This is a genomic window from Streptomyces sp. NPDC047002 (assembly GCF_040704505.1).
Classification (GTDB): Bacteria; Actinomycetota; Actinomycetes; order Streptomycetales; family Streptomycetaceae; genus Streptomyces.
In genome coordinates this window covers 228,158-276,591 of record NZ_JBEYWC010000005.1, presented here as the reverse complement: position 1 = coordinate 276,591, position 48,434 = coordinate 228,158, and the positions used below count along the sequence as shown (strand labels likewise).

Below are 48,434 nucleotides of genomic sequence, written 5' to 3'. Positions count from 1 at the left end.
GAATGCTTTCCCGGACATCCGGGCAACCACATCACGAGAGCGGAACCACGAGAAGGAATAATCCCCGCAGTCCACAGCATCCTCGCTGTGTTGTTTCTTCAAAGGAACCTCGCCCACCCGAACCCCGAACAAGAAGGTCAGGGCCCGAACATGGACGGGGTATCAACATATCTGGCGTTGACTTTTAGCACGCTGTTGAGTTCTCAAGGAACGGACGCTTCCTTCGGACCCCCTCACAGGGCTCCTCCGGGCTTTCCCTTCGGTGTTTCTGCCTTTCGGCGTGTGCCCGACTTTATCAGAAGATTTCCGGGCTGTTTTCCACCCTCTCGCCGCTTCGCCGGGCACATACGTACCCGCTGCTGCGTTCCGGTGGAGACTGAAACGTACTGGAGCGGGGGGCCTCGATGCAAATCGAGGCCCCCCGCTCCGGAGAAGTGCCGACGGGCCGTCAGACCTCGACGACCACAGGGAGGATCATCGGGCGCCTGCGGTAGGTGTCGGAGACCCACTTGCCGACCGTGCGGCGCACCAGCTGCTGGAGCTGGTGGGGGTCCGAAACGCCGTCCTGGGCCGATCTCGCGATCGCCTCGTCCACCTTCGACTGGACGGCGCTGAACGCCGCGTCGTCGATGCCGGAGCCGCGCGCGTTGAAGTGCGGGCCGCCGACGACCTTGCCCGTGGTGGAGTCGACCACCACGAACACCGACACGATGCCCTCGTCGCCGAGGATGCGGCGGTCCTTGAGGGAGGACTCGTCCACGTCGCCGACCGAGAGGCCGTCCACGTACACGTACCCCGCCTGGACCTTTCCGGTGATCCTGGCCTTGCCGTCGACCAGGTCGACCACCACGCCGTCCTCCGCGATGACGATGTGGTCCTTGGGGACCCCCGTCAGCGCGCCGAGCTCGGCGTTGGCGCGCAGGTGGCGCCACTCGCCGTGGACCGGCATGAGGTTCTTCGGCTTGCAGATGTTGTAGAAGTACAGCAGCTCGCCGGCCGAGGCGTGGCCCGAGACGTGGACCTTGGCGTTGCCCTTGTGGACGACGTCCGCGCCCCAGCGCGTCAGGCCGTTGATCACGCGGTAGACCGCGTTCTCGTTGCCGGGGATCAGGGACGACGCGAGGATCACCGTGTCGCCCTGGACGATGCGGATCTGGTGGTCGCGGTTGGCCATGCGGGACAGCGCGGCCATCGGCTCACCCTGCGAGCCCGTGCAGACCAGCACGACCTCGTCGTCCGGGAGGTCGTCCAGCGTCTTGACGTCCACCACGAGGCCCGGCGGCACTCTCAGGTAGCCGAGGTCGCGGGCGATGCCCATGTTGCGGACCATGGAGCGGCCGACGAAGGCGACCCGCCGGCCGTACTCGTGCGCCGCGTCCAGGATCTGCTGGATGCGGTGGACGTGGCTCGCGAAGCTCGCCACGATGATGCGCTTGCTCGCGTTCGCGAAGACCTGGCGCAGCACCCCGGAGATGTCGCGCTCCGGCGGGACGAAGCCGGGCACCTCGGCGTTGGTGGAGTCCACCAGGAGCAGGTCGATGCCCTCCTCGCCGAGCTTGGCGAAGGTGGGCAGGTCGGTGAGCCTGCGGTCGAGCGGCAGCTGGTCCATCTTGAAGTCGCCGGTGTGCACGGCCATGCCCGCGGGGGTGCGGATGGCGACCGCGAGGGCGTCGGGGATGGAGTGGTTCACCGCGACGAACTGGCAGTCGAAGGGGCCGATGCGCTCGCGATGCCCCTCCTCCACCTCCAGCGTGTACGGGCGGATCCGGTGCTCCTGGAGCTTGGCCTCGATCAGGGCCAGCGTCAGCTTGGAGCCGATCAGCGGGATGTCGGGCTTCAGGCGGAGCAGGTAGGGCACTCCGCCGATGTGGTCCTCGTGGCCGTGCGTGAGGACGACGCCCTCGATGTCGTTCAGCCGGTCCTTGAGGATGGTGAAGTCGGGCAGGATCAGGTCGACGCCCGGCTGCTCCTCCTCGGGGAAGAGGACGCCGCAGTCGACGATGAGCAGGCGTCCGCCGTACTCGAAGACCGTCATGTTGCGGCCGATCTCGCCGAGGCCACCGAGCGGGGTGACGCGCAGGCCGCCCTTGGGCAGCTTCGGCGGGGCGCCGAGTTCGGGATGCGGATGACTCAAAAGACTCTCCTCACCATGCGCGCCACGTGCCGCTTGGGCACGTGGCGCGCATGACATTCGTGCAGGTGCAGTTGGTGGTCCGGGAGCGGCTCCCGGTCGTGTTCCGTCCGTCGTCGCCGACGTGACGTCTTCAGCTATTCAGTTGTGAAGTCTGGTTGTCAGAGCTGTACCCCGCCCGCGGCGAGGTCGTGCTTGAGCTGAGCGGTCTCCTGCTCGGTGAGCCCGACCAGCGGAAGACGCAGGGGACCTGCGGGGAGGTTCCGCAGGGTGAGGGCCGCCTTCGACGTGATGACGCCCTGCGTGCGGAACATCCCGATGAAGACCGGGAGCAGCTTCTGGTGGATCTCGGCGGCCTTCTGCACGTCGCCGTGGCTGAACGCCGTGACGAGCTCACGCAGCTCGGGGGTGGCGACATGGCCCACGACGGAGACGAAGCCGACGGCGCCGACGGAGAGCAGCGGCAGGTTGAGCATGTCGTCGCCCGAGTACCAGGCGAGGCCGGACTCGGCGATCGCGAGGCTGGCGCGGCCGAGGTCGCCCTTGGCGTCCTTGTTCGCGACGATCCGCGGGTGCTGCCCGAGGCGGATCATGGTCTCGGTGTCGATCGGCACGCCGCTGCGCCCGGGGATGTCGTACAGCATGACCGGCAGCTCCGTGGCGTCGGCGATCGCCGTGAAGTGCTGGTGGAGGCCCTCCTGGGGCGGCTTGCTGTAGTACGGGGTGACCGCGAGCAGCCCGTGCGCGCCGGCCCGCTCGGCGGTGCGTGCGAGCTCCAGGCTGTGCCGGGTGTCATTGGTGCCAACCCCCGCGATGACGTGGGCGCGGTCTCCCACCGCCTCCACCACGGCCCGTACCAGCTGCTCTTTCTCCGCGTCCGTGGTGGTCGGGGACTCGCCGGTGGTGCCGCTGATGACCAGGCCGTCGTTGCCTGCGTCCACCAGGTGGGCGGCGAGCCGCTGGACACCGTCGACGTCGAGCGCACCGTCCGCCGTGAAGGGCGTGACCATGGCGGTGAGGACCCTCCCGAAGGGGGTCTGCGGAGTAGAGGTCAGAGCCATGGGTAACACGCTACTCGCTGCTCAGCCCGCTGTGTGGCCTCGGGGCTACGGACAGGAGGAGCCCGGCACTGCCTGCTCGGGGGTTCAAGCAGTGCCGGGTCCGTTCGATCAGCGTAGATGAACTTCTCGAAACGCCGCAATACGGACACCGCCCCACCGGGACCGTACCTTTGTGCCCCGGGCCGGGCACCGGCCGCGCGCTGCGGGACGGAGCCGCAGGTCAGGGGGCGACCCGGCCGTTGGCGTTGAAGGCCGCGTGGGTGAGCGGCATCAGGGTGCGCCAGTGCTCCTCCATCCGCTCCCCCACCATCTCGATCTCCCGCTGCGGGAACGAGGGCACCTTCGCCAGCTCGTGCTGCGTGCGCAGCCCGAGGAAGTGCATCAGCGACCGCGCGTTGCACGTCGCATACATCGAGGAGAACAGCCCCACGGGCAGCGTCGCCCGCGCCACCTCGCGCGCGACGCCCGCCGCCAGCATCTCCTGGTACGCCGCGTACGAGCGCCGGTACGACTCCTCCATCGCGGCAGTCACCGTCGCGTGCTGCTCCTCGGTCCCGTGCACGAACTCGTACTTCCCCGGCCGCCCCTGCTGCACGAGCTTCCGCTCGGCCCCGGGCACGTAGAACACCGGCAGCAGCTCCCGGTACCTCCCCGACTCCTCGTTGTAAGACCATCCGACCCTGTGCCGCATGAACTCGCGGAAGACGAAGATGGGGGCGCTGACGAAGAAGGTCATCGAGTTGTGCTCGAAGGGGCTGCCGTGGCGGTCCCGCATGAGGTAGTTGATCAGGCCCTTGGAGCGCTCGGGGTCCTTCGTCAGCTCGTCGAGGGAGTGCTCGCCCGCGGTGGAGACGCGGGCGGCCCACAGGACGTCGGAGTCGGCGGCGCTGTGCTTCACCAGCTCGACGGTGACGTCGCTGCGGAAACTCGGCTCGGGCCCGGTCGTATCGGTGCTCACCTGCGGGGTCCTCCCGTTTCTGTACGCGTGCGGGCCCCACTGTAGAGGGCGGTGCGGGCGCGTTCGTGACCAGGTCGTTCTCCCTCTTTCGGGGAATTCGGGCACCTGAGCGGTTTGTTCTGCGTCTGTCTGAACAGCAGGACTGCCGAGTACAGGCACCGAGGTACCAGAGGAGGTCGACCCATGTTCCGCCGGCGTGAGGACGTACCGTTCAGCTTTCTCGCCGAGGCTGAGAGCTTCCGCAGCAATGTCGAGCCGCCGCCGAAGCAGCGGCCGGCCCGCGGCGAGCTGGCGGGGCGGGTGCTGACCGGGCTGGTCATCGCCGCGGCGTTCGCGGGTTCGCTGCTGTTCGGGGTGCCGGCGCTCCAGGCCAATCCCGCGCTGCACCACGCGCAGCAGGCGGAGGCGGCGCAGCACCGCTGAGCGCCGGGAGCCGTGCGCCCGGCCCCTCGGGTGGTCCGGGCGCACGGGGCTCGGTAGCCTCACCGGGCACAGCAATCGAGCGTGCTTGTGAGTGAGGATCAGTCGTGCCCTTGTCCTTCCTGACGGCCGATCGTGCGTTCGACGCGGCGGATGCCGCGTTGCCGTACGACGACCACGATCATTGGCGGCGCCCCTACCGGCCTGGTCCCTGGCGGGTGGGGGTCGCCGCGGTTCTGCTGCTGCTCTCGTCGTTCATCCTGTTCGCGACCGTGGTGACCGCGCTGGCCGCGGGCGGTTCTGGTGCCGTGGTGTGCGCCGTGGTCTCCGTGGTGGTGATCGCGGTGGCGCTGCGGATGCTGCGGATGGGGACGTGGGTGAGCAGGCACGGTGTGCGCAGGGTGGGTCTGCTGCGCACGTCGACGGTGGCGTGGGAGCAGGCGGCGGCGGTGCGTACGGTGCAGCAGCCGGTGCGGTGGCTGGGGCTGCCGCGCACGGTGCAGGGCCAGGCGCTGGTGCTCGAACGGCACCGGGGTGAGCGGGTGGCGCTGCTGACGACGCACAGCGCGGACTTCCTGTCGAGCGGTGACGCCTTCGACCGGGCCGCGGACACGGTGGAGGCGTGGGGCGCGGAGTACGGGCGCGCCCGCTGAGGCCGCAGGCGGTCCTTCGCGGTCTTCGGGGGCCCGCGAGGCGGTGCGGGGGTCAGGCGCTGGCGGGTCGCCCGTCGTGGAGCGCTATGGCACGCTGCATCGCCTTGCGGGCCCTCGGTGTGTCGCGGGCGTCGCGGTAGGCGACAGCGAGGCGGAACCAGCAGCGCCAGTCGTCGGGGGCGTCCTCGGTCTCGGCGCGGCGGCGGGCGAAGACTGCGTCGGCCGAGTCGCGGTCGATGCGTCCTTCGGGGGTGCGGACGAGTTCGTCGACGGGCAGGCCGCCCTCGGCGTCGAGTTCGGCGGCGAGGGCGTTGGCGCGGGTGACGAAGCGGGTGTTCTGCCAGAGGAACCAGGCCCCGATGAGCGGCAGGATCAGCACGGCGACGCCGAAGACGACGGTGACGGGGGTGCCTGCCTGGATGAGCCAGACGCCGCGCGTCCCGGCAAGGACGAAGTAGAAGACGAGGACGACGGCGCCGACGACGTAGGTGATCTTCGCGCTCATGGGTGTGGTGGGTCCGGTCCGCTCAGGCGAGGTCGAGGAAGTGTTCCAGGCCGAAGGTGAGGCCCGGGGTGGCGGTGACGCGCCGTACGCCGAGCAGGATGCCCGGCATGAAGCTGCTGTGGTGGAGGGAGTCGTGGCGGATGGTGAGGGTCTCGCCCTCGCCGCCGAGGATGACCTCCTGGTGGGCGAGGAGGCCGCGCAGCCGTACGGAGTGCACCGGGACGCCGTCGACGTCGGCGCCGCGGGCGCCGTCGAGTGCGGTCCTTGTGGCGTCGGGCTGGGCGCCGAGTCCCGCGGCGGCGCGGGCCTGCGCGACGAGCTGGGCGGTCCTTGTGGCGGTGCCCGAGGGGGCGTCGGCCTTGCCGGGGTGGTGGAGTTCCACGATCTCGACGGACTCGAACATGCGGGCGGCGATCTCGGAGAACTTCATGGTGAGGACGGCGCCGATGGAGAAGTTGGGTGCGATGAGCACGCCGGTCCCGGGGGATGCGGTGAGCGCGGTCCGCAGGTCGGCGAGGCGTTCGTCGGTCCAGCCCGTGGTGCCGACGACGGCGTGGATGCCGTGCCGTACGAGAAAGTCGAGGTTGCCCATGACCGAGGCGGGGGTGGTGAGTTCGACGGCGACCTGGGCGCCGGCCTCGGTGAGGGTGTCCAGCGTGTCGCCCCGGCCGAGCGCGGCGACCAGTTCCATGTCGTCGGCGGCCTCGACGGCCCGTACCGCCTCGGAGCCGATGCGGCCCTTGGCGCCGAGTACGGCCACGCGCAGCTTGCTCATCGCTCGGTGTTCCTCCGGTTCGTGGTGGTGCGGGTGTTGCGGGGGCGGTGCGGGCCTCGTCGTGGTGCCGGGTCAGGAGACCGCTTCGTCGAGGTGGGCGGCGTCCTTGTCGCCGAGCGGTCCGATGACCGCGAGCGAGGGGCGCTGTCCCAGTAGATCGCGGGCGACCTCGCGGACGTCGTCCGGGGTGACCGCGGCGATCCTGGCGAGGAGGTCGTCGGTGGAGAGGTGGTCGCCCCAGCACAGTTCGCTCTTGCCGACGCGGTTCATGAGGGCGCCGGTGTCCTCGAGGCCGAGGACGGTGGCGCCGGAGAGCTGGCCGACGGCGCGGGCGAGTTCGTCGTCGTCGAGTCCCCCGGTCGCGGCGCGGTGGAGTTCGTCGCGGCAGATCTTGAGGACGTCGGCGACCTGGGCGGGGCGGCAGCCCGCGTAGACGCCGAAGAGGCCGCAGTCGGCGAAGCCCGAGGTGTACGAGTAGACGCTGTAGGCGAGGCCGCGCTTCTCCCGTACCTCCTGGAAGAGGCGGGAGCTCATGCCGCCGCCGAGTGCGGTGTTGAGGACGCCGAGGGCCCAGCGGCGTTCGTCGGTGCGGGCGAGTCCCGGCATGCCGAGGATGAGGTGGGCCTGCTCGGTGGAGCGGTCGAGGACGTCGACCTTGCCGGCGGTGCGCAGGGCGCGGTGGCCGGTGCGCGGGGGCAGGGGCGCGGCGTCGGTGCGGGTGAGGGCGCCGGCCTTCTCGAAGGCGGCGCGCACCTGCCGTACGAGCGCGGTGTGGTCGACGTTGCCCGCTGCGGCGACGATCAGGTGCCGGGGGTCGTAGTGCTTGCGGTAGTAGCGGGCGATGCGGTCGCGGTCGAGGGCCTCGACGGTGTCGACGGTGCCGAGGACGGGGCGGCCGAGCGGGGTGTCGCCGAACATGGTCTGCGCGAAGAGGTCGTGGACGATGTCGCCGGGGTCGTCGTCGGTCATGGCGATCTCTTCGAGGATGACCCCGCGCTCCGCCTCGACGTCGGCGGCCTCGATGAGGGAGCCGGTGAGCATGTCGCAGACGACGTCGACGGCGAGCGGCAGGTCGGTGTCGAGGACCCGCGCGTAGTAGCAGGTGTACTCCTTCGCCGTGAAGGCGTTCATCTCGCCGCCGACCGCGTCGATCGCGGAGGAGATGTCGAGGGCGCTGCGCCGCTTGGTGCCCTTGAAGAGGAGGTGTTCGAGGTAGTGGGTGGCGCCGCCGAGCGCGGGGGTCTCGTCGCGCGAGCCCGCCTGGACCCAGATGCCGAAGGTCGCGGAGCGCACGGACGGGAGGGTCTCGGTGACGACGCGCAGGCCGCCGGGGAGGGTGGTGCGGCGCACGGTGCCGACGCCGTTCTCGCCCTTGACGAGGGTTCGGGTACGGGCGACGGCCCGCGCCTCCGAGGAGGTGCGGGCCGTCGCCTTGAGGCCGGGGGACGTCACTTGGCGTCTGCGTCCTTCGCCTCGTCGCTCGTGTCGCCTTCGGCGTCCTCGCCCTCGATCACGGGGATGAGGGAGAGCTTGCCGCGCTGGTCGATCTCGGCGATCTCGACCTGGACCTTCTGGCCGACGCCGAGGACGTCCTCGACGTTCTCCACGCGCTTGCCGCCGGCGAGCTTGCGGATCTGCGAGATGTGGAGCAGGCCGTCCTTGCCGGGGAGCAGGGAGACGAACGCGCCGAAGGTGGTCGTCTTGACGACCGTGCCCAGGTAGCGCTCGCCGACCTCGGGCATGGTCGGGTTGGCGATGCCGTTGATCGTGGTGCGGGCGGCCTCCGCCGAGGGGCCGTCGGCGGCACCGATGTAGATGGTGCCGTCGTCCTCGATGGTGATGTCGGCGCCGGTGTCCTCCTGGATCTGGTTGATCATCTTGCCCTTGGGGCCGATGACCTCGCCGATCTTGTCCACCGGGATCTTGACGGTGATGATGCGCGGGGCGTTCGGGGACATCTCGTCGGGGACGTCGATGGCCTCGTTCATCACGTCGAGGATGTGCAGGCGCGCGTCCCTTGCCTGCTTCAGCGCGGCGGCGAGCACGGAGGCGGGGATGCCGTCGAGCTTGGTGTCGAGCTGGAGCGCGGTGACGAACGTCTTGGTGCCGGCGACCTTGAAGTCCATGTCGCCGAAGGCGTCCTCCGCACCGAGGATGTCGGTGAGGGTGACGTAGTGGGTCTCGCCCTCGATCTCCTGGGAGATCAGGCCCATGGCGATGCCGGCGACGGGGGCCTTGAGGGGCACGCCCGCGTTGAGCAGCGACATGGTGGAGGCGCAGACGGAGCCCATCGACGTGGAGCCGTTGGAGCCGAGGGCCTCGGAGACCTGGCGGATCGCGTAGGGGAACTCCTCGCGGGTCGGCAGGACCGGGACGAGGGCGCGCTCGGCGAGGGCGCCGTGGCCGATCTCGCGGCGCTTCGGGGAGCCGACGCGGCCGGTCTCGCCGGTGGAGTACGGCGGGAAGTTGTAGTTGTGCATGTAGCGCTTGCGCGTCACCGGGGAGAGGGTGTCGAGCTGCTGCTCCATGCGGAGCATGTTGAGCGTGGTGACGCCCAGGATCTGGGTCTCGCCGCGCTCGAACAGGGCGGAGCCGTGCACGCGCGGGATGGCCTCGACCTCGGCGGCGAGGGTGCGGATGTCGGTGACGCCGCGGCCGTCGATGCGGACCTTGTCCTTGATGACGCGCTGGCGGACCAGGGTCTTCGTGAGGGCGCGGTAGGCGGCGGAGATCTCCTTCTCGCGGCCCTCGAACTGCGGGAGCAGCTTCTCGGCGGCGAGGCCCTTGACGCGGTCGAGCTCGGCCTCGCGCTCCTGCTTGCCCGCGATGGTGAGGGCCTGGGCGAGCTCGTCCTTGACGGCGGCGGTGAGCGCCTCCAGGACGTCGTCCTGGTGGTCGAGGAAGATCGGGAACTCGCCGGTGGGCTTGGCGGCCTTGGCCGCGAGGTCGGCCTGGGCGCGGCAGAGGACCTTGATGAAGGGCTTCGCGGCTTCGAGTCCCGCGGCGACGACCTCCTCGGTGGGGGCCTCGGCACCGTTCTTCACGAGCTGGATGGTCTTGTCGGTGGCCTCGGCCTCGACCATCATGATCGCGACGTCGCCGTCTTCGAGGACCCGGCCGGCGACGACCATGTCGAAGACGGCGTCCTCCAGCTCGGTGTGGGTCGGGAAGGCGACCCACTGGCCCTTGATGAGGGCGACGCGGGTGCCGCCGATGGGGCCGGAGAAGGGCAGGCCTGCCAGCTGCGTGGAGCAGGAGGCGGCGTTGATGGCGACCACGTCGTAGAGGTGGTCGGGGTTGAGCGCCATGATCGTCTCGACGATCTGGATCTCGTTGCGCAGGCCCTTCTTGAACGAGGGGCGCAGCGGCCGGTCGATCAGGCGGCAGGTGAGGATGGCGTCCTCGGAGGGGCGGCCCTCCCTGCGGAAGAAGGAGCCGGGGATCTTGCCGGCCGAGTACATGCGCTCCTCGACGTCCACCGTGAGGGGGAAGAAGTCGAGCTGGTCCTTGGGGTTCTTCGAGGCGGTCGTGGCCGACAGCACCATGGTGTCGTCGTCCAGGTACGCGACGGCGGACCCTGCGGCCTGCTTGGCCAGGCGGCCCGTCTCGAAGCGGATGGTGCGGGTGCCGAAGGAGCCGTTGTCGATGACGGCCTCGGCGTAGTGGGTCTCGTTCTCCACCAGTGTTTTCTCCTCGTCTTCGTCTGCCGCCCGTGTGGCGGCGGACGCTGGGAGGTGCGCTCCTTGGTGCTTGCCGGTCTTCGATCGAAGCAGCCGGTGCGCACGCGCGGGGGCCTCCCCCGCGCGGGTGCGTCTTCCGGATGCCACTACCGAGGACCGGCCGCGGCGGAGGGCGCTCCTCCTCGCTCACGTCTGTGTTCTGTTGTGCTGTTTTTCTACGTGCTCGTCAGCCAGAGTACTGAGCCGCGGCCCGGGACGGCATTCCGGCCGGGCCGTGCATACGGCGAAGGGAGCGGTTCCCGGGCGGGAACCGCTCCCTTCACGCGCTGCTACTTGGCGCCGGCGGCGCCGCGGCGGATGCCGAGGCGGTCGACCAGCGTACGGAAGCGCTGGATGTCCTTCTTGGCCAGGTACTGGAGCAGACGGCGGCGCTGGCCCACCAGGATCAGCAGACCACGGCGGGAGTGGTGGTCGTGCTTGTGGGTCTTGAGGTGCTCGGTGAGGTCCGAGATACGGCGCGAAAGGAGCGCGACCTGGACCTCGGGGGAGCCGGTGTCACCTTCCTTGGTGCCGAACTCGTCCATGATCTGCTTCTTGGTGGCGGTGTCGAGCGACACGCGTACTCCTCGTGGTCTTCGTGGGCCGCCGAGCGCCCCGGGTCGTATTCTCCGGGGGACTTCCGTGACTCGGGAGGCCGTACCGCGCGTCCTGGGGTGCCGGCCGCGGGGTGCGCGGCGGCTGCCGCACCGTGGCGGTGGGCGGACGTGCGGGTAGTGGTCAGCCTACCAGCCGGTCGGGGCGGTCCCGACCGCGTTCCCCCCGCCCCGCGGTCCGCCCCGCCGAAGGGTCAGCCGGTGAGGGCGCGGGCCCTGGCGAAGACGTCGAGGACGGCGAGGCACAGCGGTACGAGGGAGAGCAGGACGGCGCCCTCCGCGAGGTCGAGGAGGCGGCCCCAGAACGGCGAGAGCCCCTTGCGCGGGATGATCAGGCCGACGGCGGTGAGCAGGGCAGCGCCGGCGGCGACGCTCGCGGCGAGCCAGACGGTGCGCAGGTCGAGCGGGCCGTGGTCGCCGTAGCGCAGGAGCTGGTCGACGGGGCCTGCGGGCGGGTTCAGGCAGAGGCCGAGCACGAGGAGCGCGACGGCGGCGAGGCCGGCGACGAGCGCGCAGCACACCTGCGAGGTGTAGCGGAACAGGCGCGCGCGCAGCAGCATCGCGAGCCCCGAGGCGAGGGCGAGGAGCTCCCCGTACAGGCTGTCGGAGAAGCCGAGGACGGCGGCGGCGCCGACGACGGTGGCGGAGCAGCCGCCGACGAGGCCGAGGAGCATCTCGTGGCCGCGCCGTGCCTGGGCCGCGATGCGCTCGGCGTCGACGGGTTCCGCCGCCGCGGCGGGGTCGGCCTCGTTGGCGCCGGACGCGTCGGCGGCGCCGCGGGGCGCCGCGTAGCCGATGGGCAGGCGGGCGAAGCGTGCGGAGAGTCCCGGCAGGAAGGCGACGAGGCCGATCGCGACGGGCGCGCACACGGCGGCGGTCTCGCGGGGCGAGGCGCCGGTGAGGATGGCGCCGAAGGTGGCGAGGGTGCCGACGGCGGCGAGGAAGGTGGCGGCGACGAAGGGCGCGTCGCCGCTGGGGGTGAGCGCGACGAGGGTGAAGGACGCGACCAGGACGGTGACGCAGCCGAGCAGGAACTGCAGGCGCCCAGGCCCCTGGCCCGCGTCGGGGCCGAGGATCCCGGAGCCGCCGATGAGCAGCAGCGGGAGCGCGCCGAGGCCGAGGGCGACGGCGGCGCTGCGGTCGGCGTAGACCCGGGCCCGTACCCCGGACAGCGCGGTGAGCAGGACGCCTGCCCCGCCTGCGACGATGCCGGGCAGGCCGTGCATGTCGTGGCGCACCGGGTCGGCGAACCAGAGGACGAAGCCGAGGAGCACGAGGAGCAGGCCGCCCGCGGCGAGGCCCGCGCCGCGCATCAGGTCGTCGCTCCACAGGTGGCGGTCGCGGCGCACCGCGGCGGCGACGGCGTCGGAGACGTCGTCGAAGACGGCGGGCGGCAGGGACTCGGCGAACGGCCGCAGGGCGAGCACCTCGCCGTCGAGCACCTGCTGCGCCGCGAGGGTGCGGGAGCCGTCGAGGACGGTGCCGTCGCGGCGCACGAGGTGGTAGCCGGTGGGGGCGCCCGCGGGCTGGGTCTGGCCGGTGAGCCGCAGGATCTCCGGGTGGATGTCGGCGACGGCGATGTCCTCGGGGAGCGCCACGTCGATCCTGCTGTCGGGGGCGACGACCGTCACGCGGCAGAACCCCGTCGCCGTGCTCGTACTCACGTGTTGCGTCCCCCTGATCACGCCTGGATGCGCCCGTATCCGCGCCGGTGCGGCGGCTGCCCTGCCGCCTCCGGCTTCGCGTTCGCGCACGGTGCGCGCGCCACCCTACCGGGCCCTGCGGCGGGGGGCTGCCAGTAGGATCGCGTGCTGCACGTGAGCCGCCGCCACGGGGGCGCCGGTACGGAACCATCCGCCCGTATTGAGGAATTGGTGCGTCGGTGAGCCAGATCGTCGTCAAGCGACCGCCGCGGTCGCTTCCGCCCGAGGTGCCCGCGGAGCCGCTGGCCGTCGAGGCGCCGCCCGAGCTTCCCCGGGGGCAGCAGGAGGGCATGCTGATGCAGCTCCTGCCGGTGCTCGGCATGGGCTCGTCCGTGGTGTTCTTCTTCTCGCCGCAGGCCGCTCCCTTCCTGCGCGTCATGGGCGTGCTGATGCTGGTCTCGACGGTCGGCATGGTGATCGCGCAGGTCTTCCGCTTCCGCCGGGGTACGCAAGGGCACATGGCCGACGTGCGGCGGGACTACCTCAAGTACCTGTCGCAGTCGCGGCGCGCGGTGCGCAGGACGGCGCGGGCGCAGCGCGACGCCCAGCTGTATCTGCACCCGGCGCCCGAGCAGCTGTGGGCGGTGGTCGCCGAGGGGTCGAGGATCTGGGAGCGCAGGGTCGGGGACGCGGACTTCGGGCAGGCCAGGATCGGGCTCGGCGCGCAGCAGCTCGCGACGCCGCTGGTGGCTCCCGACACCGCGCCGGTGGACGAGCTCGAACCGCTGACGGCGGGCGCGATGCAGCGCTTCCTCGCGGTGCACGGCTCGCTGGACGCGCTGCCGATGGCGGTGTCGATGCGGGCGTTCTACCACGTGACGGTGTCGGGCGAGCCGGAGTCGGCGCAGGCGGCGGCGCGGGCGCTGGTGGCGCAGCTGGTGACGCTGCACTCGCCCGAGGACCTGGTGGTCGCCGTGGTCGCCGCGCCGCAGGCGGTGCCCCGGTGGGACTGGACGAAGTGGCTGCCGCACACACAGGTGCAGGGGCAGCTCGACGGCGCGGGGACGAGGCGCCTGTTCGGCGACGACCTGGGCGAGATCGAGCGGCTGCTGCGGCCGCGGCTCGACGGGCGGCCGCGGTTCGGGCGCGACTCGCAGCCGGTGCTCGACCAGCCGCACGTCGTGGTGGTGCTCGACGGCGGGATGGTGCCGCCCGACTCGCTGTTCGCCGCGGCGGAGGGCGTGCAGGGCGTGACCGTCGTCGAGCTGGTCGGCGGCGACCTCGACGAGCTGCGCGGCGGCCTCTCCGTAGCCGTGCACCCGGGGTGGCTGCGGCTGGAGTCGGGCGGCGGCGTGGCGTACGAGGGGGTGCCGGACGGCCTGTCGCTACCGGCGGCCGAGGCGCTGGCGCGGCAGCTCGCGCCGCTGCGCACGGGCGGCGGCGACGAGGACGAGCCGCTGCTGGCGAACCTCGACTTCACGGACCTGCTGAACCTCGGGGACGCGGGCGCGGTCGACGTGGCGCGCACCTGGCGGCCGCGGTCCACGGCGGAGCGGCTGCGGGTGCCGATCGGGGTGGGCGAGGACGGCAGGCCGGTGATGCTGGACCTGAAGGAGGCCGCGCAGGAGGGCATGGGCCCGCACGGGCTGTGCGTGGGCGCGACGGGTTCCGGCAAGTCGGAGCTGCTGCGCACGCTGGTGCTCGGCCTGGCGGTGACGCACTCGTCCCAGACGCTGAACTTCGTCCTCGCGGACTTCAAGGGCGGCGCCACGTTCGCCGGGATGTCGCAGATGCCGCACGTGGCGGCGGTCATCACCAACCTGGCGGACGACCTGACGCTGGTGGACCGCATGGGCGACGCGATCAGGGGCGAGCTGCAGCGGCGGCAGGAGCTGCTGCGGGCGGCGGGCAACTACGCGAACATCCACGACTACGAGAAGGCGCGGGCGGCCGGCGCGGCGCTCGAACCGCTGGCCTCGCTGGTGCTCGTGATCGACGAGTTCTCCGAACTCCTCACCGCGAAGCCCGACTTCATCGACATGTTCATCCAGATCGGCCGGATCGGCCGCTCGCTCGGCGTGCATCTGCTGCTGGCGTCGCAGCGCCTAGAGGAGGGCAGGCTGCGCGGGCTCGACACGTACCTCTCGTACCGGATCGGCCTGCGGACGTTCTCCGCCGCGGAGTCGCGCACGGCGCTCGGGGTGCCGGACGCCTACCACCTGCCGGCGGTGCCGGGCTCCGGGTATCTGAAGTTCGGCACGGACGAGATGGTGCGGTTCAAGGCGGCGTACGTGTCGGGCACGTACCGCTCGGGCGGGCCCGAGGTGCCCGCGGGGCAGCTGCCGGTGGACCGGCGGCCCGCGGTGTTCACCGCGGCCCCGGTGCCCGTGGTGTACGCGGGCCCCGCGGCGGCGCCCGCGCCGGTCGAGCGGGAGGACGAGGCGCTCGCCGACACCGTGCTCGACGTGGTCGTGCGGCGGCTCGACGGGCAGGGGGTGCCCGCGCACCAGGTGTGGCTGCCGCCGCTCGACCGGGCGCCGACCCTCGACTACCTGCTGCCGGGGATCGCGCCGACCGAGCGGCGCGGCCTGACCGCCGTCGAGTACACGCGCCCCGGCGGGCTCGTGGTGCCGCTCGGCCTGATCGACAAGCCCTTCGAGCAGCGGCGCGAGGTGCTGTACCGGGACTTCTCCGGCGCGGCGGGCCACATGCTGGTGGTCGGCGGCCCGCAGTCCGGCAAGTCGACACTGCTGCGGACGCTGACCGCGTCGTTCGCGCTCACCCACACGCCCGCCGAAGTGCAGTTCTACGGGCTCGACTTCGGCGGTGGCGGCCTGTCGTCGCTGGCCGGGCTCCCGCATGTCGGCGGGGTGGCGTCGCGGCTCGACCCCGAGCGGGTGCGGCGGACGGTCGCCGAGGTGCTGGGGGTGCTCAACGCCCGCGAGGAGCTGTTCCGTTCACAGGGCATCGACTCGATCGCCACCTACCGGCGCAGGCGCGCGGCCGGCGACCTCGCGGACGAGCAGTGGGGCGACGTCTTCCTGCTGATCGACGGCTGGGGCGGCTTCAAGAACGAGTACGACGTGCTGGAGCCGGTGATCGCGGACATCGCGGCACGCGGCCTCGGCTACGGGGTGCACATCGTGGTCACGGCCGCGCGGTACATGGAGGTCCGCTCGGCGCTCAAGGACCAGATGCTGGGCCGTCTCGAACTGCGCCTGGGCGACGTGATGGACTCGGAGTTCGACCGGAAGGTCGCGGCGAACGTGCCGGCGGGCGTGCCGGGCCGCGGACAGGTCCCGGAGAAGCTGCACTTCATGACGGCGCTGCCGCGGATGGACGGGGTCAGCGACGCGGCGGACCTGTCGGAGAGCACGGCGGCCTTCGTGGCGTCCGTGCGGGGCCACTGGCCGGGGGCCGAGGCCCCGCAGGTGCGGCTGCTGCCGCGCAGGCTGTCGGCGGAACAGCTGCCGAAGGGCTTCGAGTTCCCGCAGCAGGGCATCGCGATCGGCCTCGACGAGACCGGACTCGGGCCGGTGTTCGTCGACTTCGAGACCGACCCGTTCTTCGTGGTCTTCGGGGAGAGCGAGTCGGGCAAGACGTCGCTGCTGCGGCTCATCGCCAAGCAGCTCGCCGAGCGCTACACGCCTGAGCAGGCGCGGATCGTGGTGGGCGACTACCGGCGCTCCCTGCTGGAGGCGGTGCCGGCGTCGCACCTGCTGGAGTACGCACCGATGGCGTCGGCGATGGACGTGCACATGGACGCGATCGCCACGGTGATGGGCAAGCGCGCCCCGAAGCCGGACATCACACCGCAGCAACTGCGGGACCGCAGCTGGTGGTCGGGGCCGCAGCTGTTCGTGATCGTGGACGACTACGAGCTGGTGGCGACGGGTTCAGGCAATCCGATGGCCCGGCTGGTGGAGAACCTGCCGTTCGCCCGCGACGTGGGCGTGCGCTTCATCATCGCCCGCAGCGCCGCGGGTGCGTCCCGGTCGAGCTTCGAGCCGTTCATGCAGCGCGTGAAGGAGCTCGGCGCGCAGGGCGTCGTCCTCTCGGGCGACCCCGGCGAGGGCGACATCCTCGGCCATGTCAGGGCCCGCCGCATGCCCCCGGGCCGCGGCACCTTCGTCTCCCGCAGGCGGGGCACCCCGCTGATCCAGACGGGCTGGCTGCCGCAGCGGTGAGCGTGGCCGCGCCCCCCGGCCCCGCGGAACGGTCCGCGGGGCACGGCGGCCGCAAGTAGGCTGGGCGCGGACATCAGTGGAGTGAGCGCCGGGAGGAATGCGCGGATGGCCGACGCAGTGGACAAGCAGCGCGTCAAGGAGGAGCTCTACGCCCTGGACATCTCCGGGGTCGAGTGGCTCGGGGCGCCCGGCACGGAGGACGACGAGGAGCGCGTCGAGATCGCGTACCTGCCGGAGGGGGCCGTGGCGATGCGGTCCTCGAAGGACCACGCGACGGTGCTGCGCTACACCAAGGCGGAGTGGGACGCGTTCGTACTCGGCGCGCGGGACGGGGAGTTCGACCTGGACGCGCACCAGCCGCCTGCGGACGCCTGACACGCTCGGGAGCACACGGAAGGGGGGCCCGCCGCGCGGCGGGCCCCCCTTCCGTGTGCTCCGGGTGCTTCTCTCCGGGTGCTTCTCCCTGTGCGGATCAGCCCATGGACATGCGGAAGCGTGCGGCGTTGCCGCGGTCCGTGTCCTGGTAGCCGACGACGGCCTCGTCCAGGAGGGCCGCGATGCGGGCCAGGTCCTGGTTCATGCCGTCCATCTGGGAGGTCAGGTCGGCCTGCCGCTCGTGGTAGGCGTCCTTCGCCTGGCCGTCCCAGTGCTCGGCGACCCGCTTCACCCGGGCCATCAGGTCGGTGAGTTCGCCGGTCAGCTCGCCGGCCGTGCGGCGGACGTCGCTCGCGGCCGTGGTGACCGTGTCGTAGTTGACTGCTGTGGTCATGTCTCGCTCCTCGATGCCGTGCAGCGCGGCAGGGTGATGGTCCTGACGGGGGGCGCGGGGCCTTCGGGCCGCACGCGCCGGGCTCGGCGCGGCTCAGGCCATGTCGAGGATGGCGCTCTGCCCCGCCGGTGTGTCGTCCATCTGCCGGAACGTCCTGATGCGCTCCTGCTCCTCGTTGGTGAAGCCGTCGGCGCTCATCCGCATGATCTGTTCGAGCTCGACGAGGTCGCTGCGCATCGTGCGCAGGCGGATGTTGAGGTCCTTCTGCGCGGCGTCGTACGCCTTGCTCGCTGCGCCGGCCCAGCCCGCCTGGATGCGGTCGACCACGCTGTTGAGCGAGGTGATGCGGCGCTGGAGCTCCTCGTGGAAGTTCTGGATGCGGTTGGCCAGGTCGGTCTGGTCGTCCGCTGTTACGTTCAGGTCTTTGCCGGCTTGCGACATCCTGCCCCTCTTCTCCCTGGTCTGACTGCCACTACGGGCGGGAAGTGCTCGGTGCCGCCCCCGTTCTGCCGGTCCACACGCACGTGGAGCCACGGCAACTTTAGTCATTCGGCCCTGCCCTTCCAACCGGGAAGCCGGCCGCCCGGCAGCGGTCCGTCAGCCGCGTCCCGTGCGGGCGGCGGCCTTTCTGCGGCTGTCGCGCAGGACGACCGCGGTGCCGCCGACGACGGCGACGAGGACGGCGGCGACGCCCACGGTGTAGGTGGCGTAGCGGCGGGTGCGCTCCTGCGGGCTCTCGCCGAGGGTGAGGGGCGCGGCCTGCGGCGCGGGCGCCTTGGGCGGCCCCGGGTCCGGACTCGGGGACTGGAGCGGGGGGTTGTCGCCGGAGACGGCGGCGACCGGGTCGACGACGCCCCAGCCGACGAAGTCGTCGTGGCCGTTGACGCTGCGCTCCGCGGTCTGCTCGATCTGCGCGACGACCTCGCGCGCCGTCCACCCGGGGTGCTCCGCGCGCAGCAGGGCGGCGACCCCGGCGACGTAGGGCGCGGAGAAGCTGGTGCCGTTGTCGAGGCACTGGCCTCCGCCAGGGACGGTGGAGACGATGTCGACGCCGGGCGCCGCGACACCGACGAAGGCGCCCGCCTGGGAGAAGGCGGCGCGCTCGTTGTCGCGGTCGGACGCGGCGACGGCGAGGACGCCGGGGAAGGCCGCAGGGTAGGTGTCGCGCGTCCTGCCGTCGGTGCCGTCGTTGCCCGCGGAGGCCACCACGACGACCTGGTGGGCGAGCGCGTAGCGCACGGCCTTGGCCAGGTCGGACTGCGGGCCGAGGGGTTCAGCGGTGTCCTGGGAGATGTTGATGACGTCGGCGTGCCGGCCGACCGCGTACTCGATCGCCTCGGCCATGGTGTCCGACTTGCCGCTGTTCTTCTCGTCGTTCTGCCGGATCGGGATGATCGTCGCCTCGGGCGCGATGCCGACGAAGCCGGTGCCCGCGCGGGGGCGCGCCGCGATGATGCCGGCGACCTTGGTGCCGTGGCCGACGGTGTCGGTGGTGCCGTGGGTCCTGCCGAGGTAGTCCTTGCCCGCCGCGGTGTCGACGGCCCCCTTGAGCTGCGGGTTGGCGGTGTCGACCCCGGTGTCGATGACCGCGACGCGCACGCCCTTGCCCTTGGTGTGCTTCCAGAGCTCGTCGAACAGGACGCGCTGGAGCGGCCAGGGGGTGCCCGGGGTCTGCTTCTTCATCGGGAAGGTGCACTCGCCGCTGCCGTCGAGGCCGGGTGCGGCGCCGGCCGCGGGGCCCGCGGCCGGCAGGGCCGTGGCGGGTGCGGCGGCCGCGGGGCCCGCCGGCAGGGCGGCGAGTGCGGTGAGCGCGGCGGCCGCGGCGAGGAGCGCGCCGCGGGCGAGCGGCGCCCTGCGCACCGCGCCGACGGGCGGCGCCGCGCCCCGCGGGCCCGCCGACCCGGTGCGGGCGAGCGGCGCACGGGTCCGGCCGGTGTGCGGCGCCGCGGGCGGGCGGCCGGGGCGGCCCGCGTGTGCGCGTGCGGTGGTGTCCCGGTGCGTCATCCCCCGTGTCCCCCTCACGAACCCTGCGGCTGGCGTGCGCCGTTGGTGTCGAGGCGCGGCCCCTTCGAAAGGAAGGACGACCAGGCGATGGGCACGGATGCCGGGGTGACCTTCGCGTAGCCGAGGCGTATCTGGGCCTGGCTGGGCTGGGGCCTGCCGTCCTCGGTCCGCCGGTCGTCGCCGGCGCCGATGTCCGAGCGCCTGGCGTCGCTGTCGCCGTTGCTCTGCACCGCGTACCGCAGTCCGGTGTCGGTGACGAGGAACAGGGAGCCGCCGGCCTCGGACCGGTCGCCCTGGGTCTCGTTGTAGAGGAGGCCGCTGCCGGGGGTGACGTAGGTGCTGGTGCCGTCCCCCTCGGTGATCTGCGCGGGGTAGGAGGGGCCCGCCCAGGCGGACAGGGTGGTGCTGCCGCCCGCGCCGGTGGAGCGCAGGACGCTGCACACCGTGTCGCGCGCGCCCGCGCCCTGGACGGCGTTGACCTGCCGGGCCCGCCGGCCCGGCCAGTGGTTGCCCCCGCCGAAGAACCCGGTGCGCGGGGTGAAGGACTGGGCGTCGACGGTGGTGGCGCGGCCGCTCATGTCGAGCATGTCGGTCTGCGGGGAGTTGATCAGCAGCCAGGCGGTGAAGTCACTGACGGGCTCGACCCTGCCGGGCAGGACGACGTACTGCTGGGGGCCCGCGCCGGTCTGGGCGCTGAGAACCATGCCGACGCGGTCCTGCCGCGGGGTGAGGCCGCCGCCCACGCCCGCGGGCGCGCCGACCGTGCCGGGGAGGTGGGGGAAGTCGACGGGTGTCCCGGTGTGCAGGGTGGCGAGCCAGTCGTCGGTGACGGGCTGGGGTGTGCGGCCCGCGCCGACGAGAGAGATGCTGAGGTGGTCGTCGGGCTCGCCCGCGACGAGGTACTTGGTGCCGTCTGCGCCGACGAGGTAACGGGCGCCGTCCTGCCCGCGCACGTACAGGCTCTGCCCGCCGGTGAGCCTGCCGGGCCCCTCGGTGCGCTGGAAGTCCCGCCGGGCGAGGACGAACGCGGCCTTCTGCACACTGCCGCCGCTGCCGCCGCCCGGCTGCTCGCACACCGCCCACCGCTTCGGTGTGCCCGCGTCTGCGGCGCTCGGCAGCCGGTCGGGGGCGTACGGGATGCCGAGGATCGCGCCGCGCGGCGGCTTGCCCGCGTCGAGGACCTTGTCGTCGACCTGGACGACGGAGAACTGGTCGGGGTCGAGCAGCAGCCGCGCCGACGCCAGGTTGAGCACGGGGTGCAGCAGCGTCTGCCTTTCCTTGCCCGTGCCGGTGGCCAGCACGACGTACCGGGTGGTGGACTCCTTGCCGACGACGACGTTCGCGCCCGGCTTGTCCCAGTCCTTGGGCGCGGTGGGCTTGAACAGGCCGAGCGCGCCGAACCCGGCGAGCACGAGCGCCCCGACGACGAGGCTCGGCACGACGGCGCGCAGCGGCCGGGGCGCGCCCTCTTCGGTGCCCGTCTGCGAGGGTTGGAGGAAGGACGCCACCGTGCGCCTCTTCGCGAACGTGTACGCGTTGAGCTCGTCCCGCCGTGATGCCATGAGTCCCCATCGGTCAACGAAGTCACGGGTGCGGCCGCCGCTGCGGGCCCTCGGCGCGCCGTTGCCCCCGCGCCGCCCGGTGCCGGACCGGGCCCGATACTACCCAGTCGCCGTAGGCGTGCCCGCGGCCGTCCCGCGGCCCCCGCGCTGCCCGCTGTCCCGGCCCGGTAGGGTGAGCCGGCCGTCAATGACCTGGCCGGGCAGGCCGATCGGGACAATTCGGGGGGTTACACCACATGGCTTCCGCAACGCAGTCGCCGCCCGTCGCTGCGGCGCCGCGGCGGGCGCAGGCCCCCGCGCCCGCCGCGGCGAGGCCGGGCCGTCTCGGGCCGCTGCGGATGCGCCAGGTCGTCCTGTGCGAACTGGCGGCCGCGGTACTGCTGGTGGGCTGGGTGATCGACCCCCTGATGCTGGTGCCCGCCGGGGTGGTCGCCGCGCTGCTCGTGCTGCTCGCGGTGGTGCGCAGGCACCGCCGCTCGCTGCCCGAGTGGCTGGGCACGGCCCTCGCGCTGCGCGCGCGTACCCGCAGGGCGGCCTCATTCGCGGTGCCCGGGGGCACGGAGCCGGGCCTCGCGCCCGCGGTCGAGTGCGATCCCGCGCTGCGCACGTACGCGTACGGCGCGCGCGACCGGCGGCCCGTCGGCATGGTCGGCGACGGGACGTTCCTGACGGCGGTGGTACGGGTCGAGTCGGACGGCACGGCGCTGCGCGCGGGGCGCGGGGTGCGCCCGCTGCCGGTCGCGCTGCTGCGCGAGGTGCTCGACTTCGACGGGATACGGCTGGAGTCGGCGCAGATCGTGCAGCACACGCAGCCCGCTCCCGCGCCGCACCTGCCGCAGCAGTCCATGGCGGCGCGCAACTACGGGCCGCTCCAGGCGCAGACGGGCTCGCCCGCCCTGCGGATCACCTGGGTGGCGCTGAAGCTCGACCCGGAGCTGTGTCCCGAGGCGGTGGCCGCGCGCGGCGGGGGTCTCGAAGGCGCACAGAAGTGCGTGGTACGGGCGGCCGACCAGCTCGCGAGCAGGCTGGCGGGCGCGGGGTTCAGCGCGACGGTGCTCAGCGAGCAGGAGCTCACCGGCGCGATCGCGGTCTCGACCTGCGCGAGCCCGCTGGCGCTCGCGCAGGCGGGCCGCGCGGGCGCGCAGCCGCGGCGCACCAGGGAGACGTCGCGGACCTGGCGGTGCGACGACCGCAGGCACACCACGTACTGGGTGGCGCGCTGGCCCGAACTCGGAAGCGGGGCCGCGTCGATGCCGAATCTGGTGGCGCTGCTGACGTCGGTGCCCGCGCTGGCGACGACGTTCAGTCTGTGCGTGGGCCGGGGCGAGCGGCAGGGCGTCACGGTCACCGGGCACGTCCGCGTGACCGGCCGCAGCGACGAGGAACTGGTCGCGTCGCGCCATGAGTTGGAGCGCGTCGCGCGCGGGGTGCGCACCTCGCTCGTGCGGCTCGACCGGGAGCAGGTGCCGGGCGTGCTGGCCACGCTGCCGCTGGGAGGTACGCGCTGATGTCCGCATCCGTACCGCCCGCGCAGCCGGGTTCCGCAGCGGGCCCGCCGCAGCAGCCCGTGCTCGGCATGCCGCTGCCGCCCCCGGCGCCGCGGGACCAGGCGCAGCCCGTGCCGCGGGCCCAGATCCCCGGCGCGTACGCGGGGCCCGCCGGCGGCAGACGAGGGCCGGGCCGCGCCCGGCGGCCCGCGCGGCAGGCGCAGGGCGGCAGGCCGCGCATCGGCTTCGGCCTGATCGGGCCGCGCAGGGAGCGCCACGTGCTCACGCTCGACCAACTGGAGTCGCTCGCCCTGCCCGTGGGGGACGACGGGGTGGTCATCGGCGTCGACGCGAACGGCAGGCCCGCAGTGCTCGGCATCAACCGGGCCACCGCGTACGACGTGACGCTGATCGGCGGGCTGTGGACCGCGCAGGTCCTCGCCCTGCGGGCGGCGGCCACCGGGGCGCGGGTCGCGGTGGAGACCGGGCGCACCCAGGCGTGGTCGGCGCTGGCGCAGGCTGCGGGCGGCGGGCAGCCGTGCGTCTCGCTGCACGACGTGGGGCGGGTGCCGCCGCAGGGCGCGTCGGCCGGCAGCCCTGTCGTGGTGGTGCGGGACTGCGGGATGCGGCCGCCGCGCGGGCGCGTGGTGTCGGGGCCCTGGCAGTCCGTCGTGACGCTGCTGCCCTATCTGAGCCCCGTGGCGCCCGGGCTGATGCGGAAGTCCGGCCTTGTCGGGGTGCAGCGGGTGTCGCCGGACGAGAGCGCGCAGATCGGCCGGATCATGGGGCTGCCGCAGGCGGAGACGGCGGCGCTGACGACGCTGGCCGACGGGGTCACGCTCTGGTGCACCGGGCGGGACCGGCAGTTCGTGATGACGCAGGCGACGGACGCGGAGACGGGGCTGCTGGGCTCGGCGCGCCGGATGGACTGAGGGCGTCCCTCCCCGGCTGGAGGGCGGGCGGCATGTGCCGTTTTTGTGGAGCCGTCCCGGGCCGTACGGCGCGCCGCGGCCGCCGGGCGGCCCGGCGGAGCGCCGGCCGAGTCGGCGGATATCCGGATTTGCGCCCCATCCGTATCCATCGAGGGCCCCGCGGCGCCCAGTTGAACGCACACCGTGACGTAACGGGTAGGCGTCCTGCGGGAGGTCTGCCCTGCCACTCGGGCGCGCGCGATGATTAGGGTGGGTGAAGCGCGGCAGGATCCTGCGGGCAGGCCGGTCGCGTCACCGGGGGAGAGCCGGGCGAACCGGACATCGGGCAGGACATCCGTCGCCCCCACCCATGACGGCACAAGGGTGCTCGACCACACCAGGAGGCAAAGTGAACGGCGATCGGGACGAGTTCCGCGGCGGCTGGAGCGTGCCGCCCGCGGACGATCAGTCCGACGCGGAGCCCGAGCTGACGGGTGAGTTCACCATCGACTACACCCCGCCCGCCTGGTACACGCAGAGCGCCTCGGGGGACGCGTCGGGCGGCGCGGCGGCCGAGCGGGGCACGGCCGCAGGCGGTGTCACTCCCCCGCCGCCGACCGGTGCGCCGGTCTCGGTGCCCGGCCTGCCCGCGGGGTACGAGCCCGGCGCTCCCGCGCCGCTGCCCGCCGACTGGTCGGCGGCGCCCGCGCAGGGCCCCGCGCAGCCGGAACCCGCGCCTCAGGCCCCCGCGGCGCCCGCCGCGCCTGCTGCCCCCGCGGCACCTTCCGCGCCACCCGCGCCCGCGGCACCCGCCGCACCCGCGCCGTCGGCACCGCCCGCCGCGGGCGGGACCCCCGCGTCGGGCGTCCCAACGGACGGCGGCGCGGGGGCGGCCGCCTCCGCCGCGGAGCCCGAGACGGCGCCTGGGCCCGCCGAGGGCGCCGGGGACGGGGCGGCGGAGTCCGCCGACGCCGCCAGCGGCGGACACGCTGTCCCCGCGGACGACGCGGAAGGCCCGCAGGCCCCGGAGGCCCGGAACGACGCGCACGGCGCGGAGCCGGGAGGCGGCGACGCCCCCGCCGAGCCGGCGCCCGCGCCCGCACCCGCGCCCGCACCCGCGCCCGCGCCCGCACCCGCCAGGGACTCGGGGGAGATCCCCGTCGCCCCGGCCGCCGCGGACACCGCCCCGCCCGCCGCCGCGCCGTGGACCCCGCCGCCCGCGCCCGGCGCCGGGCAGCCCGGCGGGCTGCCGCCGCTGCCGCCCGCCTACCAGCCGGCCGCGCCGGCCGCGCCCGCCGCGCCGCCGCAGTGGCCGGCGCAGCCGCAGGGCCCGGCGCAGCCGCCGGTACCCCCGCCCGCCGCGCCGGCGGCGCCCGGCTCATGGGGTCCTGGAGCGGACGGCGGCTACGGCTACCCGGCCGCCGCCCAGCAGCAGCCTGGCGGGTACGGCTTCCCGCAGGCGGGCAGCTACGGCTTCCCCCAGCCGGGGCAGCCGGGACAGCCGGGTGCGCCCGCCGCGCCCGTACCGCCGCAGGCGCAGCCAGGACCCGCCGCACCCCCGCAGGCCCCAGGTCCCCAGCAGCCGGCGGCGCAGCCGCTGCCCCAGCAGCCGGGGCCGCCCGTCGACCCGCGGGCCGGGACGGCCTGGCCCTCGCCGGTGGCGCACGACCACCGCGAGCGCTCGGTGCCCGGCGCGCCGCTCGGCTACACGGCGGCCGTGGAGCTCTCGTCCGACCGGCTGCTGCGCAACACCAAGCAGAAGCCCAAGAGCAACCGGAACCCGTCGGGCGGGCGGTTCAAGCTCGGCGGCAGGGCGGCCGAGGCCGACCGGATGCACAAGCTCGAACTCATCAGGACGCCCGTCCTCTCCTGCTACCGGATCGCCGTCATCAGCCTCAAGGGCGGTGTGGGCAAGACCACCACCACCACCGCGCTCGGCGCCACGCTCGCCACGGAGCGGCAGGACAAGATCCTCGCGATCGACGCCAACCCGGACGCGGGCACGCTCGGCCGCCGGGTGCGGCGCGAGACGGGCGCGACCATCCGCGACCTGGTACAGGCGATCCCGTACCTCAACAGCTACATGGACATCAGGCGCTTCACCTCGCAGGCGCCGTCCGGTCTTGAGATCATCGCGAACGACGTGGACCCCGCGGTCTCCACCACGTTCAACGACGAGGACTACCGCAGGGCGATCGACGTCCTCGGCAAGCAGTACCCGATCATCCTCACCGACTCGGGTACGGGCCTGCTGTACAGCGCGATGCGCGGCGTGCTGGACCTCGCCGACCAGCTGATCATCATCTCCACGCCGTCCGTGGACGGCGCGAGCAGCGCCTCCACGACGCTCGACTGGCTCTCCGCGCACGGGTACGCGGACCTGGTGCAGCGCTCCCTCACAGTGATCTCAGGGGTGCGCGAGACCGGCAAGATGATCAAGGTCGAGGACATCGTGCAGCACTTCGAGACGCGCTGCAGGGGCGTGGTCGTCGTGCCGTTCGACGAGCACCTGGCCGCCGGTGCCGAGCTGGACCTCGACATGATGCGGCCGAAGACGCGCGAGGCGTACTTCAACCTGTCCGCGCTGGTCGCCGAGGACTTCGTGCGGGCACAGCAGCAGCAGGGGCTGTGGACGGGCGCCGAGGGCAACAACCCGCCGCCGCAGGTGGCCCCGCCGATCCCGGGCCAGCAGCAGCCCTACGCCCAGCCGGGCGCCGTCCCGCCGCAGGGCCCGGGGCAGGTCTCGCCGTACGGCGCACCCTACGGCCAGGTGTACGGCTACCCGCCCCAGCAGCCGCCCGCCCCGCAGGCGCAGCCCGGCCAACCGCCGGCCTGGGGCCCGCCGCCCCCGCAGCAGCCGCAGCCGCAGGGCGAGGCGGAGCAGGAGGGCGCGGCGCCGCCGCCCGGCCGGCCGCAGCAGCCGCCGCGTTAGCGGCCCGGGGGCAGCGCAGATACGCCCCGCACGGCGGGAGCCGGGGGTCCGCACCCTGTTCGAGGCGCGGGCCCCCGGTCGAACGTCCGTACGAGCCCGGCCGCCCGGTGACGCGGCGCCGCGTCACCGGTCGTTGACCCGGCGTCAGCCCGCTGGTACACCTCGGCTCACCACCAGAAGCGGAACACGTCGTTCCGGTGGTCTGCTCCCCGTACCGAGCGAGTGATGACGCGAGGTCACCGGCCATGGCCCCACCAGCTCCCCCGCACCGCGCACGGCCGCGGCGCCGCGCGCCCCGCGTGCCGACGGCCGCGCTGGCCGCCGTGGGCCTGGTGACCGCCTGCCTCATCCCGTACGGCACCCCCTCGGCGGCGGCCCGGCAGGCGCACCCCGGCGGCGACGGTGGCCGCAGAGTGCTGACGGTCGCGGTCCGGCAGAGCGTGGACTCGCTCAGCCCGTTCCTCGCCCAGTCGCTCGTCTCCAGCACCATCCACCGCCTGGCGTACGAGTACCTGACGAACTACGACCCGCGCGACGGCCACGCGATCCCCGGTTTCGCCACCGCCTGGCACGCCTCCCCGGACAAGCTCACCTGGACGTACACGATCCGGCGGAACTCGACCTGGTCGGACGGGGTGCAGGCGACGGCGCGCGACGCGGCCTGGACGTTCCAAAAGATGATGACCGACCCGGCGGCCGCCACCGCGAACGGCAGCTTCACCGCCCATTTCGCGAAGGTCACCGCGCCCGACCCGGCCACCCTGGTCATCCGGCTGAAGAAGCCGCAGTCGAACATGGCCGCCCTCGACGTGCCGATCGTGCCCGAGCACGTCTGGAAGAAGGTCAAGGACTTCTCGGCCTTCAACAACGACACGCACTTCCCGATCGTCGGCAACGGCCCCTTCGTCGTCACCGCCTACAAGGTCGACCAGTACGTGAAACTGCGGCCCAACCCGTCGTTCTGGCGTGGCGCCCCCAGGTTCGACGAGCTGGACCTGAAGTACTACAAGGACGGCGACGCCGCGGTCGCCGCGCTGCGCAAGGGCGAGGTGTCGTTCGTCTCCGGTCTGACGCCCGCGCAGACCTCCGCCCTCGCGCACGCCCGCGACATCAAGGTCAACGACGCGCCGGGCAACCGCTTCTACGCCCTCGCCACCAACCCGGGCGCCCGCGCGGCGGACGGCCGCAGGATGGGCGACGGCAACCCGGCGCTGCTCGACCCTGCCGTGCGCAGGGCGCTGTTCGAGTCCGTCGACACCGGCCGCCTCGTCAGGACCGTCTTCCAGGGCCACGCGGCCGTCGGCCGCGGCTATCTGCCACCGCGCTTCGGCGCGTACTTCTGGCGGCCGTCCGCGCAGCAGCGCGTCCCCTACGACCCGGCGGCCGCGCGGGCGGAGCTGACGCGGGCCGGGTACCGCACCGACCGGCAGGGGCGGCGGCTCGGCAAGGACGGCAGGCCGCTGGAGTTCCGCATCCTGTGCCACGCCACCGACCCCAACGACAAGGCCGTCAGCCAGTACCTCAAGGAGTGGTGGGCGAAGCTGGGCATCGGGCTCGACGTCGAGTGCCTCGACAACGTCGGCGACCCCTGGCTCGCCGGGAACTACGACCTCGCCTTCGACGGCTGGTCCGTCAGCCCCGACCCGGACTACGTGCTCTCCATCCACACCTGCGGCGCGCTGCCCGCGACCCCGCACGCGAGCGGCGCCACCGACGACTTCATCTGCGACAGGACGTACGACCGGCTCTACGCGCGCCAGGCGGCCGAGTACGACCCGGCGAAGCGCGCCGCGCTGGTGAAGCGGATGGAGTCGCGGCTCTACGACACCGGCTACATGAACGTGCTCGCGTACCCCGACGCGATGGAGGCGTACCGCACCGACCAGATCGCCTCGATCGAGTCGATGCCGTCGTCGGGCGGCAACCTCTGGGGCCAGGACGGCTACTGGAGCTGGTGGTCGGCGGTGCCCGCGGCGGGCGCCGTGCACGCGGGGGCCGCGGGCGCCGGCCTGCCCGCCACCGGCACCCTGCTGGGGCTCACGGGCGCCGCGGCGCTGGCCGCCGGCCTCGCCGTGCTGTACGCGCTGCGCCGCCGGGCGACCGCCTACGACCGGGAGTAGCGGATGACCACTGCGACCAGCTCACCGCCCGTGCCCGGCGCAGACCCGCCGCACGCGCGGGAGGCCGTGCCAGGACACCGCGGCGCCGCGCTCGGCTACGCGCGCTACGGGGCGGGAAAGGCGGCGGGCGCGGCGGTCTCGCTGCTCGCCGTCCTCGTCACCAGCTTCTTCCTCTTCCGCGTGCTGTCCAGGGACCCCGTCAGGGCGATGACGCACGGCGCCCCGATGAGCGCGGCGCAGCAGGAGACGCTGCGCAGGCAGTTCGGGCTCGACCAGCCGCTGTGGCGGCAGTTCACCGGCTACTGCGCCGACGCGCTCCGGGGCGACCTGGGCACCTCGTACCAGTTCCACGCCCCGGTCGGCGAGCTCATCGCGGCGAAGCTGCCCGCGACGCTGCTGCTCACCGGCACGGCCGTGGTGCTGTACTCGGCGCTCGGGCTGTGGCTCGGCACCCGCGCCGCCTGGCGCAGCGGCGGGCGCGCCGACCGGGTCGGCACCGGTGTCGCACTGACGCTCTGGTCGGTGCCGTCGTTCTGGCTCGGGCTGCTGCTGGTGATCGTGTTCGGGGTGGGGCTCGGTCCTGTGCCCGGGCTGTTCCCGACCGGCGGCATGTCGTCCGGCGACACGGCGGGCCTCGCCCACGTCCTGGACGTCGCGCACCACATGGTGCTGCCCGTGCTGACGCTGGTCGCCGTGGGGTACGCCCAGACGCTGCTGGTGACCCGCTCGTCGCTGCTCGACGAAATGGGCGGCGACTATCTGACGACGGCGCGCGCCAAGGGGCTGCGGGACGCGGCCGTACGGCGCAGGCACGCGGTGCCCAACGCGCTGCTGCCCACGGTGACCATGGTCTTCATCAACCTGGGCTTCGTCGCCGCGGGTTCGATCCTGACGGAGACCGTGTTCTCCTGGCCCGGCCTCGGCCAACTGTTCTACCAGGCCCTGAGCGTGCCCGACCTGCCGCTCGTGCAGGGCCTGTTCGTGGTGTTCGCGGGAGCCATGATCCTGATGAACCTCGTCGCCGACCTGCTCTGTCCGCTTCTCGACCCCCGGGTGGGCCGATGACTCTCGCCGATACGCACCAGCAGGGGCCCGCCGGGCTGCCGCCGCGCAGGGCCCGGTACGCCGGGTCGCCCGCGTGGCAGCGGCGGCGGGCGGCAGCCGCCCGCTTCTGGCGCGGCTACCGCTCGCACCGCGCGGGCCTCGTGGGCCTCGCCGCCCTGGTGGTGATCGCGCTCGCGGCGGTGGCCGCGCCGCTGCTCGTCGGGGACGGCGTGCGCAGCGTAACGGCGGCCACGGGCGCGCCGCTCGCCGCGCCGAGCCAGGACCACCCGCTCGGCACCGACCAGTTCGGACGGTCGCTGCTCGGGCTGCTGGTGTGGGGCGCGCGGGTGTCGCTGGCGGTGGGGCTGCTCGCCGCGGCGCTCTCGGTGGCGATCGGCACGCTGGTGGGCGTCGTGGCCGGGCACTTCGGCGGCGCGCTCTCCACGGTCGCCATGCGGATCACCGACTGGTTCCTCGTGATGCCGACGCTGGTCCTCGCGATCGTCCTCGCGACGGTGATGTCGCGGTCGCTGTGGACGGTGGTCCTCGCGATCGGCGTGACGAGCTGGCCGACGACGGCCCGGCTGGTGCGGGCGCAGACCAGGGCCGTCGAGTCGCGCCCGTACGTCGAGCGGGCCAGGGCGCTGGGCGGCGGGCACCGGCACGTGATGGTGCGCCACGTCCTGCCGAACGTGCTGCCGCTGGTGCTCGCGCAGACCACGCTCGGCATCTCCACCGCGATCCTCACGGAGGCCACGCTCGCGTTCCTCGGCCTTGGCGACCCGACCGTCGTCTCCTGGGGCGGAATGCTCCAGGACGCGCGGGAGGCGGGCGCCGTGTCCTCCGGCGACTGGTGGTACCTCGCGCCCCCCGGCATCGCCGTCGCGCTGGTGGCGCTGGCGTTCACGCTGTGCGGGCGCGCGGTGGAGGCCGTGCTCGACCCCCGCCTCGGAGCGGGCGGATGACCGCGGCGCGGCGGGCGCAGGGCGCGCCCGAACTGCTGCGCGTCGAGGACCTGCGGGTGACCTACGGGACGGGCGACGCGGCCGTGCCCGCCGTGCGCGGCGTCGACCTGGCGCTGCCCGCGGGCGGCACGCTGGGCCTCGCGGGCGAGTCGGGGTGCGGCAAGTCGACGCTCGCGCTCGCGCTGCTGCGGCTGCTGCCGCCCGCCGCGCGGGTCACCGGCCGGGTCCTGCTGGACGGCGAGGACGTGCTCGCCATGCGGTGGGGGCGGCTGCGCGCGGTGCGGTGGGCGGGCGCGTCGATCGTCTTCCAGGGCGCGATGCACGCGCTCAACGCGGTGCACCGCGTCGGCGACCAGGTCGCGGAGCCGCTGCTCGTGCACGGCAGGGCGACGCCCGCGGCGGCCAGGCGGCGCGCGGGCGAGCTGCTCGAACAGGTGGGGCTGCCCGCGGCCCGCGCGAGCGCCCATCCGCACGAGCTGTCCGGCGGGCAGCGCCAGCGCGTGATGATCGCGATGGCGCTGGCCTGCGAGCCCCGGCTGGTGGTCGCGGACGAGCCGACGACCGCGCTCGACGTGATGATCCAGGCACAGGTGCTGCGGCTGATCGGCTCACTCGTCGCCGAACAGGGCATCGGGCTGCTGATGATCAGCCACGACCTGGCGGTCCTCGCGCGGACCTGCGACCGGCTCGCCGTGATGTACGCGGGGCGCGTCGTCGAGGAGGGCCCCGCTCGCGCGGTGCACGGGGCGGCGGCGCACCCGTACGGCAGGGCGCTCTCCGCGGCGTTCCCCCGCGTCGGGGACCCGGCGTCCCGGCGCGCGCCGCGCGGGCTGCCGGGCGACCCGCCCGACCCGGCGGCGCTGCCCGCCGGGTGCGCGTTCCACCCGCGCTGCCCGGTCGCGCTCCCCCGGTGCACACACGAGGACCAGCGGCTGCGGGCCGCGGGCGAGGACCGCAGCGCCGCCTGCGTACGAGTGGGAGAGTGAGCGATGGCCACGGCACCGGTCATGAAGGAGGCCCCTGCGGGCGGGGCCCTGCTGCGCGCCGACGCCCTCGCGGTCACCTACCCGGGGCGGCGCGGCGGCCCGCCGGCCCGCGCGGTCGACGGCGTCGACCTGGACGTCGGCAGGGGCGAGATCGTCGCGCTCGTCGGCGAGTCGGGGTGCGGCAAGACGACGCTGGCGCGCACCCTGCTCGGCCTGGTGCCGCCCACGGCGGGCCGGGTCGTCTTCGCGGGGGAGCCGCTCGGCTACGGGGCGCGGGCCCTCAAGGCGTACCGCAGGCGCGTCCAGCTGGTGCTCCAGGACCCGACGGGCGCGCTCAACCCGCGCCACACGGTGTACGACGCGGTCGCCGAGGGCCTGCGCATCCACGGCGGCGCAGGCGACGAGCGCACGGCCGTCGCCGAGGCGCTCGCGCGGGCCGGGCTGCGCCCGCCCGAGCGGTTCTTCCTGCGCTACCCGCACGAGCTGTCGGGCGGCCAGCGCCAGCGCGTCGTGATCGCGGGCGCGCTCGTGCTGCGCCCCGAGCTCCTCGTCGCCGACGAGCCGGTCGCCTCGCTCGACGCGTCGGTGCGCGGCGAGATCCTCGCCCTGCTGCTGTCGCTGCGCGACACGCTCGGCCTGTCCGCGCTCGTGGTCACCCACGACCTCGGCCTCGCGTGGAACATCGCGGACCGGGTCGCCGTCATGTACCTGGGCCGGATCGTGGAGGCAGGCCCGGTCGACGAGGTCCTCTCGGCGCCCCGCCACCCCTACACCAGGGCGCTGCTCTCGGTCCTGCCCGACTCCCCCGGGCCCCCGGCCGTCCTGACGGGCGAGCCCCCCGACCCGACGCGCGTCCCGCCGGGCTGCCGCTTCCACGCCCGCTGCGGGCTCCTCGCCGCCGCGGGCCCCGCCCGCCCCGAGACCGCCGCCGCCTGCCGCACCCGGCCCCTGCCCGTACTCCCCGGCCACGGACCCCACACGGCCGCCTGCCACTGGCCCGTCGCAGAACGCTAGACGCACCCCTCCAGCGCACGCCGCGCGCCGATCTCGGCCCGCAGGACGAACGCAGCAGCGAGGAGCACCTTCGCCCGCCTTGAGCATCTCGGCGAGGTAGCCCGCCTTGTAGTGCAGCGCCCTGTCGGCTTGGGAGCCGGTACTGCCCGCTCTTGACCCGGCGGTCCACCCGGCGTGCGGTCAGGCGGTGCCGTGGTCCGCGTCGTAGGCGGCGACGAGGTCGGCGCAGCGCTTGACGTCGCCCGCCATCGCTTCGAGGAGCGCGTCGACGGACTCGAACTTCTCCTGGCCGCGCACGTACGCGAGGAAGTCGACCGCGACGTGCAGCCCGTACAGGTCGAGCCCGACGCGGTCGATGGCGTACGCCTCGACGGTCCTGTCGACGCCCTCGAACTGCGGGTTGGTCCCGACGGACACGGCAGCCGGCATCCGCTCGCCCGCCGCGGTGAGCCAGCCCGCGTAGACGCCGTCCGCGGGGATCGCGGAGTGCGGGAGGGTCGCGACATTGGCCGTGGGGTAGCCGAGTTCGCGGCCGCGCTGCGCGCCCCGCACGACGACGCCCTCGACGCGGTGCGGCCTGCCGAGGATCTCCCGCGCGCCCTGGACGTCGCCCTCGGCGATCAGGCCCCGGGTCAGGGTGGAGGAGAAGGGCCGGCCGCCGCCCGCCTCCCCGGTGACCCGCAGGTCGACCACGTCGACCTCGTAGTCGTAGGTGGCGCCGAGCTCGGCCAGCACGTCGACATTGCCGGCGGCCCGGTGGCCGAAGCGGAAGTTCGGGCCCTCCACGACCAGGCGGGCGTGCAACTTGTCGACCAGGACCTTGACGATGAAGTCCGCGGGGGACAGCTTCGAGAACTCGACGGTGAACGGCAGGATCAGCACCGCGTCCACGCCGAGGTCCGCCATCAGCTCCGCCCTGCGGTGGTGGGGCGCGAGCAGCGGCGGATGGCTGCCGGGCCGCACGACCTCGCTCGGGTGCGGGTCGAAGGTCACCACGACGGACGGGACGCCGAGCTCGCGCGCCCGCTCGACGGTCCTGCCGATGATGAGCTGGTGCCCGCGGTGCACGCCGTCGTAGGAGCCGATGGTGACGACGCTGCGCCCCCAGTCCTGGGGGATGTCCTCCAAGCCACGCCAGCGCTGCACTGTGACCGCTCCTCGCCCGAAACTGTTCTGGTCCGTTGTCGACTAAGCATCCCCAAGACTGCCATGTCGCGGTACCCGGGGCCGAACGCGCCCCCGAGTGACCCCGCCGTCACTCCGGGCGCCCCCGTCCGCGGGGTGCGGGGACCCCGCCCGGCGGACAGATGGTCGCGTGGAGGGGGAGGAGCCGTGCGGCGGGCAGGCGCGACCCGCCCGCCCACGGGACGCACTCCGCGGGACCGGGAACGGCGCGCCTCCTCAAGGCGAGGCGGGCGCGCCGCACCGCTCAGCCGAAGACCGCCAGGCTCTTGGCCTTGCCCTTCTGCTCCTCCACCAGCGCGAGGAAGCGCCCGTCAGGACCGAACACCGCGACCGGCGAGGTCGGATGGGCGGGCATCTCCAGGCGTACGCCGTTCAGCAGCAGCTTCGCGCGCCGCTCGTCCACCTCCCAGCGGGCGAACGCGGCCCCTGCCGCCTCGGCGACCGGCATCACCGCAAGCTCCTCCTGGAGCTGGTCGAGGGTCTTCGCCGCGTCGATGCCGTACGGGCCGACGCGGGTCCTGCGCAGCGCCGTGAGGTGGCCGCCGACGCCGAGCCCCGCGCCGAGGTCCCTGGCGAGCGCCCTGATGTACGTGCCCGACGAGCAGACGACGGAGACGACCAGGTCGAGCACGGGCGTGCCGTCGTCGGCGACCGCGGGGCGCACGTCGTAGACGCGGAAGGAGGACACCGTCACCGGCCGGGCCGGGATGTCGAACTCCTCTCCCCCGCGCACCCGGGCGTACGACCGCTTCCCGTCGATCTTGATGGCGCTGACCTTGGAGGGCACCTGCATGATCGGCCCGGTCAGCTCGGCGACGCCCGCGTCGACGGCCTGCCTGGTGACGCCGGACGCGTCGGCGGACGCGGTGGTCTCGCCCTCGGCGTCGTCCGTGACCGTGGCCTGGCCGAGCCGGATCGTGCCGAGGTACTCCTTCTCGGTCAGCGCGAGGTGGCCGAGGAGCTTGGTGGCGCGCTCCACGCCGAGGACGAGGACGCCGGTGGCCATGGGGTCGAGGGTGCCGGCGTGGCCGACGCGGCGGGTCTTCGCGATCCCGCGCATCTTCGCCACGACGTCGTGCGAGGTGAAGCCCGACGGTTTGTCGACGATGACGAGGCCGTCGGGCGTCCGGTTCTGCTCGGTCATTCGGCGGCGGCACCGCCCGCCGCTTCGCCGTCCGCGCCGTCGCCTGCCCGCGACCCGGTCTCCGCCTCCGCCTCGTCGTCGTCCGGCTTGCGGTACGGGTCGGCGTCCCCCGCGTACGTCTTGCCGGTCGACACCTCGCGGACCTCGGCGTCCTTGGCGCGCGCCTTGTCGAGGAGGTCCTCGATGGTGCGGGCGTTGTCCGGGAGGGCGTCCGGCACGAACGCGAGCGTCGGGGTGAACCTGACGCCGGTCTGGCGGCCCACCTCGGAGCGCAGGACGCCCTTCGCGCTCTCCAGGGCCGCGGCGGAGGCCGCGCGCTCCTCGTCGTCGCCGTAGACCGTGTAGAAGACCGTGGCCTCCCGCAGGTCGCCGGTGACGCGGGCGTCCGTGATGGTCACGAAGCCGAGCCGCGGATCCTTGATGCGCCGGTCCAGGGTCTCCGCGACCACGACCTGGATGCGATCGGCCAGCTTGCGGGCCCGCGCGTTGTCGGTCACCGGTCGTCACTCTCTTCTTCTCGGTTGAACGGTTGGTTCGGTTCGGGCGGGACGGCCGGGGCAGGGGGCCGCCCGGCCGCGCACGGCGCGCTCAGTCGTCCTCGCCGTGGAGCCGCCGCCGCACGGACAGCAGTTCCACCTCGGGACGGGCCGCCACCAGGCGCTCGCAGCGGTCCAGCACGTCCGTGAGACGGGTCAGGTCCCCCGAGACGGCGGCGAGGCCGATCTCGGCCCTGCGGTGGAGGTTCTGGAGGCCCGTCTCCGCGACGCTCACCGCGTACGTGCGGTGCAGCTCCGCGACGATCGGGCGGACGACGGATCGCTTCTCCTTCAGCGACCGTACGTCGCCGAGCAGCAGATCGAAGGACAGGGTCCCCACATACATGCGCGTCCGGATGTCCCGCCGGTACGGGTTCGTGAGTGCCTGCCGCCGTGGCGACGGCGGCTGCCGCCGTGCCGGGCACGGCCGGGATCACCCGAACCGTACACGCGGCGGCCGGGGCCGTTCGACGGGGTTTCCCCCGCCGGACGGCCCCGGACCTCAGGTGCCGCGGGATGCCCGGGTCAGCCGCGCGGCTTCTCGCGCATCTCGTAGGTGGCGATGACGTCGTCGATCTTGATGTCGTTGAAGTTTCCGAGGTTGATACCGCCCTCGAAGCCTTCGCGGATCTCGGTGACGTCGTCCTTGAAGCGGCGCAGGCCCTCGATGTTGAGGTTCTCCGCGATGACCTTGCCGTCGCGGATGACCCTCGCCTTCGTGTTCCTGCGGACCTCGCCGGACCGGATGAGCACACCGGCGATGTTGCCCAGCTTGGACGAGCGGAAGATCTCGCGGATCTCCGCCGTGCCGAGCTCGGCCTCCTCGTACTCCGGCTTGAGCATGCCCTTGAGGGCCGACTCGATCTCCTCGATCGCCTGGTAGATGACCGAGTAGTACCGGACGTCCACGCCCTCGCGCTCGGCCATCTGCGCGGCACGCCCGGCGGCGCGCACATTGAAGCCGATCACGATGGCGTCGGAGCCCATCGCCAGGGAGATGTCGGACTCCGTGACCGCACCGACGCCGCGGTGCAGCACCCGGATGTCGACCTCCTCGCCGACGTCGAGCTGGAGCAGCGAGGACTCCAGGGCCTCGACGGAACCGGACGCGTCGCCCTTGATGATGAGGTTGAGTTCCTGCACGAGGCCCGCCTTGAGCGCCTCGTCCAGGTTCTCCAGGGAGAACCTGACACCCCTGCGGGCGAAGTTCGCGTTCCGCTCGCGGGCCGCGCGCTTCTCGGCGATCTGGCGTGCCGTGCGGTCCTCGTCGACGACGAGGAAGTTGTCGCCCGCACCCGGCACGTTGGTCAGACCGAGCACGAGGACCGGCGTCGACGGGGGCGCCTCCTCCACGTTGTTGCCGTTGTCGTCGAGCATCGCCCGGACGCGGCCGTACGCGTCGCCCGCGACCATCGTGTCGCCGACGCGCAGCGTGCCGCGCTGGACGAGCACGGTGGCGACGGCGCCGCGGCCACGGTCGAGGTGGGCCTCGATCGCGATGCCCTGCGCGTCCTGCTCCGGGTTGGCCCGCAGGTCGAGCGAGGCGTCCGCGGTCAGGACCACGGCCTCGAGCAGGCTGTCGATGTTCAGGCCCTGCTTGGCGGAGATGTCGACGAACATGGTGTCGCCGCCGTACTCCTCGGCCACCAGGCCGAACTCGGTGAGCTGGCCGCGCACCTTGGTCGGGTCGGCGCCCTCGACGTCGATCTTGTTGACCGCGACCACGATCGGCACGTCGGCCGCCTTGGCGTGGTTCAGCGCCTCGATCGTCTGGGGCATCACGCCGTCGTTGGCCGCGACCACCAGGATCGCGATGTCCGTGGACTTCGCACCGCGGGCACGCATGGCGGTGAACGCCTCGTGGCCCGGGGTGTCGATGAAGGTGATCTTGCGGTCTTCACCGTTGACGTCCGTCGTGACCTGGTAGGCACCGATGTGCTGCGTGATGCCGCCGGCCTCGCCCGCGACCACGTTGGTCTTGCGGATGGTGTCCAGCAGGCGGGTCTTGCCGTGGTCGACGTGGCCCATGACGGTGACCACCGGCGGCCGTGAGACCAGGGCCTCGTCGCCGCCCTCGTCCTCGCCGAACTCGATGTCGAAGGACTCCAGGAGCTCCCTGTCCTCCTCCTCCGGGCTGACGATCTCCAGCACGTAGTTCATCTCGTCGGCGAGCAGCTGGAGCGTCTCGTCGGAGACCGACTGGGTGGCCGTGACCATCTCGCCGAGGTTCATCATCACCGCGACGAGCGACGCCGGGTTGGCGTTGATCTTCTCGGCGAAGTCGGTGAGGGACGCACCGCGCGACAGGCGGACGCTCTGCCCGTTGCCGCGAGGCAGCATCACACCGCCGACCGACGGGGCCTGCATGGCCTCGTACTCCTGGCGCCTCTGCCGCTTCGACTTGCGGCCGCGCCGCGCGGGACCGCCGGGACGGCCGAACGCGCCCTGCGTGCCACCGCGGCCGCCGGGGCCGCCGGGACGCCCGCCGAAGCCGGGACGCCCGCCGCCGAAGCCGCCGCCGCCCGGACGCCCTGGAGCACCGCCGCCACCGCCGGGACGGCCGGCGAAGCCACCGCCACCGCCGCCGCCGGGACGACCCGCGAAGCCGGGACGGCCACCGCCGCCACCGCCGGGACGCCCGCCGCCGCCGGGACCGCGACCGCCGCCGGGACCGCCGCCGGGCCGCGGGCCCGCCGCCGGACGCTGCGGCATCATGCCGGGGTTCGGACGGTTGCCGCCGCCGGGACGGGGACCGCCTGCCGCGCCCTGGGGGCGGGGCATGCCGCCGGGCGTGGGCCTGCCGCCCTGGCCGCCGGGGGCCTGGGGACGGGGACCGCCCTGGCCCTGCGGACGGGGGCCCCCGGGGGCACCGGGGCCGCCGGGGCGCGGCGCGCCGCCGGGACGGGGCGCCTGCGGGCGCGCCATGCCGGTGGAGCCGCCGGACGTGAACGGGTTGTTGCCGGGACGCGGGCCCGCGGGCCGCGCACCGGGCCTTGCACCGCCCTGGCCGGGGCGCGGGGCGCCGGGGCGGCCGCCCTGGCGCTGGTCGCCGCCCTGCCGCTGGTCGCCCTGGCCGGGACGCGCGCCGGGGCGCGCCCCCTGGGCAGGGGACGGCGCGCCGGGCCGAGGCCCGGAGGCCGGGGGCGCGGGCGGTGCGGTGAACTCGGGCGCCGCGGGTGCCGCGGGCGCCGGCTTGGGGCCGGGGCGCGGGCCGGGAGCCGCAGGGCGCGGGGCCGCGGAGCCGGGCGCCTGGGGGGCGGGGGTGCTGCGCCGCGGGGCCTCGGCGGCGGCCGGCTTGGGGGCCGGTGCGCCGGGCTTCGGGGCGGCGGGCCGCTCCCCCGCGGGCTTGGCGCCGCCGGTCTGCGCCGGAGAGGGCGCGGCGGGCTTGGCAGGTGCGCTCTTGCGGGGCGCGGCGGGCTTGGCTGCGGACTTGCCGTTGCCGTTGCCCGACGGGCCCTGGAGCGCGTCGGTCAGCTTGCGTACTACGGGCGCCTCGATCGTCGACGACGCCGAACGGACGAATTCACCGAGTTCTTGGAGCTTGGCCATGACGACCTTGCTCTCCACGCCGAACTCCTTGGCGAGTTCGTATACCCGGACCTTAGCCACTTCGCTCCTTTTAGGTCCGGGTTACCGCCGGACCGTCGCTACTTCATGGGCGTACTCATCGCGTACTCATCGAGTGCTCATCGCAATCTCGACCTACTTCCGACTCGCGAGGTACCTGAACCGCACGGGGTCCCGTGCCGTACTTCATTGCTTCTTCCCTGCCGTGCCGTCCGTGCCCCCGGCCGCTTCGACGGTCCCGCGCAGCCGCGCGGTGTCGAGCGGTCCCTGAACCCGGAACGCCCGTGGGAAGGCCCGGCGGCGTACCGCCAGATCAAGGCATTCCGATACGGGATGCACGTACGCACCCCGGCCGGGCAGCGTACCGCGAAGATCCGGGACGCAGTGTCCCTGGACCGCCACGATGCGCAGCAGATCGTCCTTGGCCGCTCGCTCCCGGCACCCCACGCAGGTTCGCTCGGGGCAGGCGCGGTCGCTCGTCCGACCAGACACAGTCAAGTCTACCTCCCCACACCGATCTCATCCCTACGGGGCGGCCTTGCGCAAGGTGGCGGGCCGCCGCAGGCCGGGAGCCGTTCAGCCGCGGTCGGCGGACCCCGGCTCCGTGCCCTGCCCCGCGGGGGCCGAAGGGGTCCGCTCACCCTCCGGCTGCTCGGTGTCCGGCCTGATGTCGATGCGCCAGCCGGTGAGGCGGGCGGCGAGGCGGGCGTTCTGGCCCTCCTTGCCGATCGCCAGCGAGAGCTGGTAGTCGGGGACGGTGACCCGGGCGCTGCGGGCGGCGAGGTCGACGACCTCGACCTTGCTCACCCGGGCGGGCGACAGAGCGTTCGCCACCATCTCCGCCGGGTCGTCCGACCAGTCCACGATGTCGATCTTCTCGCCGTGCAGCTCGGCCATCACGTTGCGCACCCGGGTGCCCATCGGTCCGATGCAGGCGCCCTTGGCGTTGAGGCCGGAGCGGGTGGAGCGCACGGCGATCTTGGAGCGGTGGCCCGCCTCGCGGGCGATCGCGGTGATCTCGACCGAGCCGTCGGCGATCTCAGGGACCTCCAGCGCGAACAGCTTCTTGACCAGGTTCGGGTGGGTGCGCGAGAGCGTGACGGACGGGCCGCGCACGCCCTTGGCGACCCGGACGACGTACGTGCGCAGCCGCAGGCCGTGGGTGTACTCCTCGTCGGGGACCTGCTCCTGCACCGGCAGGATGGCCTCCAGCTTGTCGTCCAGCTTGACCAGGACGTTCTTCGGGTCCTTGCCCTGCTGGACCTGGCCGGCGACGATGTCGCCCTCGCGGCGCGCGTACTCGCCGAAGGTCACGTCGTTCTCGGCGTCCTTCAGGCGCTGCTGGATGACCTGGCGCGCGGTGGTCGCGGCGATCCGCCCGAAGTTCGACGGCGTGTCGTCGAACTCCCTGGCCTCCTGGCCCTCCTCCAGGTCGGCCGGGTCCTCGGTCGCCCACACGGTCACGTGACCGGTGTCGCGGCTCAGCTCGACCCTGGCGTGCCTGCGGCTGCCCTCGGTGCGGTGGTACGCGATGAGGAGGGCCGACTCGATCGCCTCGACCAGCAGCTCGAAGGGGATCTCCTTCTCATGTGCCAAGCCCTTCAGGAGCTTCACATCGATGTCCACGGCTACGCCTCCTCTGTGCTCTTGTCCTTGCGGTTGAACTCGACCTCCACGCGCGCCTTCGCGATCTCGGCGAAGGCGAGGCGGCGGGCGGTGGCCTTGCGGCCCTTCACGCCCGGCACCTCGGTGTCGAGTCCCTCGTCGTCCACGGAGAGGATGCGGGCCACGACCTCGCCGCCCTCCTGGAGCCTGAACCTGGCGAGCCTGCCCACGGCGCGCTCGTAGTGGCGGCGCTCGGTCAGCGGGCGCTCGGCCCCCGGCGAGGTCACCTCGAGCTGGTACTGCTCGTCGCCCAGCGGGTCGGCCTCGTCGAGCCGGGCGGAGACGGCGCGCGTCAGCTCGGCGACCGTGTCCAGGTCCACGCCCTCGTCCGAGTCGACGACGACCCGCAGCACGCGGTACCTGCCGGCCCTGGAGAGTTCGATCTCCTCCAGGTCGAGGCCCTCCGCGCCGACGAGCGGTTCCAGCAGACCCCGCAGCCTGTCGCTCTGAGTGGTGCTCATCCGGGTGACTCCTCGGCCGCGTGTGCTGTTGTCGTTCGTCTGTCGTTCGTCCTGGGGCCGGAACCGTGCCGGACCTGTCCGTCCCAAAGGGTATCCGGTCCGCAAGGGTGTTGCTGCCCACCTGCCCCCTACCGCGGGTACGCTCGCCTGCGAAGATCACCCGGCCCCGCGGGGGCGGGCGGTCGTCTCAAGTCCCGCCCGGCGGCCGCGGCGGGCCCGACGAGAGCGCCCGGGCAGGGCACTGGAGGCATACGTGGGGCGTACGGGCACGACGCGCAGACGGGCCCTGGCCGGCGCGGGAGCGGCCGCGGCGGCCGCCCTGCTCGCGGGGTGCACCGGCTCGGGGGACGGGTCGGTGGGGACGCGGCGCGGGACGGACGCGGCCGCGGCGCAGGCGGCGGCCCTGCGCACCCGCTCGGCGGCGACCAGCAGCTCCCTGCTCGACCGGTACGACGCCGTGCTGGCCCGCCATCCCGCCGAGTCCGCCAGGCTCGCGCCGCTGCGCGCGGCCGTGGCCGAGCATGTGAAGGCGCTGGCGGCGGGCTCGCCGTCGGCCGCGCCCTCCGCCTCGGGCACGGGCCGTCCTGCCGTGGCGGGCGCGAAGCACCCGGTGTCCGTGCCCGCGGATCCCGCAGCGGCGCTCAGCGGCCTCGCCGACGCGGAGCGGCAGGCCGCAAAGGAGCAGTCCGCCGCGCTGCTCGATGCGCCGCCCGAGCTGGCGCGGCTGCTGGCGTCGATCGCCGCGGCCTGCGCCGTCCACCAGTACCTGCTGTCCACGGGAGCCCGCCGATGAGCCGTGCACGCGCCGCCGCCGCGCAGGACCCCAAAGACGCGAAGGACAGCGCCCTGCTCGACGCCACCCAGGCCGCGCTGGAGGCCGAGCACGCGGCCGTGTACGGCTACGGCGTCGTGGGCGGGCGGGCGGCCGCCGACCGCAAGGCCGAGGCGAACGCCGCCTACGCGGCGCACCGCGCCAGGCGGGACGCGCTCACCCGGGCGGTGCGCGACCTGGGCGGCACGCCCAGGGCCGCGGCCGCCGCGTATGCGCTGCCGTTCCCGGTCACCGGGGCCGACTCCGCCGTGCGCCTCGCGGCGCAGCTGGAGGACAGGGTGGCGGACGTCTACGCGGACCTGGTCAGGGCGGGCCGGGGGGCCGTACGGGCCGACGCGGCGGGCGCGCTGAGCGGGGCGGCCGTGCGCGCGGCCCACTGGCGGGGCTCCGGCGTAGCCTTTCCGGGTCTCGCCGAACGGGCGTGACCGCCGCCGGTGCCGACCGGCAGGACTGCGGGGACGTATGGCTTTCGAACCGCCTCGGCGGCTGGTGGACGCGCTCACCGAGCGGTACGGCGCGCCCCGCGCCGACGCCTGGCTCGGGCGGCTGCCCGCGCTCGCTGCCGACGCGGTGGCCGCGCGCGGCCTGACGGTGGAGCGGCTGGTCGCGCCGGGCGGCAGGGACAGCCTGCTGCTGCTCGTGCGGCGGCCCGACGGCGCGCCCGCCGCGCTGAAGATCGCGCCGCCGTTCGCCGACCCCGGCGGCGAGCGGGCCGCGCTCGCCCACTGGAAGGGCTGGGGCGCCGTCGAGACGTACGACGCCGACGCCGACGCCGGCGGGCCGGGGGCGGGGGACGGCTCCGTGCTCATCGAGCGGCTGCGGCCCGAGGTGTCGCTGCGGTCCCTGCCGGACGCGAAGGCGCTGCTTGAGGCGGCCGGCACGATCCGCAGGCTGTGGGTCGACCCGCCGGAGGGCCACGGCTTCGAGACGGTCGAGGAGCGCACCGGGCGGCAGGCCGGGCCGATGCGCGCGGGCCGGGCGCCCGCGGTGCTGGTGGAGGCGGCGCTCGACGCGCGCGCCGCGATGGTCGGCTCGGCCGTCGACGAGGTGCTGCTGCACGGCGCGTTCCGGCAGGGCAAGGTCCTCGCGGGCGAGCGGGCGCCCTGGCTGGCCGTGGGTCCCGAGCCGGTGGTGGGCGAGCGCGCCTACGACCTGGCGCGGCCCGCGCGCGACCGGGTCGAGGACCTGGTCGCCTCGGAGTCGGGCGCCTCGTCGGCGCGGCGGCGGATGAACCGCCTCGCCGACTCGCTCGACGTGGACCGGGACAGGCTGCGGGCGTGGGCGCTGTTCCGGGCGGTGGAGTCGGCCACGCGGGCACTGGACGCGGGCCGCGGGCCGGCCGCCGAGGTCCTGCTGGAGTTCGCGAGCTGGCTCTGACGCCCCGGCTCCCCGCCGCCCGGGCGCGGCCGGGGCTCCGGGCCTCAGGCCGTCAGCGCTGCGACGGCCTCGGCGACCGTGAGCTCCTCGCGCTTGCCGGTGCGGCGGTCCTTGAGCTCGACGACGCCCTCCGCCGCGCGGCGGCCCGCGACCAGGATGGCGGGCACGCCGATCAGCTCGGCGTCGGTGAACTTCACGCCGGGCGAGACGCCGGCGCGCTCGTCCACCAGGACCCGCAGGCCCCGCGCCGCCAGCTGCTCGGCCGCGTCGAGCGCCAGCCCGGTCTGGGCCGCCTTGCCCGCGGCGACGACGTGCACGTCGGCGGGGGCGACCTCGCGCGGCCAGCACAGGCCCTGGGCGTCCGCGGTCTGCTCGGCGATCGCCGCGACGACGCGGGAGACGCCGAGGCCGTACGAGCCCATGGTGACCCGCACGGGCTTGCCGTCTTGGCCGAGCACGTCGAGCTTGAAGACGTCCGCGTACTTGCGGCCGAGCTGGAAGATGTGGCCGACCTCGATGGCCCGGTCGAGCGTGAGGCCCGCGCCGCAGGCGGGGCACGGGTCGCCGGGCTCGGCCACGACGACGTCCAGGTAGTCGTCGACCTCGAAGTCCCGGCCGCAGACCACGTCGCGCGCGTGGGTGTCGGGCTTGTTGGCGCCGGTGACCCACGCGGTGCCGGGCGCGACGCGCGGGTCGGCGAGGTAGCGGATGCCGAGGCCCTGCGGCCCCACGTAGCCGCGGACCAGGTCGGGCCTGCCGGCGAAGTCCTCGGCCGTGACGAGCTCGACCTCGGCGGGCGCGAGGTGCTCGCCGAGCTTGCCGAGGTCGACCTCGCGGTCGCCGGGCACGCCCACGGCGACGATCTCCCCGTCGACCTTCACCAGCAGGTTCTTCAGCGTCGCCGAGGCGGGCACGCCGAGGTGCGCGGCGAGCGCCTCGATGGTCGGGGTGTCGGGGGTGTCCAGCTCCTCGACCGGTCCTGGGGCCTCGGCAGGGGGCACGGCGGCGGTGAACCGCACGGCCTCGGTGTTGGCCGCGTAGTCGCAGGCGGGGCAGTCGGCGAAGGTGTCCTCGCCCGCGGCGGCGGGCGCGAGGAACTCCTCGGAAGCGGAGCCGCCCATCGCGCCGGAGACCGCGGAGACGATCCGGTAGTCGAGGCCGAGGCGGGCGAAGACCGCCTGGTACGCCTCGCGGTGCAGCGCGTACGAGGCGGCGAGGCCCTCGTCGGTGGTGTCGAAGGAGTACGAGTCCTTCATCAGGAACTCGCGGCCGCGCAGCACGCCGGAGCGGGGTCGGGCCTCGTCGCGGTACTTGGTCTGGATCTGGTAGAGCACGACCGGCAGGTCCTTGTAGGAGGTGCACTGGTCCTGGACGACCTGGGTGAAGACCTCCTCGTGGGTGGGCGCGAGGAGGTACTCGCCCTCCCTGCGGTCCCTGAGGCGGAACAGCAGGTCGCCGTACTCCTCGTAGCGGCCGCTCGCCTCGTACGCCTCCTTGGGCAGGAGCGCGGGCAGCAGCACCTCCTGGGCGCCGAAGGCGTCCATCTCCTCGCGGACGATCCTGGTCACGTTCTCCAGGACCCGTTTGCCGAGCGGCAGCCAGGTCCAGATCCCGGCGGAGCTGCGGCGCACGTATCCGGCCCGCACCAGGAGCTTGTGGCTGAGCGTCTCGGCGTCGGCCGGCTCCTCGCGCAGTGTCTTGGCCATCAGACGGGACATGCGCTGGACCTGGGACCGGGACATGAGGGGTTCTCCTGCGGTGCGGGGGCTGCGGGGCTGCGTCGCCGTGGGACCCCGGCGGTCTGCCGGGCGTCCGGCAGGAGCGTAACCGCGCGCCGCCGCCCGGCGTTAATCCGATTCCACGGGCGGCTGGGAGCGTCTGCGCAGCGGCAGGTGGGCCCCCATCACCGCGTACGGGCGGGGCGCGCCGGGGAAGTGGACCTGGCGGGCGAGGTCGCGGTAGCCGAGCGAGCGGTAGAGGCGGCGCGCCGGGCTCTCGATGTCGATGGCCGAGAGGATGGAGCGCGGCTGGGGCACCGCGTCGGTGATGGTGGTGATGAGGTCGCGGCCGATGCCGCGGGCCTGGAAGGAGGGGTGGACGTGCAGCTCGGTGATGGTGAACGAGTCGTCGAGCCAGCCTTCGAGCCCCTCGCGGCGCAGATACGGCTCGACCACGGTGGACCACCAGTGGGCGCGGTCGTTGGGCATGCCGTACACGAACCCGGCGAGCCGGCCCTCGGGGGTGGTGGCGCCGAGCGCGCGACAGCCCGGGTACATCAGGTGCCGCAGCACGATGTGGTGCCGTACGCCGATCTCCTCCTCGCTCAGGCCGAAGGCGAGTGCCTGCACGGCCAGCGCGTCGTCGACCCTGGCGACGAGGTCGAGGGGGCCCACCTGTACGTCCGGGGTCCGGGGGGCGTCCCCTGGGGTGATCGGCATGGACGGCAACCTACCGTCAGAACAGCACGCTCATGAAGGCGCCCACCTCGCGGAAGCCGACCCGCCGGTAGGAGGCGCGCGCGGGGACGTTGAAGTCGTTGACGTAGAGGCTGACGACGGGGGCCACGTCGGCGAGGGCGTAGCGTACGACGGCGGCCATGCCGGTCTCGGACAGGCCGCGGCCGCGGTAGGCGGGGTCGACCCAGACGCCCTGGATCTGGCAGGCGCGCGGGGTGGCGGCGCCGATCTCGGCCTTGAAGATCACCCGGCCGTCCTCGACGCGGGCGAAGGCCCGTCCCGAGCCGACGAGTTCGGCGACGCGCGCCTGGTAGAGCAGGCCGCCGTCCCCGGCCAGCGGGGAGACGCCGACCTCCTCGGTGAACATGGCGACGCACGCCGGCATCAGCGTGTCCATCTCGTTCTTGCGGATCCTGCGGACGTACGGGTCGGGCGCGACGCCGGGCGGGAGTTCCTCTGTGAGCATCAGCGGCTGGTTCTCGCGGACCTCGCGCGCGGGGCCCCAGCTGGGTTCGAGCAGCCGCCAGAGCTGGGCGGTCGGCCCCGCGGGGCCGACGATGGAGGAGCAGCGGCGGCCGGCCCTGCGGGCGCGGTCCGCGAAGGCGCGCACGGCCTCGGGGGTGGCGCAGACCGGTACCAGGTTGGCGCCGGAGTAGCACAGGGAGCGGAGCCTGCCGCCCTGGTACCAGCCCCACATCTCGCCGCCGAGCCGCCACGGGTCGAGGCCGGCGACGAGGACGCGCGAGGTCACGAACGCGTTCTCGACGGGCTCGCTCTCCAGGAGCTCCAGAGCCTCGGGGAGTTCGCTGGGTTCGAGGACCCGGGTGGTGGTCTGCGTCAACACGTGGGGGCCTCACCGTACGGTCTGCTTGTCTGCGCACTGTACCCGGCGGGCGGAGTGGCCGCCTCCTGCCGCCGGGGCGGCCGCGAAGCGGACGAGTCCCGCGACCGCCCTCGGCCGAGGGGGTGCGCGGGACTCGCGGGTGCCGCGGGGCCGGCGGTCAGCTCACGGAGACCTCGGGCTCGCCCGAGGCGATGCCGTCCTTCTCCATCTGCTCGGCGATCTTCATGGCCTCGTCGATCAGCGTCTCGACGATCTTGGACTCGGGCACGGTCTTGATGACCTCGCCCTTGACGAAGATCTGACCCTTGCCGTTGCCAGAGGCGACGCCGAGGTCGGCCTCGCGGGCCTCGCCGGGGCCGTTGACGACGCAGCCCATGACGGCGACGCGCAGCGGCACCTCCATGCCTTCGAGGCCCGCGGTCACCTGGTCGGCGAGCTTGTACACGTCCACCTGGGCTCGGCCGCAGGACGGGCAGGACACGATCTCGAGGCGGCGCTGGCGCAGCCCGAGCGACTCCAGAATCTGCGCGCCGACCTTGACCTCCTCGACCGGCGGCGCGGACAGGGAGACGCGGATGGTGTCGCCGATGCCCTCGCTGAGCAGGGCGCCGAAGGCGACGGCCGACTTGATGGTGCCCTGGAAGGCGGGGCCCGCCTCGGTCACGCCGAGGTGCAGGGGGTAGTCGCACTGCTGCGCGAGCAGCCGGTAGGCGTTGACCATGACGACCGGGTCGTTGTGCTTGACGGAGATCTTCAGGTCGCGGAAGTCGTGCTCCTCGAAGAGGGACGCCTCCCAGAGGGCGGACTCGGCGAGCGCCTCCGGCGTGGCCTTGCCGTACTTCTCCAGCAGCCGCTTGTCGAGGGAGCCCGCGTTGACGCCGATGCGGATCGGGGTGCCGGTCTCCTTCGCCGCCTTGGCGATCTCCCTGACCTTGTCGTCGAACTGCTTGATGTTGCCCGGGTTGACGCGGACCGCGGCGCATCCCGCGTCGATCGCCGCGAACACGTACTTCGGCTGGAAGTGGATGTCGGCGATGACGGGGATCTGGGACTTCTTCGCGATGGCGGGAAGCGCGTCCGCGTCGTCCTGCGTGGGGCAGGCGACCCGGACGATCTGGCAGCCGGACGCCGTGAGCTCCGCGATCTGCTGGAGCGTGGCGCCGACGTCCGAGGTGCGGGTGGTGGTCATCGACTGGACGGACACCGGCGCGTCACCGCCGACCGCGACAGAGCCGACGTGGATCTGACGGCTGACCCTGCGGTCGGCGAGCTTGACGGGAACGGAGGGCATTCCGAGAGAAATCGCAGTCATCTGCTGTGCAACCCCAAGTGTGGACCAGGTCCCGAGATCGGCGGGCTCCAGCACCTGAGATTACGCCACCGGATCCCCGGCGGTCACACCGCAGGGAAGTGTCACGGCGGCGGTGCGGCGGCCGGGTGTACGGCCGCCACACCGCGGGTGAACGGGCCCGCGGACCCGTTCATCAGGTGATCTTGACGGGGTTGACCACGTCGGCGATCAGGACGAGCGCGGTGAAGCAGACGAACACGCCCGCCACCACGTACGCCACCGGCATGAGCTTCGCCACGTCGAAGGGGCCGGGGTCGGGCCGGGAGAAGACGCGGGCGACATTGCGCCGCAGGGCCTCCCACAGGGCGCCCGCGATGTGCCCGCCGTCGAGCGGCAGCAGCGGGACCATGTTGAACAGGAACAGCGAGAGGTTGAACCCGGCGAGCAGGAACAGCATCATCGCGATCTGGCTCTCGGCCGGGACGTGCAGCGTCATCACCTCGCCGCCGATGCGGGCGGCGCCGACGACGCCGACCGGCGAGTCCGCGTCGCGCTGCTTGCCCTCGAAGGCGGCGCCCCACAGGCCGGGGATCTTGCTGGGCAGGTCGATGAGGCG

Annotated in this window: 41 protein-coding genes (1 of these 41 cut by a window edge); 15 read left to right on the top strand and 26 right to left on the bottom strand. The window is 73.6% G+C overall.

Features of this window, described 5'->3' with window-relative positions; translation table 11 throughout:
* Positions 1 to 448: 448 nt before the first annotated feature.
* The 3 genes from AB0910_RS08180 to thyX all read right to left on the bottom strand — a co-directional run bounded on the left by AB0910_RS08180 (position 449) and on the right by thyX (position 4,150).
* Positions 449 to 2,134, bottom strand: a complete 1,686-nt coding sequence (locus tag AB0910_RS08180; RefSeq protein WP_366743689.1) for a ribonuclease J — start codon at positions 2,132 to 2,134, stop codon at positions 449 to 451.
* A 158-nt stretch (positions 2,135 to 2,292) separates the two neighbouring features.
* Positions 2,293 to 3,192, bottom strand: a complete 900-nt coding sequence (gene dapA / locus AB0910_RS08175) for a 4-hydroxy-tetrahydrodipicolinate synthase (RefSeq protein ID WP_366743688.1) — start codon at positions 3,190 to 3,192, stop codon at positions 2,293 to 2,295.
* Positions 3,193 to 3,412: 220 nt separating this feature from the next.
* Positions 3,413 to 4,150, bottom strand: a complete 738-nt coding sequence (gene thyX, locus AB0910_RS08170) for an FAD-dependent thymidylate synthase (RefSeq protein ID WP_366743687.1) — start codon at positions 4,148 to 4,150, stop codon at positions 3,413 to 3,415.
* Positions 4,151 to 4,333: 183 nt separating this feature from the next.
* Between thyX and AB0910_RS08165 the strand changes: the two genes are divergently transcribed.
* Both AB0910_RS08165 and AB0910_RS08160 read left to right on the top strand, forming a co-directional pair.
* Entirely contained in the window at positions 4,334 to 4,573 is a 240-nt protein-coding gene (locus AB0910_RS08165; protein ID WP_366743686.1) for a hypothetical protein, read from the top strand.
* Between the two features lie 104 nt (positions 4,574 to 4,677).
* Complete coding sequence (locus AB0910_RS08160) at positions 4,678 to 5,223, top strand: hypothetical protein (RefSeq protein ID WP_366743685.1); 546 nt, start codon at positions 4,678 to 4,680, stop codon at positions 5,221 to 5,223.
* A 52-nt stretch (positions 5,224 to 5,275) separates the two neighbouring features.
* Here the strand turns inward: AB0910_RS08160 and AB0910_RS08155 are convergent, their stop codons facing one another.
* The 6 genes from AB0910_RS08155 to eccD form a co-directional block, all read right to left on the bottom strand.
* Complete coding sequence (locus AB0910_RS08155; protein ID WP_366743684.1) at positions 5,276 to 5,728, bottom strand: tetratricopeptide repeat protein; 453 nt, start codon at positions 5,726 to 5,728, stop codon at positions 5,276 to 5,278.
* A 22-nt stretch (positions 5,729 to 5,750) separates the two neighbouring features.
* On the bottom strand, positions 5,751 to 6,503 hold the full coding sequence (gene dapB / locus AB0910_RS08150) for a 4-hydroxy-tetrahydrodipicolinate reductase (RefSeq protein WP_366743683.1): 753 nt from the start codon (positions 6,501 to 6,503) through the stop codon (positions 5,751 to 5,753).
* Positions 6,504 to 6,575: 72 nt separating this feature from the next.
* Entirely contained in the window at positions 6,576 to 7,955 is a 1,380-nt protein-coding gene (locus tag AB0910_RS08145; RefSeq protein ID WP_366743682.1) for a pitrilysin family protein, read from the bottom strand.
* Positions 7,952 to 10,183 (bottom strand): polyribonucleotide nucleotidyltransferase, encoded by a 2,232-nt coding sequence (locus AB0910_RS08140; protein WP_366743681.1) that lies wholly within the window; start codon positions 10,181 to 10,183, stop codon positions 7,952 to 7,954. The genes AB0910_RS08145 and AB0910_RS08140 overlap by 4 nt, the downstream gene beginning before the upstream one ends.
* 329 nt (positions 10,184 to 10,512) lie before the next feature.
* Positions 10,513 to 10,800 (bottom strand): 30S ribosomal protein S15, encoded by a 288-nt coding sequence (rpsO, locus tag AB0910_RS08135; protein WP_345655144.1) that lies wholly within the window; start codon positions 10,798 to 10,800, stop codon positions 10,513 to 10,515.
* 230 nt (positions 10,801 to 11,030) lie between these two features.
* On the bottom strand, positions 11,031 to 12,500 hold the full coding sequence (eccD, locus tag AB0910_RS08130; protein ID WP_366743680.1) for a type VII secretion integral membrane protein EccD: 1,470 nt from the start codon (positions 12,498 to 12,500) through the stop codon (positions 11,031 to 11,033).
* 218 nt (positions 12,501 to 12,718) lie between these two features.
* On the opposite strand from eccD, the gene eccCa reads away from it, so the two are divergent.
* Positions 12,719 to 16,666 (top strand): type VII secretion protein EccCa, encoded by a 3,948-nt coding sequence (gene eccCa / locus AB0910_RS08125; RefSeq protein WP_366743679.1) that lies wholly within the window; start codon positions 12,719 to 12,721, stop codon positions 16,664 to 16,666.
* 105 nt (positions 16,667 to 16,771) lie between these two features.
* Entirely contained in the window at positions 16,772 to 17,041 is a 270-nt protein-coding gene (locus AB0910_RS08120; protein ID WP_366743678.1) for a DUF397 domain-containing protein, read from the top strand.
* A gap of 97 nt (positions 17,042 to 17,138) precedes the next feature.
* Here the strand turns inward: AB0910_RS08120 and AB0910_RS08115 are convergent, their stop codons facing one another.
* From AB0910_RS08115 to eccB, 4 genes are all read right to left on the bottom strand, one after another.
* Complete coding sequence (locus tag AB0910_RS08115; protein ID WP_366743677.1) at positions 17,139 to 17,435, bottom strand: WXG100 family type VII secretion target; 297 nt, start codon at positions 17,433 to 17,435, stop codon at positions 17,139 to 17,141.
* A gap of 93 nt (positions 17,436 to 17,528) precedes the next feature.
* A complete protein-coding gene (locus AB0910_RS08110) occupies positions 17,529 to 17,876 on the bottom strand; it encodes a WXG100 family type VII secretion target (RefSeq protein ID WP_366743676.1) in 348 nt (115 codons plus the stop codon).
* Positions 17,877 to 18,032: 156 nt separating this feature from the next.
* On the bottom strand, positions 18,033 to 19,439 hold the full coding sequence (gene mycP, locus AB0910_RS08105; RefSeq protein WP_366743675.1) for a type VII secretion-associated serine protease mycosin: 1,407 nt from the start codon (positions 19,437 to 19,439) through the stop codon (positions 18,033 to 18,035).
* Positions 19,440 to 19,453: 14 nt separating this feature from the next.
* Entirely contained in the window at positions 19,454 to 21,001 is a 1,548-nt protein-coding gene (gene eccB, locus AB0910_RS08100; protein WP_366743674.1) for a type VII secretion protein EccB, read from the bottom strand.
* Positions 21,002 to 21,237: 236 nt separating this feature from the next.
* Here eccB and eccE point away from each other — a divergent pair, with 236 nt between their 5' ends.
* From eccE to AB0910_RS08060, 8 genes are all read left to right on the top strand, one after another.
* Positions 21,238 to 22,509, top strand: coding sequence for a type VII secretion protein EccE (gene eccE, locus AB0910_RS08095; RefSeq protein WP_366743673.1), 1,272 nt, complete (start codon positions 21,238 to 21,240; stop codon positions 22,507 to 22,509).
* A 68-nt stretch (positions 22,510 to 22,577) separates the two neighbouring features.
* The gene (locus AB0910_RS08090) at positions 22,578 to 23,420 is read left to right on the top strand and encodes a hypothetical protein (protein ID WP_366743709.1); all 843 of its coding nucleotides are present in this window, start codon (positions 22,578 to 22,580) and stop codon (positions 23,418 to 23,420) included.
* A gap of 388 nt (positions 23,421 to 23,808) precedes the next feature.
* Positions 23,809 to 26,331, top strand: a complete 2,523-nt coding sequence (locus AB0910_RS08085; RefSeq protein ID WP_366743672.1) for an SCO5717 family growth-regulating ATPase — start codon at positions 23,809 to 23,811, stop codon at positions 26,329 to 26,331.
* Positions 26,332 to 26,576: 245 nt separating this feature from the next.
* Positions 26,577 to 28,451, top strand: coding sequence for an ABC transporter substrate-binding protein (locus AB0910_RS08080; RefSeq protein ID WP_366743671.1), 1,875 nt, complete (start codon positions 26,577 to 26,579; stop codon positions 28,449 to 28,451).
* A 3-nt stretch (positions 28,452 to 28,454) separates the two neighbouring features.
* The gene (locus tag AB0910_RS08075; protein WP_366743670.1) at positions 28,455 to 29,516 is read left to right on the top strand and encodes an ABC transporter permease; all 1,062 of its coding nucleotides are present in this window, start codon (positions 28,455 to 28,457) and stop codon (positions 29,514 to 29,516) included.
* The gene (locus AB0910_RS08070; protein WP_366743669.1) at positions 29,513 to 30,460 is read left to right on the top strand and encodes an ABC transporter permease; all 948 of its coding nucleotides are present in this window, start codon (positions 29,513 to 29,515) and stop codon (positions 30,458 to 30,460) included. The genes AB0910_RS08075 and AB0910_RS08070 overlap by 4 nt, the downstream gene beginning before the upstream one ends.
* The gene (locus AB0910_RS08065; protein ID WP_366743668.1) at positions 30,457 to 31,446 is read left to right on the top strand and encodes an ABC transporter ATP-binding protein; all 990 of its coding nucleotides are present in this window, start codon (positions 30,457 to 30,459) and stop codon (positions 31,444 to 31,446) included. Before AB0910_RS08070 ends, AB0910_RS08065 begins: the two co-directional genes overlap by 4 nt.
* Before the next feature lie 21 nt (positions 31,447 to 31,467).
* On the top strand, positions 31,468 to 32,460 hold the full coding sequence (locus AB0910_RS08060) for an ABC transporter ATP-binding protein (RefSeq protein ID WP_366743708.1): 993 nt from the start codon (positions 31,468 to 31,470) through the stop codon (positions 32,458 to 32,460).
* Between the two features lie 180 nt (positions 32,461 to 32,640).
* Here AB0910_RS08060 and AB0910_RS08055 read toward each other — a convergent pair whose 3' ends face one another.
* From AB0910_RS08055 to rimP, 8 genes are all read right to left on the bottom strand, one after another.
* A complete protein-coding gene (locus AB0910_RS08055) occupies positions 32,641 to 33,606 on the bottom strand; it encodes a bifunctional riboflavin kinase/FAD synthetase (RefSeq protein ID WP_366743667.1) in 966 nt (321 codons plus the stop codon).
* Positions 33,607 to 33,889: 283 nt separating this feature from the next.
* The gene (gene truB / locus AB0910_RS08050) at positions 33,890 to 34,789 is read right to left on the bottom strand and encodes a tRNA pseudouridine(55) synthase TruB (RefSeq protein WP_366743666.1); all 900 of its coding nucleotides are present in this window, start codon (positions 34,787 to 34,789) and stop codon (positions 33,890 to 33,892) included.
* Positions 34,786 to 35,286: a 30S ribosome-binding factor RbfA gene (gene rbfA, locus AB0910_RS08045; RefSeq protein ID WP_366743665.1), complete on the bottom strand. Its 501-nt coding sequence runs from the start codon at positions 35,284 to 35,286 to the stop codon at positions 34,786 to 34,788. Before rbfA ends, truB begins: the two co-directional genes overlap by 4 nt.
* A gap of 91 nt (positions 35,287 to 35,377) precedes the next feature.
* Entirely contained in the window at positions 35,378 to 35,671 is a 294-nt protein-coding gene (locus tag AB0910_RS08040) for a DUF503 domain-containing protein (RefSeq protein WP_366743664.1), read from the bottom strand.
* 179 nt (positions 35,672 to 35,850) lie between these two features.
* Positions 35,851 to 38,934, bottom strand: a complete 3,084-nt coding sequence (infB, locus tag AB0910_RS08035; protein ID WP_366743663.1) for a translation initiation factor IF-2 — start codon at positions 38,932 to 38,934, stop codon at positions 35,851 to 35,853.
* A 144-nt stretch (positions 38,935 to 39,078) separates the two neighbouring features.
* Positions 39,079 to 39,384 carry a YlxR family protein gene (locus tag AB0910_RS08030; RefSeq protein ID WP_366743707.1) on the bottom strand — a complete coding sequence of 102 codons (306 nt, stop codon included), beginning with the start codon at positions 39,382 to 39,384 and terminating at the stop codon, positions 39,079 to 39,081.
* Between the two features lie 84 nt (positions 39,385 to 39,468).
* The gene (gene nusA, locus AB0910_RS08025) at positions 39,469 to 40,518 is read right to left on the bottom strand and encodes a transcription termination factor NusA (RefSeq protein WP_366743662.1); all 1,050 of its coding nucleotides are present in this window, start codon (positions 40,516 to 40,518) and stop codon (positions 39,469 to 39,471) included.
* Positions 40,519 to 40,520: 2 nt separating this feature from the next.
* Positions 40,521 to 41,018 carry a ribosome maturation factor RimP gene (rimP, locus tag AB0910_RS08020; RefSeq protein WP_366743661.1) on the bottom strand — a complete coding sequence of 166 codons (498 nt, stop codon included), beginning with the start codon at positions 41,016 to 41,018 and terminating at the stop codon, positions 40,521 to 40,523.
* 253 nt (positions 41,019 to 41,271) lie between these two features.
* On the opposite strand from rimP, the gene AB0910_RS08015 reads away from it, so the two are divergent.
* The 3 genes from AB0910_RS08015 to AB0910_RS08005 are packed head-to-tail and all read left to right on the top strand — an operon-like array spanning position 41,272 to position 43,227.
* A complete protein-coding gene (locus AB0910_RS08015) occupies positions 41,272 to 41,811 on the top strand; it encodes a hypothetical protein (RefSeq protein WP_366743660.1) in 540 nt (179 codons plus the stop codon).
* The gene (locus AB0910_RS08010) at positions 41,808 to 42,275 is read left to right on the top strand and encodes a ferritin-like domain-containing protein (RefSeq protein WP_366743659.1); all 468 of its coding nucleotides are present in this window, start codon (positions 41,808 to 41,810) and stop codon (positions 42,273 to 42,275) included. The genes AB0910_RS08015 and AB0910_RS08010 overlap by 4 nt, the downstream gene beginning before the upstream one ends.
* 37 nt (positions 42,276 to 42,312) lie before the next feature.
* The gene (locus AB0910_RS08005; protein ID WP_366743658.1) at positions 42,313 to 43,227 is read left to right on the top strand and encodes an aminoglycoside phosphotransferase family protein; all 915 of its coding nucleotides are present in this window, start codon (positions 42,313 to 42,315) and stop codon (positions 43,225 to 43,227) included.
* 44 nt (positions 43,228 to 43,271) lie between these two features.
* On the opposite strand, the gene AB0910_RS08000 is transcribed toward AB0910_RS08005, so the two are convergent.
* From AB0910_RS08000 to AB0910_RS07980, 5 genes are all read right to left on the bottom strand, one after another.
* Positions 43,272 to 44,969: a proline--tRNA ligase gene (locus AB0910_RS08000; protein ID WP_366743657.1), complete on the bottom strand. Its 1,698-nt coding sequence runs from the start codon at positions 44,967 to 44,969 to the stop codon at positions 43,272 to 43,274.
* A gap of 105 nt (positions 44,970 to 45,074) precedes the next feature.
* Positions 45,075 to 45,665, bottom strand: a complete 591-nt coding sequence (locus AB0910_RS07995) for a GNAT family N-acetyltransferase (protein ID WP_366743656.1) — start codon at positions 45,663 to 45,665, stop codon at positions 45,075 to 45,077.
* 16 nt (positions 45,666 to 45,681) lie between these two features.
* Complete coding sequence (locus AB0910_RS07990; RefSeq protein ID WP_366743655.1) at positions 45,682 to 46,527, bottom strand: GNAT family N-acetyltransferase; 846 nt, start codon at positions 46,525 to 46,527, stop codon at positions 45,682 to 45,684.
* Between the two features lie 157 nt (positions 46,528 to 46,684).
* On the bottom strand, positions 46,685 to 47,839 hold the full coding sequence (gene ispG / locus AB0910_RS07985; protein WP_366743654.1) for a flavodoxin-dependent (E)-4-hydroxy-3-methylbut-2-enyl-diphosphate synthase: 1,155 nt from the start codon (positions 47,837 to 47,839) through the stop codon (positions 46,685 to 46,687).
* 172 nt (positions 47,840 to 48,011) lie between these two features.
* A protein-coding gene (locus AB0910_RS07980) for a site-2 protease family protein (protein ID WP_366743653.1) crosses the window boundary here: on the bottom strand, positions 48,012 to 48,434 show its end. The gene runs 879 nt beyond the window's last position; the window shows 423 of its 1,302 coding nt (coding positions 880-1,302); its start codon lies off the right edge, out of view; its stop codon occupies positions 48,012 to 48,014.

Coding starts and splice junctions, on each gene's coding strand:
- dapA (WP_366743688.1), bottom strand. CDS start 3,192: ATGGCTCTGACCTCTACTCCGCAGACCCCCTTCGGGAGGGTCCTCACC.
- AB0910_RS08165 (WP_366743686.1), top strand. CDS start 4,334: ATGTTCCGCCGGCGTGAGGACGTACCGTTCAGCTTTCTCGCCGAGGCT.
- AB0910_RS08155 (WP_366743684.1), bottom strand. CDS start 5,728: ATGAGCGCGAAGATCACCTACGTCGTCGGCGCCGTCGTCCTCGTCTTC.
- dapB (WP_366743683.1), bottom strand. CDS start 6,503: ATGAGCAAGCTGCGCGTGGCCGTACTCGGCGCCAAGGGCCGCATCGGC.
- AB0910_RS08120 (WP_366743678.1), top strand. CDS start 16,772: ATGGCCGACGCAGTGGACAAGCAGCGCGTCAAGGAGGAGCTCTACGCC.
- AB0910_RS08115 (WP_366743677.1), bottom strand. CDS start 17,435: ATGACCACAGCAGTCAACTACGACACGGTCACCACGGCCGCGAGCGAC.
- AB0910_RS08110 (WP_366743676.1), bottom strand. CDS start 17,876: ATGTCGCAAGCCGGCAAAGACCTGAACGTAACAGCGGACGACCAGACC.
- mycP (WP_366743675.1), bottom strand. CDS start 19,439: ATGACGCACCGGGACACCACCGCACGCGCACACGCGGGCCGCCCCGGC.
- eccB (WP_366743674.1), bottom strand. CDS start 21,001: ATGGCATCACGGCGGGACGAGCTCAACGCGTACACGTTCGCGAAGAGG.
- eccE (WP_366743673.1), top strand. CDS start 21,238: ATGGCTTCCGCAACGCAGTCGCCGCCCGTCGCTGCGGCGCCGCGGCGG.
- AB0910_RS08090 (WP_366743709.1), top strand. CDS start 22,578: ATGCCGCTGCCGCCCCCGGCGCCGCGGGACCAGGCGCAGCCCGTGCCG.
- AB0910_RS08080 (WP_366743671.1), top strand. CDS start 26,577: ATGGCCCCACCAGCTCCCCCGCACCGCGCACGGCCGCGGCGCCGCGCG.
- AB0910_RS08075 (WP_366743670.1), top strand. CDS start 28,455: ATGACCACTGCGACCAGCTCACCGCCCGTGCCCGGCGCAGACCCGCCG.
- AB0910_RS08070 (WP_366743669.1), top strand. CDS start 29,513: ATGACTCTCGCCGATACGCACCAGCAGGGGCCCGCCGGGCTGCCGCCG.
- AB0910_RS08065 (WP_366743668.1), top strand. CDS start 30,457: ATGACCGCGGCGCGGCGGGCGCAGGGCGCGCCCGAACTGCTGCGCGTC.
- AB0910_RS08060 (WP_366743708.1), top strand. CDS start 31,468: ATGAAGGAGGCCCCTGCGGGCGGGGCCCTGCTGCGCGCCGACGCCCTC.
- truB (WP_366743666.1), bottom strand. CDS start 34,789: ATGACCGAGCAGAACCGGACGCCCGACGGCCTCGTCATCGTCGACAAA.
- AB0910_RS08040 (WP_366743664.1), bottom strand. CDS start 35,671: ATGTATGTGGGGACCCTGTCCTTCGATCTGCTGCTCGGCGACGTACGG.
- rimP (WP_366743661.1), bottom strand. CDS start 41,018: ATGAGCACCACTCAGAGCGACAGGCTGCGGGGTCTGCTGGAACCGCTC.
- AB0910_RS08010 (WP_366743659.1), top strand. CDS start 41,808: ATGAGCCGTGCACGCGCCGCCGCCGCGCAGGACCCCAAAGACGCGAAG.
- AB0910_RS08005 (WP_366743658.1), top strand. CDS start 42,313: ATGGCTTTCGAACCGCCTCGGCGGCTGGTGGACGCGCTCACCGAGCGG.
- AB0910_RS08000 (WP_366743657.1), bottom strand. CDS start 44,969: ATGTCCCGGTCCCAGGTCCAGCGCATGTCCCGTCTGATGGCCAAGACA.
- AB0910_RS07995 (WP_366743656.1), bottom strand. CDS start 45,665: ATGCCGATCACCCCAGGGGACGCCCCCCGGACCCCGGACGTACAGGTG.
- ispG (WP_366743654.1), bottom strand. CDS start 47,839: ATGACTGCGATTTCTCTCGGAATGCCCTCCGTTCCCGTCAAGCTCGCC.